The sequence below is a fragment of the Christiangramia sediminicola genome, assembly GCF_031344135.1.
Taxonomy (GTDB): domain Bacteria; phylum Bacteroidota; class Bacteroidia; order Flavobacteriales; family Flavobacteriaceae; genus Christiangramia; species Christiangramia sediminicola.
In genome coordinates this window covers 288,358-346,028 of record NZ_JAVJIU010000004.1, presented here as the reverse complement: position 1 = coordinate 346,028, position 57,671 = coordinate 288,358, and the positions used below count along the sequence as shown (strand labels likewise).

Here is a 57,671-nt window from a genome sequence, read left to right as displayed (position 1 = left end):
CCTGTGCTTTAATGAACGTATAAGTCATTCCACCACCAATAATAAGATGGTCTATTTTATCAAGTATATTTTCAATAACAGTGATCTTTGAAGAAACTTTTGCGCCTCCAAGTACTGCCGTTACCGGCTTTTCAGTACTATTCAGAACTTTATCAAGACTTTTAATCTCTTTGGCTAAAAGATAACCGAAGCACTTATCTTCAAAAAATTTTGCGACAACAGTAGTTGAAGCGTGGGCTCTGTGAGCAGTTCCAAAAGCATCATTCACATAAATATCACCAAGTTTAGAGAGGTTTTTTGCGAATTCTTCATCTCCTGCTGTTTCCTCTTCATGATAACGAAGATTTTCAAGTAAAAGAATTTCTCCCTGCTCAAGATTCTTAGCAGCGTTTTCTACATCCTCTCCAACGCAATCTTCAGTAAATTTTACTTCCACCCCAAGAACTTCAGAAACCTTGCTGGTAATATGCTGAAGGGAGTATTTACTTTCCTTTCCCTTTGGTCTTCCGAGGTGAGACATTAAAACAACACTACCTCCGTCTTCCAGAATTTTAATAATGGTTGGTTTCGCCGCTTCAATTCTATTAGCATCGGTTACTTCCAGGTCTTCATTTAATGGAACATTGAAGTCCACTCTAATAAGTGCTCGTTTATTATTAAAATTGTAGTCGTCTATAGTTTTCATAGTATTGCTTTCTTACAAATATAATTTTTTCCGAAGATAATAAAGCTTATATAATTTTATATTTGCCTATGCTTTTTAATGATGTAATTGGTCTTCCGCACATAAAAAATCACCTGACGACCACCGCTGACAGAAATAGAGTTCCGCACGCTCAACTTTTTACCGGTAAGCCGGGAAGTGGCGCTCTGCCTATGGCGATCGCCTATGCACAATATATTCTTTGCAAGAATTCTGGAGGAGAAAACAATAATGAAGCTTCTAATAGCTGTAATTTAAAGTTCAGGAATCTTTCGCATCCAGATCTACATTTCGCTTTTCCTGTAGCAGTTAATGATAAAATAAAAAGTCACCCGGTTTCATCACATTTTCTTGATGAATGGAGGGAATTCATTAAAACGAATTCTTACGGAAGTCTTTATGACTGGTATCAATATTTAGGAGTTGAGAATAAGCAGGGTAAGATCGGGGTTGATGAAGCTCAGAATATTGTAAAATCACTTTCTCTAAAAGCTTATGAAGGCGGATTTAAAGTGATGATCATCTGGATGGCAGAAAAAATGAATATGGAAGCAGCGAATAAACTGCTGAAACTTATTGAAGAACCGCCAAATAACACTGTTTTTATTCTAATTACTGAAGATGAGGAACAGATCATTCAGACAATAAGGTCTAGGTGTCAAAGCTTATATTTTCCTCCTTTAAGTGAAGCAGATATTGCAAAAACACTGGAAGAGAATGAATCCTGCAGCCATACCGAAGCAAAAAAGATTGCTCACCAGGCCAATGGCGATTACACCAAGGCAATTCATATTTTAAGGAAAAATGCCGGCGATGAACAGTTTGAAGCATGGTTCATTAGCTGGGTACGCAGTGCATTTAAAGCTAAAGGTAATAAGTCTACAGTACTGGAACTAGTTTCGTGGAGTGAAGAGATCGCAGCGCTGGGACGTGAAACACAAAAAAGCTTTCTACTCTATTGCATAGATTTCTTCAGGCAATCATTATTAATGAATTATAAAGCAAAAAGCCTGGTTTATTTGGAACCTTCCGCAGAAAAATTTAAAATTGAAAATTTTGCTCCATTTGTTCATGGGAATAATATTAAAGACATAACCCAGGCCCTGGAAACAGCAATTTACCATATTGAAAGAAACGGGAACGCTAAGATCATTCTAACCGATCTTTCAATTAAATTAACCAGATTTTTACATAAAAAAGCAGCTTAACAATGGAAAACATTACTACTAACATTACTGAAATTCTAATCCTTTTATTTATTCTGATCACTTTTTTACAATCAGGAATAGATAAGGCAACAGACTGGAAAGGCAATACCGGATGGTTGAAAGAACATTTTTCAGGAACTATGCTTGCTGGGATTGTTCCGTTAATGGTTGGGATAATCATGATCATTGAAATTATTACAGGAATTCTTGCTATAGCGGCAATATTTCACATTATCGCATTCAATGAGCCATTATTTGCACTATATACGTGTGTTCTTGCCTGTATTACACTTCTAATGTTGTTATTCGGCCAACGAGTAGCAAAAGATTATGCAGGAGCATTTACACTTACAGGATATTTCATTGTTTCTATAATCGGTGTATATATTCTGAGCTAAAAAATTTTGATTATAAAAAAAGGCTTCAGAAATCTGAAGCCTTTTTTTTATTGTGAGAGGTTGAATTTTTATTCTTCGTCTTCTACCTCTTCTGTTTCAGTTGCATCTACACCACCGTATTCTTCATTCAATTCTTTTAGAACATCCTGTGTAATATCTAGACCTTCTTCCGCGTACATAATATTGGCGCTTTCGTTAGATCCAAAAATGTAAGTGTAGTTATTATCCTTTCCGTAATCTTTTACGTAATCCTTAATTTTAGTTACTAAAGAATCCATTACGGTATTGCTTTCTTCTCTTAGACGATTTCCAACCATCTGTTGCTGCTGCTGAAGCATTTGTTGCTTTTGCATTAACTCCTGCTCTTTAGTCTTTCGTTGAGACTCAGACATAGAAGCCATTTGAGACTGGTAAGCCTGAACTTCCTGTTGAAAAACTTTAGCTACAGAGTCAAGTTGCTTTCTTGCAGAATCTGACTTAGATGTAAGATCTGCCTCAACATCTTTCATCTCCTTATATTCTTTTACTAATACTGTTGTATCAACATAAGCGGTTTTTTGCTCATTACATGATACCATCATAATTGCAACAGCTGCAATTCCAATAAATCTTCTGATCATAATTTTTTCATTTTGTGTGGCAAATGTATAAAAGTATTTCATGTACAAAAGCACAAAATCAAATAGTTATAAGTAAATCTGATAATAAAAATTTTAATTATAACAAAAATTGATATTATTCAGCTCAATAATCTAAATTTTAAGGACTTATTACCGCATCGGGGAATATAACACCTATTCTAGAAGGATAAAGCGTCTTAAAACGGCTTATTTTAGGTTTTGAGTGTCTTTTTAAAGAAATAAACCACGGATGAATACTCTCCCGAGCTTTTTGCACGCAAATTAGAAATATAACCTCTATAAAATGCATTCAGTACATTTCCACCATTTTCTTTATTTCGCTCACTCAAAAGACTAACGTAATAAGAATCAAATTTGAGAGGTTTTTCTTCCATTAGCTCAAATCCCAAATTTTCCATTACTGATTTAATTCCTGATCTGGAAAAATGCCATAGATGCCTTGGAACATCCCACGCAGCCCAATCGCTTTTATAGTATTCAGAATCGTAAGATTTATAATTAGGAACAGCAATTACTAGTAAACCATTCTCCTGAAGCAATTCATAGAATTTCGAAATCTTAGTGTCGAAATCTGGAATATGTTCAAGAACATGCCAGAGACTAATAACATCATAATTACTATTTTCCAGTTTTGAAATATCCGACTTTAAGTTAAGACCTTTTAATACTCCTAAACTACGCGCTGTTTTATTTGGCTCTACTCCTTCTACATTCCATAGAAGCTTTTTCATAGTATTTAAAAAATCACCCGTTCCGGCTCCGTAATCTAAAATTGTTCCATTAGAAAAATATTTTTTGATCCAGTTCGCTTTCTTAGAAAGCATATGAGATTTTACAATTTGGTAAATTTTATTCTGTAAACCTCTGCTGGAATCATTATGAGAAATATAATCCTGACTTTCGTAGTATGATGACAAATTATATGGAACAGGATAGGTTTTTAAAATCCCATCTTTAAACTTCACTATTTCGAAATCTTCATTAGATACAAGATGATCCTTACAGATTACAACTCGTTCTTCTGAATTTGTAAAAGCATTTATTTTATCGGATTGGATCAATTAAAAAAGTATTTGTTCCACGTGGAACATCAATAATTATCTTCCCATATAAACGAGGAGAACGGAAATATCATTTGGACTTACTCCACTAATTCTCGAAGCTTGAGATACAGTGGCGGGTTGAACCTTTCTCAATTTTTCACGAGCTTCATACGACATAGATTTGATATTAGAATAGTCGAAATTCTTAGGAATTTTAATATCCTCTAATCGATTTAATTTGTCTGCATTATTCTTTTCCTTCTGAATATAACCGGAATATTTTACCTGAATTTCGGTTTGCTCGATCATTTCTTCATCCAGCTGGTTATCTGAAATAAACTCCTCTACTCCACTAAAATTCTTAACATCTTCCATGGTAATCTGAGGCCTGGAAAATACTTTAAAAACTTTATCACTTTGTTTCATTGGAGATGACATTCTTCTTTCAAGAACGGGATTAGCTTCTTCAGGAACCACACTAAGATCTTTTAAAAAATCAACGAACTTAAAAGACTTTTCTTTCTTTTCTTCCATCTTTCGCATACGATCTTCAGATGCTAAACCTAAATTATAAGAACGCTCGGTTAACCTAAAATCGGCATTATCCTGTCTTAATAAAGTTCTATACTCCGCACGTGATGTAAACATTCTATATGGCTCTTCAGTGCCTTTTGTAATAAGATCATCAATAAGAACACCTATATAAGCTTCATTACGTTTTAGGATAAATTCATCTTTTTCCTGAACTTTAAGCGCGGCATTTATTCCTGCCATCATACCCTGGCAAGCTGCTTCTTCATATCCGGTAGTTCCATTTATCTGACCGGCGAAATATAATCCTTCAACAAGTTTAGTTTCTAATGTATGCTTTAATTGTGTAGGTGGAAAATAATCGTATTCGATAGCATATCCCGGCCTGAAGAATTTCACTCTTTCAAAACCAGCTACAGAACTTAAAGCTTTGAATTGAACATCCTCGGGCAAGGAAGTAGAAAAACCATTTACATAGACCTCAACGGTATTCCATCCTTCAGGCTCAACAAACAATTGATGCCTGTCCTTATCTGCAAACCTGTTTATTTTATCTTCAATAGAAGGGCAATATCTTGGACCGATACTTTTAATTCTCCCATTAAACATTGGAGACCTATCAAAACCTTCCTTAAGAATTTCATGAACTTCATTGGAGGTATAAGTCATATGACAGGATCTCTGTTTGGTCAATGGTTTTGTTTCATCTGAATATGAAAATTTACCTGGAATATCATCACCAGGCTGTTCCACCATTTTAGAATAATCTAAAGATCTACCATCAACTCTAGGAGGTGTTCCGGTTTTCATCCTACCGGCTTCGAAACCTACATCAATTAAATCCTTGGTTATTCCGGTAGCAGCTCTTTCTCCAGCTCTACCACCACCAAATTGCTTATCGCCAATATGAATAAGACCATTCAAAAATGTACCGTTAGTACACACGACACTTCTTCCAAAAACTTCAAGTCCCAGGGAAGTTCTAACACCAACAACTTTTTCATTTTTTATAATTAGCCCGGCCACCATTTCCTGATAGAAATCTAAATTCGGGGTTTGTTCCAGTTTCAGTCTCCAGTCCTCCGCAAATCGCATTCGATCACTCTGCACTCTTGGACTCCACATAGCAGGTCCCTTAGATTTATTCAGCATTTTAAATTGGATAGCGCTAGTGTCACTTACAATACCACTATAACCGCCCATTGCATCAATCTCTCTAACAATTTGCCCTTTCGCAATTCCACCCATGGCAGGATTGCAACTCATTTGAGCGATATTCTGAAGATTCATGGTTATAAGAAGGGTTTTACTACCCATATTAGCAGCGGCGGCGGCAGCCTCACTTCCAGCATGCCCAGCTCCAACTACAATAACATCATACTGCTTTTCGAACATATCCTAATTATGATTTTTCTCCTATTGTTCCACGTGGAACAATTTAATTTTCTCTTCTTCCTTGCGTCGCATTAATTCTTTCTCCCTTTCAGTTTTATCATTAAAACCGCAAAAATGCAAGATCCCATGAATTAACACACGCTTCAATTCCTCATCAAAATTCACATTAAAAGCATCAGCATTTTCAGCTACTCTTTCAGTACTTATAAAAATATCTCCTTGTAAAGTATTTCCGACAGTATTGTCGAAGCTGATTATATCGGTATAAGTATCATGAGACAGATATTCCATGTTGATTTTATGAAGATATTCATCGTCACAAAAAATGAAACTTATATCGCCCACATATTTATTCTCAGACTCAATACTGTTTTCGATCCACATTCGATACTTATCCTCGTTTAGTAAATCAAAATCATTTTCGCTGAAAAAATTAATCTCTCCCTTTTCCAAAATAGTCCTTTACTTTCTCTCTGTAAATTTGGCGCAAAGGTAAGATTTGTCTATTTAAAATTTCAGTAGAATTAAAATATTCTTTTGCCCTATCAATCTGATCCTTAAGCGAGTTCTTATATTCTGTTCTATTGGTCTCAGATTGTCTTTTCTCATCTGTTCCCTGCAATTGTAGAGCTTCGTTAAATTTCATTAATTCATACTGAAGATTTTCCATGCGTTTAAGAGTTTCTGGATCAAAACCTTTATCTAGTAACTGCTCCTCGATCTTTTTCATTTCCTCAGCAGGATCCTTCCCAGAATTCATTTCTCTACTTTCCTTCATTTCCTCTAATTGCATACGAAGCATTTGCTGTTCCTTAAAGATCTCATATAATTCACCATTTTCAGATTCACCATTTCCTTCTGAATCCCGAGGATTTCCACGCTCATCAGGCTTAGGTTTTCCCTCCATACCCTTCTTCATCTCCTCCATTAATTCCTGCTGCTTCTTGATGATATCCTGAAGTTGAAACTCCTCCTCACCATTACCTTGCCCAGCTTGTGGGTTAGCCATCATTTGCTGCATGGAACTAAGAATTTGATCTAACAAATTTGCCAGGTCATTTGCGCCTGTAACCACATATTGCTGGCTAGCCGTTCCCTGTGGAATTTCATTTTCAGATAATCTTTCAATAGATTTTTCAAGATCAAATTCCACATTAGTCAATTTATCAGTGATCACTTCATTGATCATGGGATTTCGCATTGCCAGCATGTACAAACTATCATCGATATGTCTGAAATTCTCCCTAAGGTTGCTTTGCTCTTTCAACTTCCCAGCATATTTCGGATTGTTCTGTCTAATTTCCTTGAAAATATCCAGGAGCTCTTCCTGTTCGAATGAGAATACTATCAAATTATCTAATATTTGCCTTAAAGATTCTGCATCTGCCTCCAGTTGTTCCCCCATTTGCATCATCGAACTTTGCTGCATTTTCTGACTGAGTTTCTGCATTTTTTTGGCAGCATCTTTTTGCTTTTTTTGAGCTTCAGGGGAATTATTTTGTTCTAAATTTTCCTTGGCATCTTTCTGATCCTTTTTTATACCCTCTTCTTCCTGATCTTCCCTACCCAATTGTTGTGGTTGTTTCAAGGCCTTGTTATCCTCTTCCAACTGATCCATTTCTTCCTGAAATTCCTTGAATTCTTTATTCAAACCCTCTTGTTTATCGGACGTGTTCTCTTCCTTATGGTCTGAAAGTTCATTTTGTTTTTCAGACAAAGTCTCCAAATCTCTACCTAATTTTTGCTTCTTCTCCTCTACATAATAGCGCTTGGTAAGTTCAAGTAATTGCTCCAGGTTTCTTTTGTTGGTTTTATTCTGCTTAGATAATTTATCGAGCTTCTTCCCCAGATCTTCTTTGGCTATCTTTTCGGAATATTTCTGTAATTCCTCCAGTAACTCTTCATTCTGCTGAAGGCGTTTTTCATTATTCTCAAGACGCTGAGTTAATTCTTTTTCCATATTAGAATTCTCATCTGTTTTATTTTTCTCAAGGGTTTTCTCAAGCTTTTCTGAATAAGATTTCATCATCTCATTCTGCTTTTTCTGCCGTTTTAAAAATTCTTCCAGTTTCTTGCGCTCACTATAATTTAATTCTTCTTTCTCCTTTTCCAATCGGGAAAGTTCATCCAGTTCTTCTTCAGATTTATCGAATTCCTCCAGTTTGTTTCCAATATTTTTGATCGCTTCATTTTGCTCTATCAAATTTTCATCTTCCAATTCTTCCGAAGTTTTCAATCGATAAGTATAAACTTGAGATCTTGCAGATTTAGCGCCATTAACTGCATCATTATCATAGATTCTGAAGTAATATTCATAGGCTACTCCCGGTTCCAATTCCACCGTACCCGGAAAACTAAAGTGAAATTCATCAAAACTCTCTTTAGAAACCGGAATATTGACAATTCCCTGGGAATCCTTGCTATCAAAAGGATAATAGACTAATTCTAGCTTACTTAAACCATAATCATCAGAGATATCACCTTTAAAATACTGTATATCAGTATTTAACGAATCAACTTCTGAGTTTACTGAAATTTCCGGATACTCATCTTTGATCACGAGTATATTGTAATCCAAAGGCTGATATTCAAAAATATTTTCATTGGAAGTACTAACAGAATAATTAAGATTGGAAAGTAACTTTTGCTGGAAACCCGAAGTATTATTCTGAGTTCGAATTTCTATGATCGTATCAGGTAATCTGAAATTAATTAGATTGGTATTTCTGGAATTAAATTGCCAGTTTATTTTAGTCCCTTCAGGCACAGTTACATTTCCTGAACCAGAAATTAATTCATCTTTTAATCCTGTATAACCAGGATAATCCAGTTGCATTTCAAAGTTGAGCAATTTCGGAACTTCAATGACCTTTAGCACCTTGTTTTCAGAAGTGACTTCATTCGAGATTAGTTGAAATTCAATATCATTATTAACTTCTTTAAAATCATATTCAAAAACTCCCGGCGCTGTTTGTTTCAAATAATTTTCCTTTCCATCAAGAAGAAGTTTAACGACCTCAGGATTATAATCCCCAACAGTTCTCACCTGCATCTTAAAGTTCTCCTCTTCCCTGACTCTTAAATCATTATTCTGAATAATAAAATTGAAAGGTGCTGGCTTTAAGTAAACCTTATCATAATCTGTGATTCGCTCAAAACTTTTGGTAATAACCTCTGTTTTCCCGGCTATAATGAGTCCGCCAATGATAAGTAGTGGAAGAATTACGTAGCGTAAATACTTTTTATTATTCTTCAGTTCAATAGCATTTCCAAATGGAACAGGAGTTAATTCCTTCGTACGCTGATCTATACTTGCCAGTAAAAGATCAGATTTCCTGCTATCGTTTTTAAGTTGAAGTAGATTCTTCAACTTATCATTTACTTCCGGAAAGTGATTTCCAATTATTTCCGAAGCCTGAAAATCATCAATCCCTTTAGAGAATTTAAGTAGTTTAAAAAGAGGGATTCCAATAAAATTGATCAGTAAACCAATTTCAACAAGTATAAAAAGCCAGAATAAAATGGTTCTTCCAGTTGTAGATAACCAAAGAAAATATTCGAGGCCTACAACAATTAGGAAATAGATGAGTCCGGTGGCTATAAATAACAGGCTTCCTCTAAGTATTAAATTGATATAATACTTCTTGATGAAAGCCTCCAGTTTTTCCTGCACCAGCCCGAAATTCTCCATTTTCAATGCAATGTTTCCTTAAAAATACAATAAAATTAGCTCATATAAAGGATGCAGGCTTTTGGTTTAGGATTGGACTAATAAGGTTGTATCTTTGCCAGCAAAAATTAAAGAAATATGTCTTCTAAAGTAAGAGTAAGATTTGCTCCCAGCCCTACCGGACCATTACATATCGGTGGAGTTAGAACAGCCTTATATAACTATTTATTCGCTAAAAAACATGGCGGTGATTTTGTATTGAGAATTGAAGATACAGATCAAAATCGCTATGTAGATGGAGCAGAAGATTATATTATAGAATCTCTTAACTGGTGCGGAATTCCTTATGATGAAGGTCCCGGAAAAGAAAAAGGATTTGGTCCTTACAGACAAAGTGAACGTAAAGATAAATATCGCGAATATGCCGAAAAGCTTATAGAATCTGGAAATGCCTACTATGCTTTTGATACTGCAGATGAACTTGACGCACATAGAAAAGATCACGAAGAAAAAGGGAAAACCTTTATCTATAACTGGCATAATCGTGAAAAACTGAAGAATTCCTTATCGCTTTCTCAAGAGGAAGTTCAGAAGAAAATTGAAGCTGAAGAGCCGTATGTTATCCGTTTTAAATCTCCGCAAGATGAAATCTTACATTTAAAGGATGTGATACGAGGAGATATGGAAATTGACACGAATATTCTAGATGATAAAGTTCTATTCAAAAGCGATGGAATGCCAACTTATCACCTGGCGAATATCGTGGATGATCATTTAATGGAAATTACACACGTGATTCGTGGTGAAGAGTGGCTGCCTTCTCTTGCCCTGCACTATATGCTTTATAGAGCCTTTGGTTGGGATGCGCCTCAATTCGCCCACCTTCCTTTGATCATGAAGCCTCAGGGTAAAGGAAAATTGAGTAAAAGAGATGGTGATAAAATGGGATTCCCGGTTTTTCCACTGGAATGGAAAGATCCAAAATCCGGAGATATTTCAGCAGGATATAGAGAGGATGGATATTTCCCGGAGGCCGTTGTAAATATGCTTGCCTTTCTTGGATGGAATCCTGGTACCGAAGAAGAATTTTTCAGCCTGGAAGAGCTTACCAATAGTTTTGAATTAGAAAGGGTACATAAAGGCGGAGCTAAATTTGATCCTGAAAAAACGAAATGGTTCCAGCAACATTACATGCAGGAAGCTGATGATAACCAGCTGGCCGATAAGTTTGACGAAATTCTGAAAGAAAAGGAAGTTTCTGCAGAAAGAAATTATGTGAAAGACGTGGTTGCCTTGATCAAGGAAAGAGCTGTATTTGTTGAAGATCTATGGGAACAGGGTTCATTTTTCTTTATCGCCCCTACTTCTTTTGATCCAAAGGACTCTAAAAAAGCCTGGAAAGATGGTACTGCAGAACTAATGTCTGAATTAAAAGAATATCTAACTACGGTTGATAATTTTCAGGCAGAGCCGTTACAGGAAGCCGTGAAAAGCTGGATCAAAAGCAAGGAAGTAGGATTTGGTAAAGTAATGATGCCGCTTAGAATTGCTTTAGTTGGTGCCTTACAGGGACCAGATCTTTACAAGATTGCTGAATTTATAGGGAAAGAAGAAACCTTAAACCGTATTCAGAAGGCTGTAGATACCATTTAGCATCACACACAAAACAACTTGTGAAGCCGATTATTTCAATTGAAATAGTCGGTTTCCTTTTTTTATAAGGATTCAGCCTTTTTATTCTTAAATTGAAGCATTCATAATCAAATAAAAATTACATGCTCAATTTAGTTTTGTGGCCAGTTTTGGGAATATTTCTCCTCTTGGTCATCTTTTCAGGAATATTTATAGTAAAACAGCAAACATCTGCCGTTATAGAACGCTTCGGAAGATTTACAAGTATTCGAAGTTCAGGCCTTCAGTTGAAAATTCCGCTAATAGATCAGGTTGCCGGAAGGATCAATCTAAAAGTTCAGCAATTAGATGTCTTGGTAGAAACTAAAACCAAGGATAATGTTTTTGTGAAACTGAAAATTTCAGTTCAATTCCAGGTTCGTAAGGATAATGTATATGATGCCTTCTACAAGCTCGAAAGTCCTCACGACCAGATTACTGCATATGTTTTCGACGTTGTGCGCGCAGAAGTGCCTAAAATGAAGTTAGACGACGTTTTTGAACGCAAAGATGATATCGCTATTGCCGTAAACCGTGAATTAAACGAAGCTATGCAGTCATATGGATACGATATCATTAAAACCCTGGTAACCGATATAGATCCTGATGTCCAGGTAAAAGCGGCTATGAATCGTATTAATGCAGCAGAACGTGAAAAGGTAGCGGCAGAGTATGATGCAGAAGCTGATAGAATAAAAATTGTAGCAAAAGCAAGAGCAGAAGCTGAAAGTAAGCGTTTACAGGGACAGGGTATCGCCGATCAGCGACGTGAGATCGCACGTGGACTTGAAGAAAGTGTTGATGTACTTAATAATGTTGGTATCAACTCCCAGGAAGCCTCTGCCCTAATCGTAGTAACACAGCATTATGATACGCTGCAGGCTATTGGTGAAGAGACTAACAGTAATTTGATCTTACTTCCTAATTCACCACAAGCCGGAAGTGATATGCTGAACAATATGGTAGCATCCTTTACTGCTTCCAACCAGATAGGTGAGGCGATGAAAGAACAGAACAAGCGGTCAAAGAATAATCCAGATAAAAAAGAATAAAAAAAGCCTCCAATCGGAGGCTTTTCAATTTTATATTAGATCTCTTAACTGTTCCTATTAGACGTAACAACATTCTTAACATCCGTAATTTTGGATATTGCTTTTAAAACTAAAGCCTTTTGAGCAAGAGAACTAAAAGCATTACTTATCAATGATCTTGCAGACAAACTTTCCTTGGTTTGATCAATACTTAATTTGATCTCTTCCTTATCAATTTCAGTTTGTAGCTTCAGAATCTTAAGATCTTTATCTATCTCTTCAAAAGATGAGTAAACTCTCATTCGTCGTTATTTTCGTTAAAAACAGATTTCGAGAACTTTCTTAGCACAAGTTTTTCAATAGGTTCCTTTCCAAAGATAAATATTAACACAAAAATTATCATGTAGAAACCACCGACTATAAAATAGCCAGCACTTGGAACTCCAATTGCCTGACTCAGCACTATTGCAATAGCAAAAGAAAGCATAATACCGGCAGTACTCAAAAGAAAGCCCATAACCAGAAAACGAACAAGAGACGTAGCTCCCTTCATTCCCTGCCTAAAGGCTCTTAATTTATAATATTCAGAATTACTTTGAATGTAAGACTGAATATTATTATTTAAATCATGAACACTGTCGGATAGTTTTTCAAATGCCATATAAAGATTATACTACAGCTTTATCTGGTGATTTTCCACCTGAATTGCTTGATTTATCTTTTTGCAATTTAGCATTTTGTTTTCGTAATTCCTCGAGTTTAGTTTCCATTGCTGATAGAATATCATCTGCTTTGTGACTAGCTGAAGATAAAGTCTCTTCAAGTCTCACCTCAAAATCCATTCTAGCTTTTTTGGCCTTTTCACTAAGGTTTGAACTAGTTTCGTGGTAACGTTTGTTCAAATTGTCCTGAGCTTTTTGAGCATCTTTTTTTAGCTTCTTGCGAGTCTTTTCGCCGCTATCTGGAGCATAAAGTAATCCTACACCGGCACCTATTGCCGCTCCTGTAATTAATGCTAAAAGGGTATTTCCTGTACTTGCCATAAGTTTTTGAATTTTAAGTTATTATTCGCTCAAAGATAACGGATAGAGCTACCTAAGGCTGTTAATAACCGGTTAATATGTTAAAAATCCTATGCTAAAGTATTCTTAAAGAAAATTTTCAAATACTTTAATTCTTGATCTTAGACCAGGAATCACGCAAGGTTACAGTTCTATTGAAAACTGGTTTTTCAGGTGTTGAATCTCTATCTACACAGAAATAACCAATACGCTGAAACTGTACACTATCACCGTCTTTAGCCTCTTTCAGGCTTGGTTCGAGATATCCAGTAACCGTTTTTAAAGACTCCGGATTTACAAAATCAAGATAATCTTTATCCTTAACCCCGTCTGGTGTTTCTTCTGTAAATAACCTATCGTAGAGTCTAACTTCAGCTTCAATTGCATGCTTAACAGAAACCCAATGAAGAGTTCCTTTCACCTTTCTTAAAGATTCTTCTGTTCCACTTCCACTCTTACTTTTAGGATCATAAGTACAATGAATTTCCGTTATATTCCCTTCTAAATCTTTCTTTACACTTTCACCTTTGATGATATATGCATTCTTTAATCGAACCTCTTTTTCCAGCGTCAATCTGAAAAACTTACGATTTGCACTTTCTTTGAAATCTTCTCTTTCAATGTAAAGCTCTCTTGAAAATGGCACTTGTCTACTTCCTGCAGATTCATCTTCAGGATTATTTTCAGCCTCTAACCATTCCTCTTCTCCTTCAGGATAATTAGTAATCACTAGTTTTACTGGATCCAGCACACCCATTACTCGAGGCGCTTTTTTATTAAGATCTTCTCTTACACAAAATTCAAGGTGAGATACATCAATAAGGTTTTCTCTCTTCCCTACTCCAATAGAATCTGCAAATTTCCTGATAGAATCTGGATTATATCCTCTCCTTCTAAGTCCAGATATGGTAGGCATTCTAGGATCATCCCAGGAATTTACAAATCCTTTTTCTACCAGTTGTAATAATTTTCTTTTACTAACTATGGTATGACTCAGATTTCTTCTGGCAAACTCACGTTGCTTAGGTTCAAAATCTCCGGGTTTACTAACTTTTTTAATAAACCAATTATATAATTCGCGGTGTGGAAGGAACTCAAGAGTACAGAACGAATGAGAAACATGCTCAATAAAATCGCTTTCACCGTGTGCCCAGTCGTACATTGGGTAGATCTTCCAATCGTTACCGGTTCTGTGATGGCTTTTATGAAGGCACCTGTACATTACAGGATCTCTCATCAACATATTTGTAGCTCCCATACTGATCTTAGCCCTCAATACATCGCCCTTTTCCGGAGTGTCTCCATTTTTCATCTTTTCGAACAGCTCAAGATTTTCATCTACTGAACGATTTCTATATGGACTATCTGTTCCTGGTTGGGTTGGAGTTCCCTTCTGTTCTGCAATTTCTTCTGAAGTCTGGCTATCTACATAAGCATCTCCATTTTTGACCATTTCAACGGCCCAGTCATATAGCTGCTGAAAATAATCTGAAGCATAACATTCCTCTGCCCATTTAAAACCAAGCCATTCAATATCTCTTTTAATGGCATCTACATATTCCTGCTCTTCTTTAGCTGGATTTGTATCATCAAATCTCAGGTTAACCGGAGCATTATAAGTTTCTCCAAGTCCGAAATTTAGACAGATTGATGAAGCATGCCCTATATGAAGATATCCGTTAGGTTCTGGTGGAAACCTGAATTTCAGGTCTTCCTTTTTATAATTATTATTTAGATCTTCCTCTATGATTTGCTCAATAAAATTGAGCGACTTTTTTCCTTCGGTCATAACTGATTTAAAATAAAAGGCAAATTTATCAAATTTTAAGTCGATAGAGACAGGTTAAGCTTATTAGTATCAGTAAAATTGAATAACTTGGAAATAATAATTCAATTCATACCATGGACGACATATATAAAATCATCTTATACTCGATATTTTCTGGTATAACTGTATTTTTTGGAGGTTTGCTATCTAAATATTTTGGAGGCGATTTTAAAGCAGACAGAAAAAAGAAAGAGCTATATCATTTTATCACTGCTTTTGGTGGTGGAATTTTAGTTGCTGCAATAGCTCTTGTACTTGTTCCACGTGGAATGGATGAATTGAATTTACCAATTTTGATCATAGCATTTATTTCCGGAGCCATCGCGGTATTTTTAATTGACAGAAAACTTCAGAAATCAGGAAATACTTTATCACAGCTAATGGCTATGTTACTTGATTTTATTCCTGAAGCAATTGCATTAGGAGCCATTTTTGCAACCGATCCTAAAACAGGAATTCTATTGGCTATTTTTATCGGATTACAAAATTTACCTGAATCTTTTAACTCTTTTCAGGATCTGAAAAAGAGTGGCTTAAATGAAAAAAAGAGTCTTATCGTACTATTCTTTTTAAGTTTTTCAGGAGTTGTTGGCGCTATTATAGGATTTCTATTTCTGAAAGATCTGCCAGAAGTAACCGCGTTCTTAATGGTTTTCGCCAGTGGCGGTATTCTCTATTTAATTTTTCAGGATATTGCACCAAATGTGCAATTGAAAAAATCCTGGTTACCTGCATTGGGCGCCAATCTTGGGTTCTTGATAGGGATGATAGGAGAAAAGCTTATTCAATAATCAAAAAACAAAACTGGAGCGTTTATCTTTGTAAAAAAAAAGTGTGGGAGTTATAAAACTTAAGAATATCAAGGTCTTTTCATATCACGGTTGCCTTGACGAAGAAAGTAAAATAGGTAGCGAATACCGTGTTGATCTTAAAGTTCATGGAGATCTTTCTCATTCAGCTAAAACCGATAACCTTGGAGATACGATAGATTATGTTCATTTGAACAAGATCGTTAAGGAAGAAATGGCTATTAGATCTAAATTGTTGGAAACTGTTGCAGAAAGAATATTGAACAGAGTTTTAGACGAACTCATTATGGTTCAGAAGGCTAAGGTTGATGTTTCAAAAATTAATCCACCAATTGGTGGAAATGTGGCAATGGTAACGGTAAGCAGGACGAAATCAAGATAGATTTTAGTTTTGAAACTTAAAATTTTTATTACATTTGCCTTCCCTAAAAGGGCATCGTGGCCGAGTGGCTAGGCAGAGGTCTGCAAAACCTTGTACAGCGGTTCGAATCCGCTCGATGCCTCAACAAAGCTTCCTTTAACCGGGAAGCTTTTTTTATTTTTCATCTTCTGAAATTCCCAGATCATCAAGTTTTCCAATCAAAGAATCATTAGGTGTGATCTCTTCTATCTGATCTTTTATCTCATCTACCTGGCTAGGGAAGGCACCCTGAAAAATTAGAATTACTCCGAAAAGAATTAGAATTACACTTATCGCTTTTTTCATAACATAGATCCTGTGTGGAGTAAGTTTTCTATTTAGTTTTTTAGCAAGAAGTATTTTGAAAACATCAACAATGAGATAGGTAACTAAGACGCTAATTAAAAAAACAGATATCCTATCGGTCTCCATATCCATTTTAGGCCCGAATACGATGATTACTCCCAACCAGAAGCCCAATACACCAATATTTATAAAATTAAGCAGGAAACCTTTTGCAAACAACCCAAAATAATCACTCTTACCTAGTTTTCTTATTTCCGGAGTTTCATCATCAGTATGAATGGTCTTTTTGGTTTGTATAAAACTCATTAATCCGTAAGTAGCCAAGATCATTCCACCAAAAATGAACAATGCAGGATCATCTTTCAGGCTTTCCAATAGCTTAGTTGTACTAAAATAAGCAATGGCGATGAATACCATATCTGCCAGTATTACACCAAGATCCAGGGAGAAAGCGGCTCTAAAACCTTTTATAGCAGCAGTTTCCAGTAATACGAAAAATACCGGTCCGAATAAAAAAGCTAAAAAGAAACCCAGCGGTAATGCTGCTAAAACGTCCTGTAACATACAGTTAAGTTGTCTTGCAAATGTAAACTTTTTGTTCTTTTATGGTAGTTAGCGGCTGTTAAAGCCTAAAAACTAAATTATTAGTGATGTGAAAACTATTAATTGGCCTCTACTTCTTCTCTATTTCCAAGTAATGTAAAATCCAGATGTCTTTTTACAAGATCTGCATTTTTAACCTTTACGTATACCTCGTCTCCAAGTGTATACGATTGTCCCGTTCTTTTACCAATTACAGAAAATTCATCTGCATTAAATTCATAATGATCATCGTTCATGTCTCGTAATCTGATCATTCCTTCACATTTATTTTCGATGATCTCAACGAAAATACCCCACTCGGTCACACCTGAAATAACTCCAAGGAATTCCTCATTTTCATGATCCTGCATGAATTTCACCTGCATGTATTTAATTGAATCACGTTCGGCATTGGTAGCAAGGTTCTCCATCTCACTACTATGATGACATTTTGCTTCATATTCCTCTTCATTTGCCGATTTTGCACCATCGAGATAATGCTGAAGTAATCTATGAACCATCACGTCTGGATATCTTCTAATTGGAGAGGTAAAGTGAGTATAATAATCGAATGCAAGCCCGTAATGACCAATATTCTCAACACCATAATAAGCTTTACTCATAGTACGAATAGCAAGAGTATCAACCATATTCTGCTCTTTTCTTCCCTGCACATCTTCCAGTAATTTGTTCAGTGAAGAAGTGGTCGTACTTCTATCTTTTAAATTCAGTTTATGACCAAATCTACCAACGATCGTCTGTAAAGAAGCTAGTTTCTGATCGTCTGGTTCATCGTGACATCTATAAACAAATGTTTTCTTCGGGCTTTGTTTTCCAATGTATTCAGCAACTTTTCTATTCGCAAGAAGCATGAATTCTTCAATAAGTTTATTAGCGTCTTTAGCAGTTTTAAAGAAAACTCCAACAGGATTATTTTCCTCATTCAAATTGAATTTAACTTCTACTTTATCAAATGAAATCGCGCCATCTTTCATTCTGCCTGCACGCATTTTTTTAGCAAGCCTGTTCAACGTGACTACCGCCTCTACTAAAGCTCCTCTTACAGAATAGGAATGATTTCTAATTGAAACATCTTCGGGAATTGTTCCCGTTCCAGTTTCAATAATATGTTGTGCCTCTTCATAGGCAAAACGCTCATCTGAATAGGTTACCGTTCTACCAAACCATTGATTCTTCACATTCGCTTTATCATCAATTTCAAAAACTGCTGAAAATGTGAATTTTTCTTCTTTAGGCCTTAAAGAACAGGCATTGTTCGATAATATTTCCGGAAGCATAGGTACAACTCTGTCAACTAAATAAACTGAAGTTGCCCTATCATAGGCTTCTTCATCCAGAATGGTTCCAGGTTGCAGGTAATGTGATACATCCGCAATATGAATTCCTATTTCATAATTGCCATTTTCAAGTTTTTGAAAACTTAAAGCGTCATCAAAATCTTTAGCATCTTTCGGATCTATGGTAAAAGTGAGCACATCACGCATGTCTCTTCTTTTACTGATCTCTTTCTCGTTTATAGAAGTATCAATTTTATTCGCATATTCTTCAACTTCTTCAGGAAATTCGTGTGGTAAGCCATATTGAGCCAGAATGGAGTGAATTTCTGTGTGATGTTCACCTGGAGTTCCAAGCACGCGGGTAATTTTACCATATGGAGAATCAGCTTTTTTAGGCCATTCTTCAAATTCTACCACTACTTTATCACCATTTTCAGCACCGTTCAATTTATTTCCGGCAATAAAGAAATCTGTATACATAGATTTATCATCGATCACTACAAATCCAAAATCTTTCTTTTGTTGTAATGTACCAACGAATTCAGTTCTTTTTCTTTTTAGAATTTTAGTGATCTCACCATCTGAACGTTTTCTTCTTCTGCGATTATAAACATAGATCTCTACAGTATCACCGTCGAATGCAGCATTCAGATCTTTTTGTGCTATAAAAATATCGTCTGCAAATTCTTCGACCATTACGTAACCGTAACCCTTAGTTGTTAAATCCAGAACACCTGTATAGTAATTCTTATTTCCTTCGATCTTAAATTTACCGCGTTCCACTTCCTGAATTTCCTTTTTAGCGGCTAATTGAGCAAGTTTCTTAATAATTTGATTTCTACTGCTGGCATCGTTCACTCCCAGAACGGAAGCTATTTGTTTGTAATTATATGTTTTCCCGGAATTGTTTCGAAGTATATCGATGATACTTCTGGAAAGATTGCCTTGTATTTTATTTTTCGTTTTCTTCTTTTTCTTCATTATCACTTAGTATACGATAAAATTACACCATAAATATCAGACAGGGACTTTTTCATTTTAAAGTTTTGTTAAGTCGTCATTTTATGAAAATGACTGATTATCAAAATGTTCTAAAAAAAATTTATTTTAATGTTTTTAACATAGTTCATTTTTATTTCTTAATTTTTTCTTAATTTAGAATTAACTTTCCCCAAGACTAGCCCACTTAATTTTACGACATACGATATGAAAATTAGTAAGTCAACAAAATACTCGGCATTATTCTTCCTGATATTTCTTCTTGGGCTAATCTTTTTTGTGACTACAATTCATAAATCTCTTAATAAGAAAACTGAGATATTCTTCGATTCTCGCCAGGATCAAAGTAAGAGCATAGCTCTAACTATTCAGGATTAAATCTTATCTTTAGTTAGGTTAATTCTTTAGTATGAAAGATTATCAATGCTTGGCCACTTTCACTTACCATCACGAATATTTCGTTCTTAAGCTTCAGTTTGAAAAGGCCGGTATACGCCATTATTTCCAGAACGAGACCCTCATTGGGCTTTTACCTCTATCTTCTTTTGCCTTTGGCGGTATACGTCTCATGATCCATCCCTCAGATATTTCTAAAGCAAAACAAATAATAGATTCTTTAAATGACAAATCTTCTAACCTCAGGATCGTTTAATCAATCTTAGTTATAAACATTATATATCATATTATTTATTTCTTCTTTTTTAAAAAATTAAAATGATGGTATATGATGGTGTGTTGATTTGTAGAATAATTTATCTGTTTAATTCTTGTTATTTCACTTGTGATTTTTTGATAACAGTTTATCAACATAGGTGTTAATTCTTAACTGATTGATATTCTTAGTGTTTTAAGATTTACTTAACAAAAGTTCATAAAATTGTTTTAATAAAATTTATTGAAAAGTTTAATATGAACTCTTGTCAATAACCTGTTCTTATATGCTCATAACTATCTAAAAATTTCTATAGTTATAATTTGATTTATTCAACTTAATGTCGGTATTGTTATTATTTTCTTAAAAACCAAATTTCTTTTTAAGTAAATCATCAGATGTTTTTCACAATTAGCTGTCAATTTTAAAACGCTGAAAATTAAGATATTCTATAAAGTAATTAACAATGAAAATTAAGCCGGTTAATAGCGTCTTTTTATAACTTTGTTGCAAACAACATAACTATGAAAATATCTATTGGAAACGATCATGCCGGTACCGGTTATAAGCAAATGATCCAGGAAAAGCTTGAATCTCTAGGTCATACGGTTACTAATTATGGCACTAATGCTGAAGACAGCGTAGATTATCCAGATTTTGTACATCCAGTCGCTGAAGATGTGGAAAACAAGAAAGCAGATATGGGTATTATTATTTGTGGTAGCGGCAACGGTGCAAACATGACCGCAAATAAACATCAAGGAGTTAGATCTGCATTATGCTGGAACACTGAGATCGCAAAACTGGCTCGTGAACATAATGATGCTAATATCTTAAGTATTCCTGCCAGGTTCGTTTCTGAAGAACAAGCCACTGATATGATGGAAACCTTTATAAATACTGAGTTTGAAGGCGGACGTCACCAAAGAAGAGTAGATAAGATACCTTCAAAAAAGTACTGTTAATAACCTATGAGTTTAAGAATAGAAGTAAAAAAGTTCAGTGAATTAAAGCTCACTGAACTTTACGATATTTTACAATTAAGATCTGAAGTTTTTGTAGTAGAACAGGATTGTGTTTACCAGGATATTGATGGAAAAGATTCTGAAGCTCTACATATTATAGGTTATAAACAGGATAAAATTGTTGCCTATACACGCTGCTTTAAACCTGGATATTATTTTGAAGAAGCAGCGATTGGTCGAGTGATCGTAAAAGAATCTGAACGAAAATTCGGTTATGGTCATGAGATCATGAAAGCTTCAGATAAAGCGATTCAGGAAAATTTCAACACTTCTAATATTAAATTATCTGCACAGCAGTATCTTATCAAATTCTATAATTCTCATGGTTATAAAACTATAGGCGAGGGTTACCTGGAAGATGGTATTCCTCATATCGCCATGGTGAAAGATTAATTCTTCGTTTTGATATTTTTATTGAATGGGATCTTTATCTGATAGGTAAAATTATCAGCATATTGATCTTCAACGATATCTACTCCATACCTAATATTATCTGTGCTGTCATATACGAAAGTGCCAAACATCCTGTCCCAGATACTGAGCATATTTCCATAATTACTATCAGTCCATGGTAATTGATAATGGTGATGAAACTTATGCATATTTGGAGTTACAAAAAGGTAACTAATCGTTTTGTCTAACCATACCGGAAGCGAAATATTCGCATGGGTGAAATAGGTAAAAAACACACTTAGAATTCTATAAATCAAATAAAATGCTACTGGCATTCCCATGATAACCATTGCGATTAAGGCAAATGTTTCGCGAATAATGAAATCTAATGGATGATGCCTGGTGCCGGTCGTCGCATCTACATGCGTATCTGTATGATGAATTAAATGCAGCCGCCACATCCATTTTACCTTATGAAGTAAGAAATGCACAAAATACTGTGCAATAAGATCGAGCACCATGATAGATAATAAAAGTTCTATCCATATTGGTAATTCAACCATTGTTAATAAACCAAATTGATGATTTTCGAGCCAGATGAATAGTCCGCCGGTCATTAATCCGAAAAAGAAATTAATAATAATTACAAAACCCAGTAAAGACAAGTTGGTTTTTGCATGATTCAACTTATTGTATTTGAGCTTTACCAGGGCATAATATCCTTCGAGAATCCAGAAAATAGAGAGAACCAAAAGAATCCATACCAGCTTTTGCCAGTTAGGCATCGATTCAAAAAAATAAAGTAAATCTTCCAAGATATTCTATTTTAAAATTTTAGAATATTCCGCAGGATTTTTAAGTATAGATTGAGCTTCGTTAATTTCAGGATTATTACTGGTATAATATTCATATAATCCCTCTTTGTAGAAATATCTTTTAATGATCTCATCGGTTAAAAGACTTACGATCTCAGGTTTTTTATTGTTTAATTCCTGCTTTTTAAATGCTGAAATTTCTGATCTAATTTTATCAACCTCAGCAGATATCTTTGTTCTGAGATCTTCTTCTTCAGCTTTATCCATCATCTCGGTTAACTCTCTTTCAGTTGCTGTTTGATATTTGAAATCTGACTGTTGAAGGAATTTTTTAAACTCGCTAAAATCTGAATCTGTAAAATTGAAATCCTTTGGATCATTCAGCTCATGTGAATAATAGTATTTCGTTGCATAATCGAAAATAGCATCCTGTAATAGCAAAGACTGGGTAATATCACTGAATTCTGAAGTTTCCATCTGGACATCTGGAAGTATACCTCCTCCATCGTATACTTTTCTACCATTTCTGGTAGTGAATTCATTATAATCTTCAACCTTCGTTCTTACTGCTCTTCCCTCTTCATTTCTGGTTCTGTAATCCAAAGCCTGGATGCATCTTCCACTAGGAGTATAATATCTTGAAATAGTGATCTTGATCTGAGTTCCATAAGCAAGTTCTTTAGGTCTTTGCACAAGTCCTTTTCCAAAACTTCTAGCCCCCACAATGACACCTCGATCCAGATCCTGAATAGCTCCAGCTACGATTTCACTGGCAGAAGCGCTTCTTCCATTCACTAGAACCACCAATGGGATCTTAGTATCTATAGGTTCTTTTTGAGTAAAATATTCCCTGTTATATTTTTCAATAACAGATTTTGTGGTTACGATCAATTCTCCTTTCGGAATAAAAATGTTGCTAACATTGATGGCTTCATTTAATAAACCACCTAAATTTCCTCTGAGATCAAGGATAACCTTATCGGCTCCCTGAGTTTTTAGTTCTTTAAAAGCCTGTGCTACCTGCGTGGAAGCCTTCGCATTAAATTTAGATAATACGATATATGCCGAATTATCGTCGAGTAATTTGTAAAATGGAACGGCATCAAGTTCTACAGAACTTCTTTTAAGACTTGTGGTTTTGGTCTCACCCTGGCGTATAAAAGTAATACTGAAGTTACTATCTGGAGCGCCATTTAGAAGTTCTCCTGCATCTTCTTTAAAATCAGCCACATTGATGTTACCAATCTTGATTATCTCATCACCGGCCTTTAAACCGGCTTTATCGGCCGGATAGTCCTTGTATGCTTCAACAATGGTGATGGCATCTTTTCCAGTTTTCACCAGCGCACCTATCCCTGTATATTCTCCTGCGCTATTAATTCTGGCAGCTTCAACATCCTGTTCATTCCAGTAATTGGTGTAGGGATCAAGATCTGTAAGCATGGATTTAATGGCCGTATCCATAAGTTCGGCCGGGTTGGTTTCATCAACATAATTCATGTTGATTTCTTTAAATAGCGTAGTGAATATCTCTATTTGTTTGGCGATCTCGAAAAAGTCTGATTTAAAACTTACCGTACCAATGAATATCCCAATGAGAACTATCGGAAGTATAATAATTCTTTTAAATCGCTTTTTCATAATCTTACATTTTTTCTTTGAAGCTCTTCAAAATCTTATTCATACTCTTGTCAAGCTTATCATAAGGCATTTCTTCTCGGGAAATATGAATGAACATAAATGCATAAGAAGAAGTTAAATCGTTAGTAACAAGATACTTATTTTTTCTGTAAACCTCGCGCATCATTCGCTTAATTCTATTGCGCTGTACCGCTGTCTTTACCAGTTTTTTTGGTACGGAAACACCGGTTTTTAATTCTTTTGTTTCTGAATTATCAAAAGGTATATAAACCAGTTTAAGAGGATATGATTTTATATGCTGCCCTTCTGCAAAAAGCTGATCTATGAGCTTTTTACTTTTTAATTTTTCTTCTTTTCCAAAACTTTCGTTCATACTTCAAAAGTAAGCATCCTTAAAATAAAAAACCCTTTCCGTGAAGAAAGGGTTTATATATTAATCTAAAAGAGAGATCTAGTTTTCAGCTTCTGTATTTTCACTATCAGATTTTCCCCAAATATTGTTTTCTCTGTTCACATCTGCCATTAATTGTGAAGAATCAATTTCTATAGTTGAGATCTTATCTTTTGAAACCGGGATTTGCACATCATAAGTTGGGAATCCCCAGGCCCAGTCTTTCTTTACCGTAGTTTTTACACCTTCTTCAGCTGGTTTCTCCCATCTCATCATTTGTAACGGAATGTAGATCGTTTCTTTAGATCCATCTTCATAAGTTACATTTAGATCCACAGGCATTGGCATTAGACCATTTCTCTGTAGTGTAACTTTCGTCATATCATCTTCTGCTTCAACAGACCCTATAGCGTAATCTATTGTATTTGTAGTTTGAGTCCAGTCCTGCAAATACCAGTCCAGCTCTGCTCCTGATACCTTTTCAGCTATTCTGATAAAATCGTTTGGTGTTGGATGTTTGAACTTCCACTCATCATAATAACGATTCAAAGTCTTGTCAAGATTTTCTTTACCAATGATATATCCTAATTGCGCAAGGAATACCGCTCCTTTAGAATAAGCAGATGCTCCGTAAAGCGCATTCATCGCATATCTATCGGCGTGAGTTGTTTGCGGTTGTTCCTTTCCTGAACTTGCCAGGTAGTTATAACCTCTGTAAGATCCTTTATGTGGATTTTCAGCGTTGGTTCCCATTACTACATTTTCTGCTTCTGAAGAGATGTAAGATGTAAATCCTTCATCCATCCATTCGTGGATGCTTTCATTGGTAGCAAGTAAATGCTGAAACCATGCATGCGCCATTTCATGAGCGGTTACTCCAACAAGACTTCCAAAAGAACGCTCACCGGTGATCAATGTAAGCATAGCGTACTCCATACCACCATCTCCACCTTGAACTACAGAATATTGATCCCATGGGTATGGCCCGATATGTTCATTATAAAATGCTAATAATTCAGCTGTTTTTGGCTGAAGGTTTTTCCAGTTTTCCTTGATCTCATCGTTGTCTTTATAAAGAAAATGAAGTACTGTTCCATCTTCAGCAACAAGTTTATCGTGGATATAATCCGGATCTGCACCCCAGGTAAAATCATGAACTTTAGGGGCTTTAAAATGCCAGGTTAATTTATCGCCTTTGGTTTTTTTAACTTTAGTTCCTTCTTCTTCATAACCATGACCTATTTCCTGAGGATTCTGAAGGTATCCTGTGCTTCCGATTGTATAATCCTTATCAATGCTAATCTTCACGTCAAAATCTCCCCATACACCCTGAAATTCACGAGCGATATAAGAATCTGCATGCCATCCCTGAAAATCATATTCAGCTAATTTAGGATACCACTGGCTCATAGAAAGTGCAACTCCCTCTGAACTATTTCTACCAGATCTTCTGATCTGTTCCGGCACCTGACCTTCAAACTCCATTTTAAAAGTAGTTTTCTTTCCAGGCAAGATTGGCTTGGCAAGTTCTACTTCCAGAATAGTTCCTACTTCTTCATATGTAAGCTCAGCACCATCCTGAGTTAAAGAGTTTACTCTTAAATATCCAATTTGTTCAGGAGAAAGTCCGGTAATTCTACTTACAACTTCAGGATTTTCTTTAGTTCCTTTATTCATGGTCATTCTACCGTCTGGATCTGCAACGCTTTCTAATCTGGCGTTCATTTCACTGTCTGGCTGAAAGGCATTAAAGAAAAGATGATAAAATACGCGGTTTAATGTATCAGGAGAATTGTTGGTATAAACCAGTTCCTGAGTACCTGAATACTGGAAATTCTCAACATCCATGTCTACATCCATTTTGTAATCTACATGTTGTTGCCAGTAAGAAGTATTATTTTGGGCTTGAATAAAGCCACTTGAGATCAATAATAAGCTAAAAAGTATTTTCTTCATTTTAATTGTTTTTCGAGATTTGGTCGGCTAAAATAAGTGCATTATAAAGATTTGCCATCTTTCCTGAAGTTGACAAACTATCGAATTTCTTGGTATTATTCTGATCTCCACCTACAATTACTGTTGCCTTGGTGGTAAGTCCGCTATCCATGATCACCTGCTTTACCTGAGCTGCTGATAATTGTGGGTAATAACCTCTGATGATGGCTGCAATTCCTGCAACTGCCGGTGAAGCCATAGAAGTTCCCTGAAGGTATTCGTAAGTATTATTTGGTGTGGTAGACCAGATCTTGGTTCCGGGAGCAAAAACATCGACATTTGATTTTCCATAGTTAGAAAATTCAGCAACCATTCCAGAACCATATTCATAATTAAGTGCTCCAACGGTAAGAAAATTATCTGCTAATTCTGCAGTATTCTCTGGGTCCTGATCGTTTGGATATACCCTGTTAGAATCAAGATCGATTCCTTCATTTCCAGCTGCGTTCACAATTAACACATCATTTTCAGCAGCGTATTTAATCGCATCTGTTACCCATTCAGGATTTGGTGAAAAATATTTTCCAAAGCTGGTATTGATCACTTTAGCTCCATTATCTACGGCATATCTAATTGCTAAGGCAATATCTTTATCATACTCGTCGCCATCTGGTACAGCTCTTACAACAAGGATTCTTGCATTATTAGAAACACCTTTTATTCCAATATTATTAGATCTGTTTGCCGCTATGATACCAGCAACGTGCGTTCCATGCTTGATATTCTCTTTATCATCTTCAGGTCCCTGTACTTCATTATTTCCATAATCGGTATCATTGATGTCGTAAGGATCATCGCCTACTTTAGCACGACCATCCAGTTCAAGATTCAAATGAGATGCCAGGTGATCTTTATAATAATCTATCGCATCCTGTAATTCTACCAGAGCTTCAGGTATATTTTCATTCACGTTATACTGAATCTGGGTAAGAATTGATTTATACTGCGTCATTTGCTGGGTCGCAGGCTTATAATCTGAAAGTTGTTCTTTTGTATAGTCTTCTGTTCCCAGTTGTTTTGAAACTGCATTATGTGCAGTTGTTATCTGCTCCTGAATTTGAAGATATTGTTTTCTAGTATCTATTGCTTCAGCATATTCCTTATCATATTCAGCTTTTGCAGCCTTATACGCATTGTATTCTTCGCGATCTGCTGTACTTATACTGCTTTCAGACTTTCCTTCATATTTTGGTTTTAGACGCTTATAGATACGGGTGTATTCCATATTCTCTGCTACACCATCTCCAAGAAAATTCCATCCGTGTACATCATCAATATAACCGTTGTTATCGTCATCTTTTCCATTTCCAGGAACTTCATCTGTGTTGGTCCAGATAACCGATTTAAGATCTTCGTGTTCAATATCAACACCACTATCTATAACTCCAACGATAACCGGTGAAGGCTTTTTATTTTTAATGATTTCGGCGTATGCCTTATTAACACTCATTCCAGGAATGGTGTCTTTAGTAAGATCTGCATTGGTCCAGTCTTTTAATTCAGCGTCTGAAAGATCCTGAACTTTTAATGGAATGGAATCAATATTACCAACTGGTGTAGAAACTACACTTGGTGCTGTACTGCTACATCCGGTTAAGATACCGGCAGCAAGTAGGGAAAGAAGCGGTTTAAAAAATGGTATTTTCATCTTGTAGTTTAGTTAAATAATTCGTTGAAAGTATGCACTTTATCAAGTCTTACACCTTTCTCCGTATGTTTTAAGGTAATTATCTCATTATGGGCATCATGCTCCATGAATAAATAATAGTTTTCATCGGCCGCGGTTTCAAGAAACTTCTTCTTTTCCGGTAAAGTTAATAATGGCCTGGTATCGTAACCCATCACATAGGGAAGCGGAATATGTCCTGCTGTTGGCAGCAAGTCTGCCATAAAAACTAATTTTTCCCCCTGATACTCTATATGAGGGATCATTTGCTTATCGGTATGTCCATCAACAAATAATACGCCAAATCCCAGGTTATCTGAGTTCATAAAACTTTTATCTTCTTCTCTTTCAATAAAATGAAGCTTTCCACTTTGTTCCATCGGAATAATATTTTCCTTTAAAAAAGAAGCTTTTTCGCGATCATTAGGCTGGGTTGCCCAAAGCCAGTGTTCTTTGTTGCTCCAGAATCTGGCATTTTTAAAAGCTGGTTCATAACCTGTTCTGTCTTTATTCCATTGAATACTTCCGCCACAATGGTCAAAATGAAGATGGGTCATGAAAATATCAGTAACGTCATCACGGTGAAATCCGTGTTTTTTCAAGGACTTGTCTATAGAATGATCTCCCCATTGAAAATAATATTTGAAGAATTTCTCACTTTGCTTATCACCCATTCCTGTGTCTATAAGCATCAAGCGATCACCATCTTCAATGAGAAGACAACGTGCGGCAATGTCTATCATATTGTTAGAATCTGCCGGGTTCGTCCTTGTCCATAGGCTTTTTGGTACCACACCAAACATTGCGCCTCCGTCAAGTTTAAAATTTCCAGCTTCAATAGGATATAGTTTCATTGCGAAATTTTTAAAAATTCTCCGCAAAATAGAAAATCTTGTAGCCTTTTCGAATTATTTTCATTTCATTTAACAACATCATATTATTCAAAGGCTTGACAGAATAAGCTTTCAGAGTAAAACATTTTTAATATTTTTAGCTTCGATAAGCAAACGACGAACTTATGATTGAATTGGCGGGAATTGTGATTTTGGGGATTATGGCTCAATGGTTAGCATGGAGATTTAAGATCCCGGCTATTCTACCATTAATCCTTGTAGGACTGGCAGTTGGACCACTTTCTACATTTTTTACGGTAGATGGATCCAAATTAATAGAACCTATTTGGGATGGTGATTCAGGTCTGTTTCCGGGTCAGAGTTTATTCTATTTTGTATCTCTGGCCATTGGAATTATACTTTTTGAAGGAGGTTTAACCCTGAGAAAAGGTGAAGTTCTTAACGTGGGACCCGTAATTCTGAAACTTATAACCGTAGCCGTGATCGTAACCTTTTTTGGTGCCGGTATCGCTGCGCATCTTATTTTCGACCTTAGCTGGCAGATCAGTTTTCTTTTTGCTGCACTTATAATTGTAACAGGACCAACGGTTATTACCCCAATTCTTCGGAACATACCTCTTAAAAAAGATATTTCAGCTATTCTAAAATGGGAAGGAATTCTAATCGACCCGATTGGAGCCCTTGTGGCAGTATTGATGTTCGAATTTATTAGCGCTGGAACAGGAACTGAGTTTACCGAAACAGCTTTGATGGAATTTGGTAAGATCGTTCTGTTTGGATTTACCTTTGGGTTTACTTTTGCACATGCACTCGCATTTGCCATTAAAAAAAATGTGATCCCGCACTATTTATTGAACGTATTAACCCTGGCGACCGTGTTAGGAGTATTTGTACTTGCAGATATGTTTGCTCATGAAAGCGGACTTTTAGCGGTTGTTGTTATGGGTATGGTAATGGGAAATATCAATTTACCGAACTTAAAAGAGCTGCTTTACTTCAAAGAATCTTTAAGTGTATTATTAATTTCGATACTCTTCATCTTGCTGGCAGCAAACATCAATATTGAAGATCTTTTATTGGTTTACGATATCAAAGCTCTGATACTTTTTGCAACTGTAGTACTTGTAGTAAGACCGCTTGGTGTATTTGTGAGTAGTATAGGTTCTTCGTTAAAGACGAATGAAAAATTATTTATCAGTTGGGTAGGACCTCGTGGTATTGTTGCCGCAGGTATTGCTTCACTTTTTGGTATAGAATTGGCGAACCAGGGAGTTCCTGGGGCTGAATATATTACGCCTCTTGTATTCATGATCGTACTGGGTACGGTTCTTCTGAATGCGACCACGGCAAGGCTATTCGCTCAGTTGGTGGGAGTTTTTCTGAAAAATTCTCAAGGAATATTGATTATTGGAGCATCAACAATTTCAAGACTTATTGCATCATATCTAAAGAAGAATAAAAGACATGTAGTACTGGTTGATAGTAATGGCGCGAATATCAGAAAAGCGAGAGAACTTGGACTGGATGCGATCCAGGAGAATGTTTATTCAGATGATCTTATTAATAATATCGAGTTAAGTGATGTTGGATATTTAATGGCACTTACCGGGAATACTGAAGTGAATACGAATGCAATCGACAAATTCCGAAAGCATTTTGGAGAAAATGGATCTTTTAGAGTGGTTTCTTCAGATGAGATGTATGATCCTGAAAATAATCCTAAAGAAGGACTTTTTTCACAAACAGATGATTATATCAAATTAACGAACCTTGCGAGAAAGTATCCATCAATCCATGAAATTGAACTGAATTCCAAGGAACATTATGAAGGTCTTATAGAGATAAGTAAAACAGATCCGGATATAATTCCACTATTTGTGAAAGATAATGAAGGAGAGTTAAGTATTATCCCTTCAAACAGCATGGAAGTTGATATTGAAGAAAATTACATGCTTGTATACCTTGGTAAACAAATGGATCCGGGTGATAGCGAGGAAAAAGAAAATATTGAAGAGAATATAGAGCAAAGCTAGACTTTACTCCTCTTCCATAGCTTCGATTAATTCATCTGTGATCTCCAGATTGTGATAAACATTCTGAACATCATCGTCATCTTCAAATTTTTCAACCAGGTCCAGGATCTTTTTAGCATCTTCTACTGGTAATGTAAGAGTATTTAGTGGTATTCGCTGGACTTCAGAATTTTTTGGTTCTATTTCCATTTCTTCCAGTTTTGAAGACATTAATCCGTAGTCGGTGAATTCAGTATAAACGCTTAGAAATTCATCTTCTATTTCAAATTTGCTGGCGCCACCTTCAATAAGTTCCAGTTCAAATTCTTCAAGATCCATTTCGATCTTCTCTTTTTCGATCACAAAAACCCCTTTTTTATCGAATAGAAATTCCAGCGAGCCATTAGTTCCCAAATTTCCTCCATTCTTGGAGAAAATTGATCTAACTGAAGCCACAGTACGATTGGTATTGTCTGTAGTACATTCAACGAAAATTGCGATACCGTTAGGGCCGTAGCCTTCAAAAGTTACCGTTTCATAGTTATCTGCATCTGCTCCACTCGCCTTTTTAACGGCACGTTCTATAGTGTCTTTGGGCATGTTTACACCTTTCGCATTCTGAATGGCATTTCTAAGAGAAGGATTAGATTCAGGATCGGGCCCTCCGCCCTCTTTTACAGCTACCGTGATCTCCTTGATTGCCCTGGTAAATTGCTTAGCTCTCTTCTTATCCTGCGCTCCTTTTCTATGCTTTATATTCGCCCATTTACTATGTCCGGCCATATTCCTTTTCTTAAAATTTATGTGAGTTTCACAAAATTAAGAATTTGAATAACAAAAGAAAACCTCCCTAAATATGACTTCAGAGAGGTTGATTTTATTGAGAGTTTCAGGTATTAGTCGTTCAGTTTAAGAACGGCCATAAATGCTTCCTGAGGAATTTCTACATTACCTACCTGGCGCATACGCTTTTTACCTTTTTTCTGTTTTTCAAGTAATTTTCTTTTACGTGAAATATCCCCACCATAACACTTTGCAGTAACATCCTTACGAAGCGCTTTTACTGTTTCACGAGCGATGATCTTCGCTCCAATAGCCGCCTGAATTGGAATATCGAACTGCTGTCTCGGGATCAATTCTTTCAACTTTTCACACATTTTCTTACCAATATCATACGCATTGTCTACGTGTAATAATGCTGAAAGTGCATCTACTTTATTCGCGTTAAGCAGCACATCAACCTTTACAAGTTTTGATTCTCTCATTCCAATTGGTGAATAATCAAAAGATGCATAACCTCTGGATACTGTTTTTAGTCTGTCATAGAAGTCGAATACGATTTCAGCCAGGGGCATATCGAAAGTCAATTCAACTCTTTCAGTGGTTAAATAAGTTTGATTGGTGATCTCCCCTCTTTTTTCGATACAAAGCGACATTACGTTACCAACATAATCTGCTTTAGTAATGATTGTTGCTTTGATAAATGGTTCTTCTACTCTATTAAGAGTTGATGGTTCTGGAAGGTCTGAAGGATTGTTAACAAGAACGATATCATCAGGATTCTTGTTAGTATATGCGTAGTAAGATACGTTAGGCACCGTAGTGATCACGGTCATATCAAATTCACGTTCCAGTCTTTCCTGGATGATCTCAAGATGTAACATTCCAAGGAATCCGCAACGAAAACCAAATCCAAGAGCGGCAGAACTTTCAGGGGTAAATACCAGTGAAGCATCATTTAACTGTAGCTTTTCCATGGAAGCTCTTAATTCTTCGTAATCTTCAGTATCTACAGGGTAAATACCAGCAAAAACCATTGGTTTTACATCCTCAAAACCAGCTACAGCTTCTGTAGTAGGATTAGCGGCGCTGGTAATAGTATCACCTACTTTTACTTCGCGGGCATCTTTAATACCAGTGATCAGGTATCCAACATCCCCGGTTTTTATTTCTTTTCTAGGAAATTGTTTTAATCGAAGCGTTCCTACCTCATCAGCATCATAAGTCTTATCTGTGGCAACGAATTTAATTTTCTCACCTTTCTTGATGGAACCGTTTATTACCCTAAAATATGTTTCCACACCTCTAAAAGGGTTATAAACCGAATCAAATATCAAAGCTCTCAACGGAGCATCAACTTTCCCGCTTGGAGCAGGAATTCTATTGATAATAGCATCAAGAATTTCTTTAATTCCAAGACCTGTTTTAGCACTGGCTGGAATTACTTCTGAAGGATCACAACCAAGAAGATCCACGATATCATCGGTTACTTCTTCAGGGTTCGCACTAGGAAGATCCACTTTATTTAAAACCGGAATGATCTCCAGGTCATTTTCAAGTGCCAGGTATAAATTCGAAATGGTTTGCGCCTGTATACTCTGTGCAGCATCTACTACAAGTAAAGCACCTTCACAGGCCGCGATAGAACGTGAAACTTCATAAGAGAAATCAACGTGACCAGGAGTATCGATCAAATTCAGAACAAATTCTTCACCTTCGTGAATATAATCCATCTGGATCGCGTGAGATTTGATAGTGATCCCTCTTTCACGTTCAAGATCCATACTATCCAGCAACTGTTCCTGTTTTTCTCTTTCAGTTACAGCACCGGTAAAATCCAGTAAACGATCGGCTAGGGTACTTTTCCCGTGATCTATATGTGCAATAATGCAAAAGTTTCGAATATTCTTCATCTCCAAATTTTGAATCCTTTCCTCCTGTTAAATTCAGGTAAGTTTAAGAGTACAAATATAATTGAATTAATAGTCTTAAATAAAATTTCAAGTTTATGTTTGTTTTCTTGCGGAATCGTCTTTAGTTACAGAAATTTAGATCATATTTTTAAATGGCTGAAAGCCCATATTTACGGTGTTTCCAGCATAAATTAATTGAATGGAAAAGCATAGTCCAGACACAGAAAAAGTTTCCAATTACGATCATCTTGAAAAGATGAGCACTTCAGAATTGCTGAATAATATCAACAAGGAGGATCAAAGCGTCGCACAAAGTGTTCAAAAAGTGATTCCCGAGATCGAAAAACTTGTAGATGAGATCGTACCAAAAATTGAATCTGAAGGCCGGCTTTTTTATATCGGTGCAGGAACCAGCGGCCGACTTGGTGTTCTGGATGCTTCAGAATGTCCGCCAACTTTTGGGGTAAGTCCTGGAATTGTTATCGGTTTGATCGCGGGTGGAGATACAGCACTAAGAAATGCGGTAGAAAATGCTGAAGATAATACAAGCCAGGCATGGAAAGATCTTCAGAAATATGATATTTCAGATAAGGATGTTTTAGTTGGTATTGCTGCTTCTGGAACAACACCTTATGTGATAGGCGGAATAAAAGATGCTAGGAAAAATGGCATTATCACCGGTTGTGTAACCTGTAGTTCTAGGAGTCCTTTAGCGGAAGCTTCAGAATTTCCTGTTCAGGTGATCACAGGTCCTGAATTTGTAACGGGAAGCACCCGGATGAAAGCAGGAACAGCCCAGAAAATGGTGTTGAATATGATATCCACTTCCGTAATGATAAAACTCGGCCGCGTAAAGGGAAATAAGATGGTAGATATGCAGTTATCTAATGATAAACTGGTAGGAAGAGGCACAAGAATGATCATGGAAGAACTGAATATCGAAAAGAAGGAAGCCAATGCTCTTTTATTAAAATATAAGAGTGTTAGAAAAGCCCTGGAAGCTTATAAAAATGAGAACAATTAATGTCAGATTCTAAAAAAACTTTATTCTCTTTTAGATCAATAGGATTTATTTTCCTGTTGCTTTTATTGAATGCGTGTAAATCTACACAGGCGGTAAAATCGGAACCAGAAAAACCTAAGGTTGAGGTTGTTGAATCAAATGAACCAAAAGAAGAAATTGATTCAAAAGAGGAAACAGAGCAAGTTCCCGAAGAGATGGAATTTGTCGCGCCACCGGTTAATATTGAAGAATTTAGAGCTGCATGGATAGCTACCGTAGCAAATATAAACTGGCCAAGCAGGAATAATCTTTCCACCAATGCTCAGAAACAGGAAGCTATTGAAATGCTTGAAATCCTGGAGAAAAATAATTTTAATGCGGTAATACTCCAGGTGAGACCTCAGGCGGATGCTTTGTATAAAAGCGATATCGAGCCATGGTCGTATTTTCTTACCGGTAAGAGCGGAAAGGCACCCGAGCCGTATTACGACCCTTTAGAATTCTGGATCGAAGAATCTCATGCACGTGGTATGGAATTACATGTATGGCTTAATCCTTATAGAGCGCACCATACAACAGGGAAGGAGATAGGCGAAAAGTCAATTGTAAATACTCATCCTGAACTTGTTAGAGAACTTAAAAATGGGATGTGGTGGATGGACCCTGGCAGTAAAGAAGTGCAGGAACATTCTGCTGCTGTGGTAATGGATATTGTTAAGAGATATGATATAGACGGAGTTCATTTTGACGATTATTTTTATCCTTATGCTTCCTATAACGGCAAAAAGGATTTCCCTGATGAAAAGAGCTGGCAGAAATACCTGGCCTCTGGAGGAGAACTTTCCCGTGGAGACTGGCGCAGGAAAAATGTCAACGATTTTGTTGAAAGGATTGCTGAAGATATCAAGGCTGAAAAGTCTTTTGTAAAATTTGGTATTAGCCCATTTGGGATCTGGAGACCTGGATTTCCTAAAGGAATCAATGGAATGGACCAATATGAAGAATTATATGCTGACGCCAAATTATGGCTGAACAAAGGCTGGATAGACTATTTTACGCCTCAGTTATATTGGCCAACAAGACAGGTAGGACAGAGCTTCCCAGTTTTATTAGGCTGGTGGGAATCTGAAAATGTAGTTGGCAGGCATGTTTGGCCTGGAATCAACTTAGGTCTTGAGGATAAAGAGGAAAACAAAGGAGAGATCGCTTCGCAGATCCTTATTTCCAGAGGTATTTTAAGGGACAACCCAGGAACCGTTCACTGGAATATTGGTCCGCTTATGAAAAATGACAGCCTTGCAAAATCCTTGAAAAACGGACCTTATTTAAAGAATGCAATTGTTCCTGCAAGTCCATGGTTAGATGATGAAGCTCCGACAACTCCAAATTTCGAAGTGAAAGTTTCATCAGAAAATATTCAGCTGAAGTGGGTGAGGGATAATGAGGATATCTTTAGAAGTGTTGTCTATTACCGATATAAAGATTCTAACTGGGAATTCAAGATTCTAAATTTAAATTCAGCTACGTTTGAAATTCCTAAGGTCAGCCAGGAAAAAATGCTGGATAAGATTGGCGTCACCTCGGTAGATAGAACTGGCAATCAGAGTAGTTTTAAAGAGATAAAAATCGAGAATTTATTACCTTGACTTAAAATTTAATTTATGAAATTTCGGAAGTTTTTACTGCCTATATTGATTCTAGTTATTATTTCTTGTAATAATCCTCGTAGAGGAGATAATAAGATCGTGGCAGATAATCATATTGAATCTGTAAAGACATCATTTGCTCCAGATAAGCGTGTAGCTCTTTTCAATATTGAATCTGAAATGAGCGATGGTAAACTGGTCCTGAAAGGTGAAACCAATATGGCTGAAGCCAGGGATTCTCTGTTTGCAAGATTTACTTCAGATGAAATTGAATATATAGACAGTGTTCAGGTTCTTCCTGCCAGAAATCTAAAAGATACCATTTATGGTGTTATAGACGTTTCCGTAGCTAATTTAAGAGGAGAAGGGAAGCATTCATCCGAACTTGTTACTCAGGCGACCTTAGGTACACCAGTGAAGATCTGGAAGCGTACCGAAGAATGGTATTATATTCAAACACCAGACGGTTATCTTTCCTGGGTAGATCATGGCGGAATCACGACCATGAATAGAACAGATTTTCAGGCTTGGAAATCTTCTGAAAAGGTAATTTATCAGAAAGCCTTTGGCCAATCATATCTGGAAGCTTCTAACGAATCTAAAATGGTGACAGATCTGGTTTCTGGCGCAATTTTGGAAATGGAAGCCGAAAATGGTGATTTTTATAAGGTGAGATATCCAGATGGAAGACCAGCTTTTATTTCTAAAGATGAGGCTGAGATTTATTCACAGTGGTTATCAGATCTACAAGCCTCTCAGGAAAAGTTGGTGAGCACGGCAGAAGATTTAATGGGATTACCATATTTATGGGGTGGTACTTCAGCTAAGGGTGTAGATTGCAGCGGATTCACCAAAACAATATTTTTTATGAATGGAGTAGTGGTGCCAAGAGATGCATCACAACAGGTAAGAGAAGGCAAGCTTATAGATTCGGTTGGAAAATTTGATAAACTTGCTGTCGGAGACCTGTTATTTTTCGGAAGGCCTGCTACAGATTCAACTTCAGAAAGAGTGGTTCATGTAGGAATGTGGATTGGAAATAACGAATTTATTCACTCATCTGGCGATGTTCATATCAGCAGCATGGATGAAAACTCAGAGATATTTGATTCATTTAATAAGAACAGGTATTTAAGAACGAAAAGATACCTGGGAGAACAAAGTGAAGGATTGACCTATTTAAAAGACAAAGACATATTTCTGGATGAAAATATTGCTCAGAAAGAATAAAAATTTTAGCTCTAAAGGTTACATTGCGACATCTACATAAATTATATTAAAAATTTATTTTACTGGTAAATCAGTGGAATCTGGATCTTTTGTTATCGGTGAATGACATTAGTTGAAGCATTAATGTTATCAGCATCAATTCGTTATCTATTAAAATTTTTGCCAATCTGGTTTTCAATTTAGTTCAAACTCAGGACCTCAATTCTTTAACATTTTTATTTTCAGGAGACTAGGAATAGAAAAAACTTGTTGAGAATTGAAGAAACTTTATATTTGTTATGCTTTTGCAGAAAAACTGACCAAAAATTAAATGAATATTACCAAGTTCACCCCCCTTATTTTCCTACTGATGCCTTATGTTTTCTTTTCACAGAATTCTGTAAGCGGGAACATCCAGAATCAGAATAAAGAGCCGGTTGCTTTTGCTAATGTTATTCTTTTAAGTGCAGAAGATTCTACGAGTGTTTATAAAGGAACTATTTCAGAAGAAGACGGTAGTTTTATCATAGAAAATGTTCAGGACAGTATATATCTCTTAAAAGTATCCTTTGTTGGCTATGCTGAAAATCTTCAGAAGCTAAAAGTGAAAGGGGAAACCAAGGTGCGAACGATCAGCCTTGAAGAATCTACAGACGATCTTGATGAAGTTGTAGTAAATGCACGTAAGCCTAAGATTAGTAGAAAAGTAGATAGAATTGTTTTTGACGTTGAAAACTCTACTTTATCTACAGGGAATACTTTTGATATTTTAAAAAGGACTCCCGGAGTAATTGTTAGCCAGGGAAATTTATTGGTAAAGAACAGGCCAGCAACCGTATATATTAACGATAGAAAAGTCTACTTAAGCTCACAGGAGTTACAACAATTGCTGGAAGGATTTTCTGGTACGAATGTAAAATCTGTAGAAGTGATCACTAATCCACCAGCGAGATACGATGCTGAAGGAGGAGCAATATTGAACATAACCACATCAAAGAATATTTCCATTGGTTATAAAGGAAGTTTGAATGCTTCTCATACTACGGCTATTGTTCCAAAGTATAATATAGGAACCAGCCAGTATTATAAGAATGACTGGGTGAATATTTATGCTAGCTATAATTATAACGGTAGAGATGAATTTAAACAGGACGATAGTTATATCGAATTTTTTGATTCTCAAGGAGGAGAGGTTGATTCGAGATGGCTTACCGATTTTGAAAGGAATACTTATATGTATTCACACAGTCTTAATACGATACTTGATTTTACACTAAGTGAGGCCAGCACCTTAAGTTTAAGTGCCAATATCCAGATAATTCCAGATTCTGATAGTGACATAAATGGCTTGACGAATATCTACGACAGCAATAATTCGCTGAATTCATTATTTACTACAGATAGTCGCTTGCACAGCAACACAGATAATATACTTCTGGCTGCTACTTATAATACCAGTTTAGGAGATAATGGAAGTTTATCTGCCATTGGTAATTATATCAATTATGATAACAGCCAATTTCAGCAGATCATGACGAATTATTTTGATGAGGACGAAAGTTTTATAAGAGATAATTCTTTTACTACAGAAGCTATGCAAAATAGTGAGATCTATACAGGCCAGATTGATATCTCTACACCTCTGGGATCCACAAGTTTTGAAACCGGGCTAAAGTTTTCCAGGTTAAAGACTGAAAGTGGGCAGGATTATTTTGATACAAATACGGGAACCAGGCAATTTTCAGGAGAATTATCAGACTTGCTTGATTATGATGAAAATATTTATGCTGCCTATGCAAGTATTTCCAGAGACTGGGAGAAGTGGGCAATAAAACTAGGTTTAAGAGGTGAATACACAGATGTTCAGGGAGATTCCAGAACATTCGGTACGGTGAACACTCAGGAATATTTTGAACTTTTCCCAACTTTTTACCTTTCATACAATCCAGCTGAAAAACATTCCTTTGGCCTAGATTATAGCAGAAGGATCAGCAGACCGAGATTTCAAAGTCTGAATTCTTACAGATATTTTATCAACGAGAATAATTTCCAGGATGGGAACCCTAATCTAATGCCTTCATTTTCTAACAAGATCACCTTTAATTACAATTATGATAATACCTGGTTCTTCGATCTTTATTGGGACAGGGCAGATAATGCCATGGCGCTTTTGCCATTTCAGGATAACCAAAATAGAACACTTAGAAGTGTAAACCTTAATATGAACTATGATCAACAGTTCAGTTTTGATGTTACTTATTACTCTTATTTAAAAGACTGGTGGGTTTTATCTGCTTACAGTTCTTTCTTTTATATGGAAAACGAATTTCCTGCGCTGGAAAGTGGTGGCCAGTTGGTTAAGAACGATGTTTTTAGTACATACATTCAGGCATATAATTATTTTATCCTTGGGAAGGACGGAACTTTCTCTGCGGAAGTGATCGGGACTTTTCTTCCAAAATATATCGCCGGATCCTATCAGTTTGACGAACCACAATATGGACTGACTCTTGGTTTGAAAAAGACATTTTTCGATTCCAGACTAACGGCAACCGTAAATCTTGAAGATGCATTTAATTCGATGAATATTCCTTTGAAATCACAGTATCTCAACCAGAATAACGGATTTTTCGCCAAACCTGAATCAAGAATGCTGAGACTGGGACTTATCTATAAATTCGGTAATTTTAAACTGAATGATAACAGTCGTGCCATTAATGCAGAAGAGAGCGAACGTTTACAGGATCAAAAAGTTCTGGATTAATACTTTATCCAGACATTTTTAAACAATTCATTTTATTTAGTAATTTTGCCACCTGAAAAACAGAGGATTTGGCAAAAATTGGAAATATAGATGTAGGAGACTTCCCGTTGCTTTTGGCACCGATGGAAGATGTGAGTGACCCGCCATTCCGTGCGCTATGCAAGGAACAGGGAGCAGATGTTGTTTATACTGAGTTTATATCTTCAGAGGGACTTATTCGCGATGCGGCGAAAAGCACGATGAAACTCGATATTTATGAAAAGGAACGCCCTGTTGGTATCCAGATCTTTGGAGCCAACCTGGATTCTATGTTACAGTCTGTTGAGATTGTTGAAAAGTCTGGCCCAGATATTATCGACATCAACTTTGGATGCCCGGTGAAAAAGGTAGTTTCTAAAGGAGCCGGAGCTGGAATTCTTAAAGATATTGACCTCATGGTGTCTCTTACCAAAGCAATGGTTGAGAATACTAAACTACCAATTACTGTAAAGACCAGGTTAGGTTGGGATCATGATTCTATAAAGATCGTTGAGGTTGCTGAAAGACTGCAGGATGTAGGTTGCCAGGCAATTTCTATCCACGGTAGAACCAGAGCCCAGATGTATAAGGGTGAAGCAGATTGGAACCCGATTGCTGAGGTTAAGAATAATCCCAGGATGCATATTCCTGTTTTCGGAAACGGTGATGTAGATTCTCCTGAAAGAGCTGTAAAGATGCGTGATAGGTACGGACTTGATGGAGCAATGATAGGTCGTGCCAGTATTGGTTATCCGTGGTTTTTCAGGGAAGTAAAACATTATTTTGAAACAGGAGAACATATGGCTCCTCCAACTTTAGAAGAAAGGGTGGATGCTGCCAGGAGACATCTTCAAATGGCAATCGACTGGAAAGGAGAAAAGCTGGGAGTTTTTGAAACCAGGCGACATTATACCAATTACTTCAAAGGAATTCCACATTTCAAAGAATACAGAATGAAAATGGTGACCAGTGATGATTCTAAAGATGTATTCGCTGCTTTTGATGAGGTAGAAAAGGAATTTGCCGGTTACGAATTTGCTTAATTCAGGGCTTTTTTACTTCTTCCCGCAGCAATATAAGATGCTATAAAACCTAAGGTGAAAATCGTAATGAGAACTATAAAAACGTTCTCTATTCTCATTTGTACCGGGTATGGCAGATTTGGAGTGATCATTACCAGGTCATAGTTCATTTGAAGAATAATAAGGACAACTGCTACTGCTAAGCCAATAATTCCGCCTAATCCCGTCATTAACATACCCTGAAAAAAGAAAATATTCTTGATCTGATTAGGAGTTGCTCCAAGGCTGTGCAAGGTTTTAATATTTTCTCGCTTATCAAGGATCATCACAATTATTGATCCTACTACATTAAATAGTGCAATGGTAAGTACTAGCGTGAAAATCAGGTAAACGAACAGGTTTTCAGAATTCAGCATTTTATTCAATGCATCATTCAGCTCCGCCCTGGTTTTTATCAATACATTTTCCCCTAAAATATTTTTGATCTCATCAGAAACCTGATCTTCAGAAGCTTCAGGCTTTAGTTTGAATTCTACTGCAGAAAATTCGTTTTCCTTTAAATTCAGCAGTTCTTTGGCGAAGTTAAGATGCGTAAATACATATTTGTCATCCAGCTCCTCATTAACGCTATAGATTCCGCTAACAATAGTTTGACGGGTATTAAATGCGTCTTGAAGATTGGTCATGGTGATCGCACCCTTTCCGGGCTTAGGCACCATGATCTTAAGTAAATTCTGATAATTAAAAGTGCCAATATCAAGCAGTCTTGAAAGTCCGTTACCAATCACTACCTGCGGTTCACTATTGGTTAACCAGGTTCCAAAAACTACTGAACTGTCTATCTGGTTTACCCGTCTGTAATTTTCGTCAACTCCCTTAATATAGGCGGGGTTGGTTTTAGATTTGTAACTTAAAATAACCCGTTCTTCAATCACTTTACTGAACTTCTCGACACCATCAATCTGTTGTAGTTTCGCGAGCTGATCATCTGAAATTTTGATCACTTTTCCTTCTTCAGGAAAAGCCTTTAGATCTGGATCAAATTCGTTCGAAAAAGAAAGACTGAAATCTCTTAGTCCGGAAAAGCCACTAAGAACAATAAAAAGGGAAAATGCACCCGCAAATACACCAATAGCTGCAATTATGGTAATAATATTAATTGCATTGCTTTTGCTTTTGGTAAAAAGATACCTTTTGGCGATGTATAGCGGAAACTTCAAATTATGATTTTTTCCTCTTATCTAACAGGTCCGGATTAGCTACAGGATCTTCCTTTCCTTTAATAGATTTCTCAATTCCGTCTATATACTCCAGGGAATCATCTATATAAAAGCTAAGATCAGGCATTTTTCTTAATTGATGCCTCGTACGTTGGGCCATCTCGTGCTTGATCTGAGATTTATTTTCATTGATCTCTTTGATCACTTCTTCCTGGTGTTTTGAAGGGAATATGCTTACGTAAGCCTTCGCTATAGAAAGGTCTGTGGTTACCCGAACTTTAGAAACAGAAACCAAGATTCCTGTACGGCCGCTATCTCTTAGAGAATTCTGTAAGATATCTGCCAGATCCTTCTGCAACAATCCACCTATCTTTTTTTGTCTGTTTGTTTCTTCCATGCTACAAAAGTAAAATTTTTAACTGTGATTTATCTTCATACAGATGAATTTGAATCATATAACATTAATTATTGATATTTGTTTCATTAAATAAAGACTCATGAAGAGAATTGAACATATAGGAATTGCCGTAAAAGACCTTGAAGCAGCAAATGAAACTTATAAAGCTGTGATGGGCGCAGAACATTATAAAACCGAGACTGTTGAAAGTGAAGGTGTCTCTACATCATTCTTCAAAGTAGGGGAGAGCAAGATAGAATTACTGGCCGCCACGAATCCTGAAAGTCCTATTGCCAAATTCATTGAAAAAAGAGGAGAAGGTATTCATCATATGGCCTTTTATGTAGATGATATTACTGCTGAGATAGAAAGACTTAAAGGCGAAGGTTTCAGGTTACTTAATGAAACTCCAAAACCTGGTGCCGATAATAAGCTGGTAGCCTTTATGCATCCTAAAGATGCTAATGGAGTGCTGGTTGAGCTGTGTCAGGAAAAATAGAATTATTTTGTTTGGTGCGTAAGCTGCAATTATCTAAATTTGCGCTCGCGATACAAATACGTATCAGGTCCCATAGCTCAGTTGGTTAGAGCACCTGACTCATAATCAGGTGGTCGATGGTTCGAGCCCATCTGGGACCACGTCAATGACAGCAAGCCTTTCGAGAAATCGAAAGGCTTTTGTTTTTTAGTGGGTACAACATAGGTACAACACTCCAAGACCTCTTCTTTATTTTTCTTTTAGCTATATTTAATAAGAAGTTGCGTCGTTACCATGGAAAAATTCATTCTACATGCTGGTAGGGCACTGGCCAGACTGAGATCAGGAATAGATTATTTCCTGCAGGAAAAAGTACAGAGCAGTGCTACCCACCTAATTCTTTTTATACTATCTATTTTTATAGTTTTTATTCTAAGTTTCAGCCTGATTTTCGGTTTCCAGACTATTACCGATAATTACCTCATTTTTTTATTTCTTTTCATCATAATGCTGGTCATTCTAATCTGGCTGGCTATTTTTTACGAATCAAATAAACATCTGGAAACCGGTCGGCATAATTTTCAGGTAAGAGATTTTAAAAAATCCAGGCTGCGTTTCGAATTGATTAATCTTGATTTAAATTCTGAAAAGGAGTTTAAAAAGTTGCTACATGGTTTTAAGGTCAAACATAAGATCAATTTTACCATGGGGAATAAAAGCGGGGACTCCGCCAATCACCGTATCCTTTTTGTATTATTTGATGAATTGCTGTTAGGAGGGATCCAGGATCTAACCGGAGAACGAAAACGCAGATTCTTTCAATTACTGATGGAATCATTTTTAATGAATAATGAACCATTGAAAGAGAACACCTTAAAGACTAGTTTTTCCACCTGGAAAAATGAACAGGAAAAAGTTAATTCCCGAAATCAGCGAAAATTAATCCGGCAGATGCTGGGTAAAGAATAATTATAGCGTAACTAGCTTCTTATCTGAGTTATCCTATTGATTTATAGGTATTTGTTTTCCTAAGTTTGTTCTGTACAAAAATGTAAAAGGCCTTTTACTCATTTCTAATTTTAATTCAATTGTTATGAATGAGCAAAAAGAAGTTGTGGATTTACTGGCAGATATTAAGGTTTTGCTTTCCCACACCAAAAAAGTAATGAACGTGGAAGATCTGGCGCAATATACGGGTCTTTCTAAAAGCAAGATCTATAAGCTTACCCATTTAAAGCTGATCCCAACTGGGAATAACCCAAACATTCGTCAGAAGTTTTTTGATAAGGAAAAGATCGATGCCTGGCTTTTGGGTGAACAGGATCTTTCCGATGAATTCCTGGAACATCAATTCAACAAGAAATTGTTGAAGAACCGGAAATAGGCCTATAAAGCATTTACACCGAACAAAAACTTTAGAGATGAAAAAACTATCCTATATCCGTGTAGGTACCTGCTACTATAAATTGGTAAAGCTGCCTACAATATCCGGAAATTTAAATGAAATAATAGTTCCCTGGAACATCGAGACTCTGCGCAATGATCATGGCAAAGGAGTTATTGGTCAGATAAAAAAGTATGACGGCTTTACCTGTATTCCGAGCCATCGTAATTTTAAACAGGAATATGAAGGTTTTTATAATACCTATTCTCCATTGCCTCATACCCCAAAACAGGGTAAGATTGATTATTCACTACAACTGGTCAAACATATTTTTGGAACACAATTCGAATTAGGACTTGATTATTTGCAACTCTTGTATTTCAAACCTATCCAGGTATTACCGATCCTATGTTTGGTATCGAAAGAACGGGTTACTGGCAAAACGACCTTTCTTAAGTGGCTCAAAGCAATCTTTGAGAACAACCTTACCTATCTGACCAATGATAATTTCAGCAGCCAGTTCAATGCGGATTGGGCAAACAAACTTCTTATTTGTATTGAAGAAGTCCTATTCAATAAAGAAGAGCTTACCGAACGGATAAAATACTTAAGCACCACCAATTTCAATAAACTGGAGGCCAAGGGGAAAGATAAACGAGAGGTTGAGTTCTTTGGTAAGTTTATCCTCTGTAGCAATAATGAGGATAATTTTATTAAAATCGATAGTAATGAAACTCGCTTTTGGGTGCTTAAAATTCCTTCCCTTCAAAAAGAAGAGACCCAATTTTTAGAGTTACTGGAAAAAGAAATACCGGCATTCTTGTATTATTTGGAACATCGACAGCTCACCACCCAACACGAAACGCGGATGTGGTTCACCCCAAAGCAGATTAGGACGCATGCTTTGGAAAATCTAATGCAAAACAACCGTAACCGTGTTGAAAAAGAACTTGCCAGTGTGATCCTGAGTGTGATGGAAACCTATGAGGTAGACGAAGTAAAGCTTTGTCCTATGGATGCCTTACTGGTTTTAAACCGGACTCGTATTAAAACAGACCTGACCCAGATAAGGCAAATCCTTAAAAAAGACTGGAAACTAACTAATCAGGACAACTCACTGAGTTATCAAAAAATGATCATCTGGCATGAAGGAGGCTTGGGACTTACAGATGCAATTGGCCGATACTACACTATTAAAAAATCCTTCCTTTCAGCGAATTTTTGGGAGGATACGCAAAATGATGAAGAAGTGATGAATTCGAAAGGGTATAAGCTATAAGGGTTTTCAAAGAATTCTCATCATTTTTGAAATATCTATAAGTAGTTAAAGGGAAAAAGGATAGTGACTTATGTTTTTTTTGATGAATGATGAGAGATAAGGGATGAGACCAGTGATAATAAGGGTTTAAGCGCTCATCGTTTTCTCATCGTTTTTTCATCAAAAAAATAATGATGAGTACGAATAGGTTGATTTGTACTACTTACTTAAGAAAAAGCTAATGAAAAAAGAAATATGTATAACCATGACCTGCGAAAGAGCCCGAAATCTTTCCATCGTAAAAACGCTGGCCAGCTCCGGGCACTTTCCAAGCAGGATAGCGGAGAAAGAAGCCTGGTTTCTGAGTCCCCTACGGTCAGAAACGCAGGCCTCTTTCAAGGTTTCTTTAAAATTGAACCGATGGTATGACTTCGGAATAGGAACGGGCGGAAACGGGCTGGATTTGATTGTAGCGATGAACAAGTGTTCAGTTAAACAAGCATTGGAATTTTTAAGCAATGAACAAGAATTTTTTTCTTTTCATCAGCAAAATTTAAAAAGGAAAACCGCTTCAAATATTGTAGTTTTTGAAGTGAAGCCAATACAGCATCCAGGGTTGATTCAATATTTAGGTATCAGGAGAATTTCAATCTCCATAGCCGAACACTATTGTAAGGAAGTCTGGTATCGATTAAACGGAAAACAATACTTCGCTTTAGGTTTACAAACCAACAAAGGAGGATGGGAACTGCGAAACAAATATTTCAAAGGATCCAATTCTCCAAAATCGTATACCTATTTAAAGACAAATTCAGATCGCTTGATTCTTTTAGAAGGAATGTTTGATTTGTTATCCCTGGCTGAATTATTTCCAAAAGAATTAGAGGACTCCGATATCATCGTTTTAAACTCTTTAGCTTTTTTACAACAAATCACTCCCCATTTTAAAAATTATAGGGAAGTAAATCTGTACCTGGACAATGATCAGGCTGGAAATAAAAATAAAAAACTACTATTTCAGAATTATAAGAACACCAAAGATAGAAGTGAGCTATTTCAAGAGTATAAAGACCTGAATGAAAAGCTTGTTTCAATTAGAAGTACAAGAAAAAAAATTAAAAAATAATTAGCATCAGAAAAGTAAATGCCACAAGGGAGATTTCATTTGGGAGGGCAAAGCAAGATGTGTCATTGTCATGACAATCTTGCTTTGCGCCCGGAGGTTGCAAAGAAATAAAGAAAAAAAATGAAACGGGAATATATTCAAATACGTTGCTCGATCTACGAGAAAAAGCTGCTCAAAAAAAGAGCAGCCAGGGCGGGAATTTCCCTTTCAAAATATCTAAGGGCTACTGCTTTTAAGATCAATATGGTCGAACGCATTACCCCGGAACAATTAGAATGCTATCAGTTACTGGTTCAGTATAAAAATAATTTTAGCCGGATCAGTAATATGTTTAAAAAAAGCAATCCAAAATTATCGAAGGAAGTGCAGCAATTAGCTGAAGAAATCAGGACTCATTTAAAAAGCTTCAAAAAATGATCGGGAAAGGACATTCGATAGCAAGTACTGAAGCTTCCATAGATTATGGATGGAACCAGGAAAAGGATGCTGAAGTGGTATTCAGAGATCATCTTGCCGGTGAGACTCCGAAAGAGATCATCGAGGAATTTAAGATCATCCAGTCGCAAAATGAACGGTGTACCCAAAATACGCTGAGTTTTATACTAAGCCCTACGGTTAAAGATGGACAGGAGATGAGCAAAGCACAATTGAAAGAGATTACCAGCAGATTCCTGAAAGAAATGGAATTAAAGAACAGGCAGACCATCGCATTTGTCCACCGGGATAAGGCACACACCCATGTGCATGTATATGTGAATAGGATTGGTTTTGATGGGAAAGCTTATAACGACAGTTTTATTGGAAAGCGCAGCCAGATTGCCGCCGACAATGTCGGCAAAGAGCTGGGACTTACTAGGGTTCGAGAAGTGCAACAGGAAAAACTAAAAGAATTGAACTGGCAGCGGTTGGCTATCAAGCATATCAATAACAAGGTGATGGAAACCCGGCCTAAATCCCTGGATGAATATATCAGTAAAATGAAGGCCTGCAATGTACAGGTGGTTCCTTCGATCAATAAATCCAATCAGCTTCAGGGGTTTCGGTTTGAATATAAGGGTGTCAATCTAAAAGGTAGCGAGGTACACCGGTCGATGACCGGTAGTAAACTCATTGGGGAAATTAGCCAGAACGCAAGTTATAGCCGATTACGGGAAGTACCTAAACACCTAAGACTGATAGACAAAACAGTACGGATCAGCTCTAATATGGCTGCAAAAATAGCCAAAGACCTGGTGAAACAAGTGATCAAAAGGGGGCTGGACACCGGGATGGGCATGGGATATTAAATTTTATAAGCTATGAAAAAACTAGATGAAATTATGGAACTAATGGCCGATGAGATGGCCGACTTTAAAACCTCGATATTAAAACTGCAATTAATTTCGAAACAGTTGTTCGATTTGAGCATTCCGATAAGTACCGAAGCGATGGAAAAACACCTGAACACCTTTCTGGAAAAACAGGAGGCTAAAAATCAATTAAGGGATGATATTCTTAAAAGTATTGATAAGAAGCTGGAGCATGCCTTGATCGTGCCCAATTATATGCTCATGATCTTCGGAATACTGGGAATATTGACTTTAGGGCTTTTGGGCTATTTTGGATATACTACCCAAGCAGCAAAAGAGGAGAAATTTGAAGTGTACCAGCTGATGATGAATTCAGAGAATCGGTATCAGGAATATTTTTCAGATAATCCTGAAAGCAAAGATGATTATTGTGAGTGGCTGGAAAGAAAAGACTAGCCATTGTCATGACAATTGCCATTGCCGCAAAGGAACCACCATTTACAGTAAATGTCTTGGAAAGCCTTATAAGCTGGTGAACTTTTACTGTAAATTATGGACCATAAGCAGTTTGCGCCCTATGCTGTTTTTATTTTACGCTTAACTTCCCGTACACTATAAAAACAGCACAGGATCCACGCGCAAGGTTAGTTATGGTAGAAATGGGGCTTTGTTATTCCTGTAAGATCTTCCACCTTACAATCTTTTCCTTTTTGTTTAGATTTGTTTTGCCTTTCTAAAATTATAATCTTACATGATAAAATTTTTAGCAGAAAACAATAGAAAACACTTAATATTATTTATCCATGGATTCATGGGAGGAGAAAAAACTTGGTTGGAGCCAGGTGTAAAAAAAATTCCACAATATCTCATTGATAACCCTGAAATTTCTGATCATTTTGATTTGGCAAGTTTCACCTATTTTTCATTATTAAGTACAAAAATAGAGCGAATAAAGTATGTTTTCGGTTCAATTCCCTTTGGGAAAAAGCGAAAATTTAAAAAAAATCTATCTATTGATGATATCAAAGATGTTCTTTTTTCGCACTTAAAAGAAGAATTTGAAAAATATGAAAAAATCATTCTTGTTGCTCATAGTATGGGAGGCCTAATTTCTAAAGCCACTATTTTAAAACTAAAGGAAGAAGATCGCAATAAAATATCATTATTCATTTCACTTGCTGTTCCGCACAATGGTTCTAAACTTGCAGATTTCGGCAGAATGTTTCTAAAAAATCCAAATGTTCATGACTTAGCTCCGTTAAGTGATATACTGGATAATGTCACGAGATTATGGATTAATGCTGATACGGCATCTACCCTACCTAAAACTTTATACTTCCAAGGTAAAAATGATAACATTGTTCCAAATAATTCCTCTTTGGGATACGAAACTCGCGAGAGTGATATTATATATTCCGATGATGACCATTTCAGTATTCTGAAACCGCAAAATGAGAACACAGTTGTTATTTCTGCTATAAAAAACTCCATTCTCAAAACTTTAAAAAATAACTATGATGAAAAAAAGCGCCTAATACAGGCTGATATCAGTCCTCAATCCCTCAATGAACTAACTGATAAAATTGGCAAGAAACTAGGAATAGACTCTTTCAGTATTAATAAGATAGCCATGGAGAATAATTTTTTTCCTCAGCTTTCAGGCCATTTGTCCCGGCGAAGTGACACTATTAAGAACCTTTTGAAGCTCAATCCATATTGGCTTGCGATTCATGGTATGTACGGTACTGGAAAAACACAACTTTCGGTATTAATTCAGGAATATTTAGATTATCGAACAACCTGGATTAATTTTAAGGATATTGAGGAAAAATTCTTTTCCATTAAGCTATTTGATGCTTTCAAAGTAAAAGATCAAAACGAACTAGAAGCCCAATTTTCTTCTTTGTCTACCAAGATAAAGTCACTTATAATCTTGGATGATTTACCAAAATTAGGAGTCTCCGATTCCGTTGATAGAATATTTAATGATTTTATATTGTGTTGTCGAAAAAATAATATCTATGTTCTTTCAACTTCCAACCACAAACTTTCAAACTCCATACTTACTGTAAATGAAGATTTTGTATTTGAAATTCAAATGCCACTTCTTACGCGAGAAGAATGTAATGAAGTATTGGCAACCTATCCGAAAAGTGAAGGATTTGAGTTAAAAGAACTTATCTATGATATTACAGAAGGATATCCTTTATATCTCCAAGTTGTATGTCGATATTTAGATAAGATGGATTGGGAAATTAACCAGGATGAACTATTAAGTTTTTTTACCGGTAAATTATTTACCGATCTAACGGATGATACCCTGATAAAATTTGTTTCCAATGTTGAAGATCAAAAAACACGTGATCTCCTCTACAGACTTAATATTGTTAGGACCGTAATTACGGATAAAGAAATTAGAGTTGTCTCAGAATGCGATCCGCAAATCGAAAGGCCTTTTGAAAAAGTAACCACAATTATGGGAATTTGGTTACAAAGAGATCGCGAGAGATTTCTTGTTTCTCCTTTAATTAAAAGATTAGGCACTCAAAATGTTTCGGAAGCACTTGTAAGGGATATCAATTATGAACTTGGATTATCCATACTCGAAAAAGGTATGATAAATCAGTACGAAGTAATACATGTTATTTCATACTTTAAGGAAGCAAATAGATATGAAAATGCCGGCTTTGTAATACTTAATTTGCTGAAACATTGTCTTAGCAATCCAGATTACTTTTATGATTTTAGTTTAGGTCTTTACACATGGTATTATCAAACAATTCCAGCACAAATGCCTCTGCCAATAAGGTTACTTATCCGAAGCCTCCATTTAAGTCTGGCATTGGCACGAGAATTAGAGAATTTAGAAGAGATAGATTTCCTTCGCAAGGATTTAATTCCATTAGTAGATCAAGCACTGGAAGAAAAAGTGGACGTTTATTTTCCTTCCGTTATCCTTTCCTCCAGTTACCTTAAAGAAAATAGTTCCTTGGCTTTAAAATATTTTTCTTATTACACTAACAGTTACACTTACGAGCAATTGCCGGAATTAACATCTGTCAAAATTGAAGAAATTGAAGAATTTGATCAGAATATTATGTGGCTTTTATTGCTCAAAATAGAAGATTTAACTGCTTTGCAGCAGTGGTTTAATCAAGTTGAAGCATGGAATCGCCCAATTAATGAATTAGATAATGATCAGGCTTTTATAATTTCAGAAAAGCTTATTAATAATTTCATTACTAAAGAACAAAATTCTCAATCCCCCAATTGGATTGGTCTTGTAAAACATTTTAACCTTATTTTCGAGAAAGCTACAAAGCTTAATTTGGAATTTTTAAGGTCATTATCTCTTAAAATGCAGATACAGGTATTATCTGAAAAGCTTGATGATATATTAAAAGCAGAAGAGATCTTCCTTCAGAAAAAGCATTTACTTAATGAACCAAGAAGCATTTTTCTTATAACTGATGAATTAGGAAGACAATTTTACTATAAAGGAAATAAGGAAAAGGCCAAGGAATACCTACTGCAGGTTGTTGACTATGAGTTAGATAAATTTCTTATCTCCAAAGCTGAAACTTATTTAACATTAGCAAAGATAACAGGGGCTTCTAGTGCCGAAAAGGCACATTCTTTTATGACTCATGGGCTTCATTTTGTATCCGAGAATATCTATATAAATGAAATTAGTTATATACAATTTAAAGGAGAATTTGCTACCTCGTTATTTCTACTTGGTAAAACCGATGATGCTATCCTTAATTTTATTGAAGGTTATGAATTGCTCTTGAACACTTTTGAGGAAAACAATTTCTATATAAATACTCAGATCAGATACGGAAATGCTATTGGGTATCTCTCTTATTTAGTAAAATTCGGTAATCCTCCCGGGGACGGCTATACCAAACCTTATCGTGGGTTTATTAGCAATAATAACGACTTGAGTGATTTATACTATCCGGAAAAACTTTTAATCAATGTTTTTAATATTATAGAGTATTTTGAAATAATAAAGGATTCTGAAAAGGCGGAATATTGGGCTGATAAAATGTTTAGCCTTAAAGAAAAATATGAATTGAAAGTTTTTCATCGCATGTTGACGCCTTTAACTGGTTATATAATCATTAAGAATCAACTTGAGGAGGTTTTTGAATTACATTTAGAAATTTTGAATTTAACTGATAAGCTGATTGAAAGAGATACAAGTAAGATAGCCAATCCAGATGAAAAGAAATTAGTAGCATCAATACAAATTCGTGAAAGACAGAAAAGGAAGGATCCGGATTTCGATCTTATTATGTTAGCTCTGAATCCAATAGTAATTTATTTACTTACAAAACTTTTAAAAAATGAAATTGAAGTATTTGAATTTAAAAAAATATGTAGGGATTTGATCGATCAGTATTCTGAAAACTTTAAAAATAAGGAGCTATTGAATGAGCTTAATTATATTCTAAATCATTTCCCGACAAATGAAAAAGAGTCGAAAGACTTAAGCATTTATTTACATAACATAAACTCCGAAATTGTCGGGCACTTACAAATATTGACCTATCTTATTTGTTCTTTACAAATGAATAGTAAAACCGCCATAGCCACTCATTTTTTGTTAGCACCCACCTTCCAACTTTATACCGGCAGTTTAAATGATTGTATAATAATTCCTTTCCTTCTAAAATACTGGAATACTAAATTAGAGATGGAGCCTCAAGCTTTTAGAAACCCTGATAAGCTTAGTGAAAATTTTCAAAAAATTCATAAACTTAAATCTGTATTACAAACGAAAGCAATCTTTGCATTACTAGCAGATGATCTGAGATATGAATTGAAAGATACGGATAAACTATTTTTAAAGGAGTATACTGATGAATACGGCGAGTGACATAATTCATCCATTTTAAATATTCTTTAGTGGCATTTTAACTTTTTCTTTGTATTTGAAAGAATGTTCATTATATTTGAATGTTCATTGTCACTGAACACGTAAAAATAATGAACAATCAGATATGTATCGTAACAATGATTTTATTTATGACGCTACTTTAAAGTTAGAACAACTTATAGATATTCCTATTCAAGTAGATAGTAATAGGAATAATCATGATGCGCTTCTAACTATAAAAAATATACAATTTGTTGTAGAAGCAAAAGCTGCTGTTAGGACATCTAACCAAGGTTTTATTTTATCCCAGTTAGAGGAAATGAAGAACAACAGCAACAGACCTATTATCTTAATAGCTGAGTATATATCTAAAAAAGCCACACACGAACTTAAAGAACGTGGTATTAATTATATAGATGTTGCGGGCAATTCGTTTATAAAATATGAAGATTTAGCAATTTTCGTAGAAGGGCAAAAAAACACTAAAAAAGATAAAACCAATCAATCCCGCGCTTTCCAGGAAACAGGATTGAAAATTATTTTTCATCTGTTGAATACACCAGAACACCTCCAAGATTCTTACAGAAGAATAGCTGAACAAGCTGATGTTTCTATAGGTTCAGTAAGTAATGTAATGGCCGAGCTTGAAGAGTTAAATTACCTCTTAAAAACTAAACAAAAAAGGGCTATTAAAAATACAGATGAACTATTAGAACGTTGGGTTGTAGAATTCAATGCGGTTCTTCGACCCCGTATCCTCAGAAAACGTATGCGTTTCATAGATCAAGATCAGTCCAAAAATTGGCGCGATATAGATATCCATACTGAAAACGGCGTATTATTATGGGGTGGCGAGCCTGGAGGTGCCATTATCACTGAAAACTTAAGGCCCGAAAAATTTACCGTTTTTACTGATTTAGAACTCTCTGAAGTGGCAAATAAATTACGCTTAATCCCAAGTGAGAATGGTGAAATTGAAATTTTACAAAAATTCTGGAAAAATGATGCTAATTATGCCCAAGTAGCACCAGCATTGTTAGTGTATGCAGATTTAATGAATAGTGGATTTGGTAGAAATATTGAAACCGCAAAACAAATATTAAAGAATGAGTTACAGCATATCTAGTGAAAAATTTACACATCCTCTATTAAAGCCAATTCTATTAGAGCTTAATGAGTATTTTAAAGAAGCTGGAATTTCTTTTTTTGTAATAGGAGCTACTGCACGTGATATAATTATGAAATTACACGATGCGCAGTCTGGTCGTTTAACTTACGATCTTGATATTGCAATAACAGTGAACCATTGGGAGGAATGGTTGAAAGTTGAAGAGGAGATCTTAAAGCTAGAGAACTTCACCAAAGACAAAGATCAAAAACAACGCTTTTTATATAAAGAGAAGTTTCAATTGGATATAGTCCCTTTTGGCGAAATAATGAAAAGTGATCATAAGATATTCTGGCCCCCCAATGAAGAATTGGCAATGTCCGTTTTAGGCTTTACCGCTGCTAACGAAGCTGCATTGCCGGTTCGTATAGATGATGAAACCGAAATCAAAATTGCGACCCTCAGTGGTATTTTTATATTGAAAATAACTGCGTGGAAAGATCGCCACAAGCGTAATAATAAAGATGCAGATGATATGGGTTTTATTTTAGAAAACTACTTATCGATTCACGAAGAAAGAGCTGCCACCAAGTATTACGATGAAGTCTATGGCGAGGAACCCTTTAAAAACACCACGGCGGGTGCGGTTCTATTAGGGAAGGATATTCAGGAGTTATTGGAAAACCATAAGGAAACGGTAGAATCCATACTTGAAATTTTAAGGGATGAATTAGAAAAAGAAGAAGAAAGTAATCTCATCAATCAAATTATAGAAACACATAAATCACTTTCCTATGAAGAGGTGTTGCAGAGCATTCAAAACATAGTTAATGGATTAAACCAAAAATAATAGCATACCTATGGCTACAGCTATAAAGAGTAAAGAAGAAATAGTATTAGAAGATAACGAACTCGTTTGTATCCTCACGGGAGAGGTAAAGAAAATCAAGGCGCAGGAAACTAATTTGCAATCAGTTATTTTAATGCTGAATGAAGAATATGGTTTCGATCTGGATGATATGGAACGTAACTTTACGATTGAATATGATGATCCAGACACTGGAAAGACTAAAAAACAAAAAGTCGATCTGGCAATTTTTGAAAAGGACAAACCCAATGAGCAGGATTTTATTATACGCCTATGCGTTATACAGAGTGATAAAGTAAAACCCAATGATAAAAAGAAAGGTGTTGCAGCGACATTAGAAAACGCCATGGGCGCGGTTGAAAGCTGTGAGTTTGGCCTTTGGGCGAATGGTTCTAGCTATAATTTCCTGCAAAAGGAATTAGATGATATTGGCTACGACTATAATTTCATAGATTTATCAGACTTTCCGGGTGAAGGGGAAACATTAGAAGATTTAGATAGAGCAGATCGTTCACATACGCGTACTCCAGCAAACGATTCTTTGATCAAAGTCTTTAAACGATCTCACGATTATATCTATGCGAATGAAGGCCGCAAGAAAGATGCGTTCTGGCAGTTACTCAACTTGATCTTCTGCAAGCTCTACGATGAAAAACGACGGTTCATGGATTTACCAAATGGTGAAAGCTACCGAAGAAAATTTTGGGTTGGAGTTAAGGAACAGAATACTGAAGAAGGTAGGGAAGCTGTTGCAAAAAGAATTAAAAGTCTTTTTACCGAACTTAAAAATGATAATATATTCTCTGAAGTATTTCAAGGAAATGAAAGCATTGATCTTACTGATAAAGGTCTTGCGTTTATTGCAGGAGAATTAGCTAAATATTCATTTTTAGATGCTTCTGTTGATGTAAAAGGATTGGCTTACGAAACCATTGTAAGCAATACATTAAAACAGGAAGCTGGACAATTTTTTACACCCCGAAATATTATCAAATGTATGGTTGATATGCTCGATCCCAAAGAGCATCATCGGGTGCTGGATCCGGCCTGTGGAAGCGGTGGATTTTTGGTAATGGTGCTCGATCATGTGCGTCAACAGATTACTAAAGAAATGTTTCCTGAATTGAACGGCCCTTATTTAGAGGAAAAGTATAATTCTGCCGAAGTAAATGAAAAAGTAAGAATTTATGCCGAACGGAGTATTTTCGGGTTTGATTTTGACCCTGACCTTAAAAAGGCCGCCCGGATGAATATGGTAATGGGCGGTGATGGACACGCCAACATTTTTCATGTAAACTCCTTGGCCTATCCCAATTGGGAACACCCCAAAGAAGTTGACAAGATTAACGCTGCTATCGACAAAAGCTTACGTGAAATAAAAGATATTGAAAATGCTTACAGTACCGATGCCCGTGGCAAGTTTGATATGATTTTCACCAACCCTCCTTTTGGTGCTAAGGTAAAGGTAGAAACCGAAATTGCTTCTCGATATGATTTGAGTAAATATAGTACCGCGCCGGAAGTATTATTTATAGAAGCTTGCTATGACTATCTAAAAGAAGGTGGTAAAATGGCCATTGTATTACCCGATGGTATTTTGGGGAACCCTAATATGCTCTCTGTGCGAGAATGGATTTTAGATCGATTTAAAATATTGGCCTCTATAGACTTGGCAGTAGAAGCGTTTTTACCACAAGTAGGCGTCCAAGCTTCACTATTGTTTCTACAAAAGAAAACGGAAGAACAACGACAAATGGCTCAAGAAATTGATGAGGATTATAAGGTATTTATGGCAATAGCCGAAAAATTAGGAAAAGACAGGCGAGGCAATCCTATTTACCTTCGCGATAATGATGGAGCGGAAATTCTTTATAACGTTGAAACAAAATATTTAACTAAAAAACGGAATGGTGAAAAAGAATTGAAGGTGAGAAGAGAGAAAATTAAGCAATTAGACGACGATCTACCTCAAATAAGTAAAGCTTATAATGAATTTTTAAACTAGTAATTAATGAAAACTTTACAAGTTAAACACAAATGGTTTAAAGAATCAGGAGAACGATTGGATGCCTCGTATTATTTAAGCGATGGACCACTAACAAAATTTAAACTTCAGAATTCGCCTTATCCAATGACAACCTTGGAAAATGAGAGCAAGGATATATTTTCTGGCAATATATTTAAAAGAAGTTATGTGAAATCCGAAGAATATGGTTGGCCATATATTACTGGATCAAATATGATAAAATCTGATATAAATGGTGGAAAATATGTATCTAAGAAAT

The 57,671-nt window shown here is 36.0% G+C and carries 50 protein-coding genes and 2 tRNA genes (2 of these 52 only partly in view); 30 read left to right on the top strand and 22 right to left on the bottom strand.

Annotated elements, in window-relative coordinates; all coding sequences use genetic code 11:
• Positions 1 to 685, bottom strand: partial view of a phosphoglycerate kinase gene (locus RE431_RS12060; RefSeq protein WP_309562236.1) — the 5' portion only. It extends 500 nt beyond the left edge of the window; the window shows 685 of its 1,185 coding nt (coding positions 1–685); the start codon lies at positions 683 to 685; its stop codon lies off the left edge, out of view.
• Between the two features lie 68 nt (positions 686 to 753).
• Here RE431_RS12060 and RE431_RS12055 point away from each other — a divergent pair, with 68 nt between their 5' ends.
• Together RE431_RS12055 and RE431_RS12050 are read left to right on the top strand one after the other, a co-directional pair.
• Positions 754 to 1,911 carry a DNA polymerase III subunit gene (locus RE431_RS12055; protein WP_309562235.1) on the top strand — a complete coding sequence of 386 codons (1,158 nt, stop codon included), beginning with the start codon at positions 754 to 756 and terminating at the stop codon, positions 1,909 to 1,911.
• Positions 1,912 to 1,913: 2 nt separating this feature from the next.
• Positions 1,914 to 2,309: a DoxX family protein gene (locus RE431_RS12050; protein ID WP_309562234.1), complete on the top strand. Its 396-nt coding sequence runs from the start codon at positions 1,914 to 1,916 to the stop codon at positions 2,307 to 2,309.
• 68 nt (positions 2,310 to 2,377) lie between these two features.
• On the opposite strand, the gene RE431_RS12045 is transcribed toward RE431_RS12050, so the two are convergent.
• From RE431_RS12045 to RE431_RS12025, 5 genes are all read right to left on the bottom strand, one after another.
• Positions 2,378 to 2,929, bottom strand: a complete 552-nt coding sequence (locus RE431_RS12045) for an OmpH/Skp family outer membrane protein (RefSeq protein ID WP_309562233.1) — start codon at positions 2,927 to 2,929, stop codon at positions 2,378 to 2,380.
• A gap of 212 nt (positions 2,930 to 3,141) precedes the next feature.
• Complete coding sequence (locus tag RE431_RS12040) at positions 3,142 to 4,011, bottom strand: class I SAM-dependent methyltransferase (protein WP_309562232.1); 870 nt, start codon at positions 4,009 to 4,011, stop codon at positions 3,142 to 3,144.
• Between the two features lie 36 nt (positions 4,012 to 4,047).
• Positions 4,048 to 5,919 carry a tRNA uridine-5-carboxymethylaminomethyl(34) synthesis enzyme MnmG gene (mnmG, locus tag RE431_RS12035; RefSeq protein WP_309562231.1) on the bottom strand — a complete coding sequence of 624 codons (1,872 nt, stop codon included), beginning with the start codon at positions 5,917 to 5,919 and terminating at the stop codon, positions 4,048 to 4,050.
• Positions 5,920 to 5,940: 21 nt separating this feature from the next.
• Positions 5,941 to 6,372, bottom strand: a complete 432-nt coding sequence (gene ybeY, locus RE431_RS12030; protein ID WP_309562230.1) for an rRNA maturation RNase YbeY — start codon at positions 6,370 to 6,372, stop codon at positions 5,941 to 5,943.
• On the bottom strand, positions 6,353 to 9,610 hold the full coding sequence (locus RE431_RS12025) for a DUF4175 family protein (protein ID WP_309562229.1): 3,258 nt from the start codon (positions 9,608 to 9,610) through the stop codon (positions 6,353 to 6,355). The genes ybeY and RE431_RS12025 overlap by 20 nt, the downstream gene beginning before the upstream one ends.
• 117 nt (positions 9,611 to 9,727) lie before the next feature.
• Here RE431_RS12025 and gltX point away from each other — a divergent pair, with 117 nt between their 5' ends.
• Together gltX and RE431_RS12015 are read left to right on the top strand one after the other, a co-directional pair.
• Entirely contained in the window at positions 9,728 to 11,242 is a 1,515-nt protein-coding gene (gltX, locus tag RE431_RS12020; protein WP_309562228.1) for a glutamate--tRNA ligase, read from the top strand.
• 122 nt (positions 11,243 to 11,364) lie between these two features.
• A complete protein-coding gene (locus RE431_RS12015; protein WP_309562227.1) occupies positions 11,365 to 12,312 on the top strand; it encodes an SPFH domain-containing protein in 948 nt (315 codons plus the stop codon).
• Between the two features lie 44 nt (positions 12,313 to 12,356).
• Here RE431_RS12015 and RE431_RS12010 read toward each other — a convergent pair whose 3' ends face one another.
• The 4 genes from RE431_RS12010 to RE431_RS11995 all read right to left on the bottom strand — a co-directional run bounded on the left by RE431_RS12010 (position 12,357) and on the right by RE431_RS11995 (position 15,141).
• Positions 12,357 to 12,593 (bottom strand): DUF6327 family protein, encoded by a 237-nt coding sequence (locus RE431_RS12010; RefSeq protein WP_309562226.1) that lies wholly within the window; start codon positions 12,591 to 12,593, stop codon positions 12,357 to 12,359.
• On the bottom strand, positions 12,590 to 12,952 hold the full coding sequence (locus RE431_RS12005) for a phage holin family protein (RefSeq protein WP_309562225.1): 363 nt from the start codon (positions 12,950 to 12,952) through the stop codon (positions 12,590 to 12,592). Before RE431_RS12005 ends, RE431_RS12010 begins: the two co-directional genes overlap by 4 nt.
• Positions 12,953 to 12,959: 7 nt before the next feature.
• The gene (locus tag RE431_RS12000) at positions 12,960 to 13,334 is read right to left on the bottom strand and encodes a YtxH domain-containing protein (protein ID WP_309562224.1); all 375 of its coding nucleotides are present in this window, start codon (positions 13,332 to 13,334) and stop codon (positions 12,960 to 12,962) included.
• Between the two features lie 127 nt (positions 13,335 to 13,461).
• Positions 13,462 to 15,141 carry a glutamine--tRNA ligase/YqeY domain fusion protein gene (locus tag RE431_RS11995; RefSeq protein WP_309562223.1) on the bottom strand — a complete coding sequence of 560 codons (1,680 nt, stop codon included), beginning with the start codon at positions 15,139 to 15,141 and terminating at the stop codon, positions 13,462 to 13,464.
• Positions 15,142 to 15,254: 113 nt separating this feature from the next.
• Between RE431_RS11995 and RE431_RS11990 the strand changes: the two genes are divergently transcribed.
• The 3 genes from RE431_RS11990 (at position 15,255) to RE431_RS11980 (ending at position 16,492) form a co-directional block, all read left to right on the top strand.
• Entirely contained in the window at positions 15,255 to 15,971 is a 717-nt protein-coding gene (locus tag RE431_RS11990) for a ZIP family metal transporter (RefSeq protein ID WP_309562222.1), read from the top strand.
• Between the two features lie 43 nt (positions 15,972 to 16,014).
• Positions 16,015 to 16,371 carry a dihydroneopterin aldolase gene (folB, locus tag RE431_RS11985; protein ID WP_309562221.1) on the top strand — a complete coding sequence of 119 codons (357 nt, stop codon included), beginning with the start codon at positions 16,015 to 16,017 and terminating at the stop codon, positions 16,369 to 16,371.
• Positions 16,372 to 16,421: 50 nt separating this feature from the next.
• Positions 16,422 to 16,492 (top strand) — tRNA-Cys (locus tag RE431_RS11980).
• A gap of 32 nt (positions 16,493 to 16,524) precedes the next feature.
• On the opposite strand, the gene RE431_RS11975 is transcribed toward RE431_RS11980, so the two are convergent.
• Both RE431_RS11975 and rnr read right to left on the bottom strand, forming a co-directional pair.
• Positions 16,525 to 17,259, bottom strand: coding sequence for a LysE family translocator (locus RE431_RS11975; protein WP_309562220.1), 735 nt, complete (start codon positions 17,257 to 17,259; stop codon positions 16,525 to 16,527).
• A 98-nt stretch (positions 17,260 to 17,357) separates the two neighbouring features.
• The gene (gene rnr, locus RE431_RS11970; RefSeq protein ID WP_309562219.1) at positions 17,358 to 19,556 is read right to left on the bottom strand and encodes a ribonuclease R; all 2,199 of its coding nucleotides are present in this window, start codon (positions 19,554 to 19,556) and stop codon (positions 17,358 to 17,360) included.
• A 427-nt stretch (positions 19,557 to 19,983) separates the two neighbouring features.
• Here rnr and RE431_RS11965 point away from each other — a divergent pair, with 427 nt between their 5' ends.
• The 3 genes from RE431_RS11965 (at position 19,984) to RE431_RS11955 (ending at position 21,644) form a co-directional block, all read left to right on the top strand.
• On the top strand, positions 19,984 to 20,226 hold the full coding sequence (locus RE431_RS11965; RefSeq protein WP_309562218.1) for a DUF2007 domain-containing protein: 243 nt from the start codon (positions 19,984 to 19,986) through the stop codon (positions 20,224 to 20,226).
• A 524-nt stretch (positions 20,227 to 20,750) separates the two neighbouring features.
• Positions 20,751 to 21,191, top strand: a complete 441-nt coding sequence (rpiB, locus tag RE431_RS11960) for a ribose 5-phosphate isomerase B (RefSeq protein WP_309562217.1) — start codon at positions 20,751 to 20,753, stop codon at positions 21,189 to 21,191.
• 6 nt (positions 21,192 to 21,197) lie between these two features.
• Entirely contained in the window at positions 21,198 to 21,644 is a 447-nt protein-coding gene (locus tag RE431_RS11955; protein WP_309562216.1) for a GNAT family N-acetyltransferase, read from the top strand.
• On the opposite strand, the gene RE431_RS11950 is transcribed toward RE431_RS11955, so the two are convergent.
• The 6 genes from RE431_RS11950 to RE431_RS11925 all read right to left on the bottom strand — a co-directional run bounded on the left by RE431_RS11950 (position 21,641) and on the right by RE431_RS11925 (position 29,006).
• Positions 21,641 to 22,459, bottom strand: a complete 819-nt coding sequence (locus RE431_RS11950; RefSeq protein WP_309562215.1) for a sterol desaturase family protein — start codon at positions 22,457 to 22,459, stop codon at positions 21,641 to 21,643. The two genes, RE431_RS11955 and RE431_RS11950, sit on opposite strands and share 4 nt — an antisense overlap.
• 6 nt (positions 22,460 to 22,465) lie before the next feature.
• Complete coding sequence (locus tag RE431_RS11945) at positions 22,466 to 24,100, bottom strand: S41 family peptidase (RefSeq protein WP_309562214.1); 1,635 nt, start codon at positions 24,098 to 24,100, stop codon at positions 22,466 to 22,468.
• A 4-nt stretch (positions 24,101 to 24,104) separates the two neighbouring features.
• Positions 24,105 to 24,473 (bottom strand): ribonuclease P protein component, encoded by a 369-nt coding sequence (gene rnpA / locus RE431_RS11940; RefSeq protein ID WP_309562213.1) that lies wholly within the window; start codon positions 24,471 to 24,473, stop codon positions 24,105 to 24,107.
• Between the two features lie 78 nt (positions 24,474 to 24,551).
• On the bottom strand, positions 24,552 to 26,447 hold the full coding sequence (locus RE431_RS11935; protein ID WP_309562212.1) for a M1 family metallopeptidase: 1,896 nt from the start codon (positions 26,445 to 26,447) through the stop codon (positions 24,552 to 24,554).
• A 1-nt stretch (position 26,448) separates the two neighbouring features.
• On the bottom strand, positions 26,449 to 28,134 hold the full coding sequence (locus tag RE431_RS11930; protein ID WP_309562211.1) for a S8 family peptidase: 1,686 nt from the start codon (positions 28,132 to 28,134) through the stop codon (positions 26,449 to 26,451).
• A gap of 8 nt (positions 28,135 to 28,142) precedes the next feature.
• Positions 28,143 to 29,006: an MBL fold metallo-hydrolase gene (locus RE431_RS11925; RefSeq protein ID WP_309562210.1), complete on the bottom strand. Its 864-nt coding sequence runs from the start codon at positions 29,004 to 29,006 to the stop codon at positions 28,143 to 28,145.
• A 164-nt stretch (positions 29,007 to 29,170) separates the two neighbouring features.
• Here RE431_RS11925 and RE431_RS11920 point away from each other — a divergent pair, with 164 nt between their 5' ends.
• A complete protein-coding gene (locus RE431_RS11920; protein ID WP_309562209.1) occupies positions 29,171 to 31,039 on the top strand; it encodes a cation:proton antiporter in 1,869 nt (622 codons plus the stop codon).
• Positions 31,040 to 31,042: 3 nt separating this feature from the next.
• Here RE431_RS11920 and RE431_RS11915 read toward each other — a convergent pair whose 3' ends face one another.
• A complete protein-coding gene (locus RE431_RS11915; RefSeq protein ID WP_309562208.1) occupies positions 31,043 to 31,801 on the bottom strand; it encodes a YebC/PmpR family DNA-binding transcriptional regulator in 759 nt (252 codons plus the stop codon).
• 113 nt (positions 31,802 to 31,914) lie between these two features.
• Positions 31,915 to 33,711: a translation elongation factor 4 gene (lepA, locus tag RE431_RS11910; protein ID WP_309562207.1), complete on the bottom strand. Its 1,797-nt coding sequence runs from the start codon at positions 33,709 to 33,711 to the stop codon at positions 31,915 to 31,917.
• Between the two features lie 199 nt (positions 33,712 to 33,910).
• Here lepA and murQ point away from each other — a divergent pair, with 199 nt between their 5' ends.
• From murQ to dusB, 5 genes are all read left to right on the top strand, one after another.
• Positions 33,911 to 34,735: an N-acetylmuramic acid 6-phosphate etherase gene (gene murQ, locus RE431_RS11905; RefSeq protein ID WP_309562206.1), complete on the top strand. Its 825-nt coding sequence runs from the start codon at positions 33,911 to 33,913 to the stop codon at positions 34,733 to 34,735.
• The gene (locus RE431_RS11900; protein ID WP_309562205.1) at positions 34,735 to 36,360 is read left to right on the top strand and encodes a glycoside hydrolase family 10-like protein; all 1,626 of its coding nucleotides are present in this window, start codon (positions 34,735 to 34,737) and stop codon (positions 36,358 to 36,360) included. The genes murQ and RE431_RS11900 overlap by 1 nt, the downstream gene beginning before the upstream one ends.
• 15 nt (positions 36,361 to 36,375) lie before the next feature.
• The gene (locus RE431_RS11895) at positions 36,376 to 37,590 is read left to right on the top strand and encodes a C40 family peptidase (protein ID WP_309562204.1); all 1,215 of its coding nucleotides are present in this window, start codon (positions 36,376 to 36,378) and stop codon (positions 37,588 to 37,590) included.
• 310 nt (positions 37,591 to 37,900) lie between these two features.
• The gene (locus RE431_RS11890) at positions 37,901 to 40,333 is read left to right on the top strand and encodes a TonB-dependent receptor domain-containing protein (protein ID WP_309562203.1); all 2,433 of its coding nucleotides are present in this window, start codon (positions 37,901 to 37,903) and stop codon (positions 40,331 to 40,333) included.
• Between the two features lie 68 nt (positions 40,334 to 40,401).
• On the top strand, positions 40,402 to 41,394 hold the full coding sequence (gene dusB, locus RE431_RS11885; RefSeq protein ID WP_309562202.1) for a tRNA dihydrouridine synthase DusB: 993 nt from the start codon (positions 40,402 to 40,404) through the stop codon (positions 41,392 to 41,394).
• Here dusB and RE431_RS11880 read toward each other — a convergent pair.
• Entirely contained in the window at positions 41,391 to 42,593 is a 1,203-nt protein-coding gene (locus RE431_RS11880; RefSeq protein ID WP_309562201.1) for an ABC transporter permease, read from the bottom strand. The genes dusB and RE431_RS11880 overlap by 4 nt on opposite strands.
• Position 42,594: 1 nt before the next feature.
• Positions 42,595 to 42,990 carry a 30S ribosome-binding factor RbfA gene (gene rbfA, locus RE431_RS11875; RefSeq protein WP_309562200.1) on the bottom strand — a complete coding sequence of 132 codons (396 nt, stop codon included), beginning with the start codon at positions 42,988 to 42,990 and terminating at the stop codon, positions 42,595 to 42,597.
• Positions 42,991 to 43,090: 100 nt separating this feature from the next.
• Here rbfA and mce point away from each other — a divergent pair, with 100 nt between their 5' ends.
• The 14 genes from mce to mads5 all read left to right on the top strand — a co-directional run.
• Positions 43,091 to 43,489 carry a methylmalonyl-CoA epimerase gene (gene mce, locus RE431_RS11870; RefSeq protein WP_309562199.1) on the top strand — a complete coding sequence of 133 codons (399 nt, stop codon included), beginning with the start codon at positions 43,091 to 43,093 and terminating at the stop codon, positions 43,487 to 43,489.
• Positions 43,490 to 43,555: 66 nt separating this feature from the next.
• Positions 43,556 to 43,629 (top strand) — tRNA-Ile (locus RE431_RS11865).
• A gap of 133 nt (positions 43,630 to 43,762) precedes the next feature.
• Positions 43,763 to 44,437, top strand: coding sequence for a hypothetical protein (locus tag RE431_RS11860; protein WP_309562198.1), 675 nt, complete (start codon positions 43,763 to 43,765; stop codon positions 44,435 to 44,437).
• Positions 44,438 to 44,561: 124 nt separating this feature from the next.
• Complete coding sequence (locus RE431_RS11855) at positions 44,562 to 44,852, top strand: helix-turn-helix transcriptional regulator (RefSeq protein WP_309562197.1); 291 nt, start codon at positions 44,562 to 44,564, stop codon at positions 44,850 to 44,852.
• Between the two features lie 37 nt (positions 44,853 to 44,889).
• Complete coding sequence (locus RE431_RS11850; RefSeq protein WP_309562196.1) at positions 44,890 to 46,131, top strand: primase-helicase family protein; 1,242 nt, start codon at positions 44,890 to 44,892, stop codon at positions 46,129 to 46,131.
• 220 nt (positions 46,132 to 46,351) lie between these two features.
• Positions 46,352 to 47,236 carry a toprim domain-containing protein gene (locus RE431_RS11845; protein ID WP_309562195.1) on the top strand — a complete coding sequence of 295 codons (885 nt, stop codon included), beginning with the start codon at positions 46,352 to 46,354 and terminating at the stop codon, positions 47,234 to 47,236.
• Between the two features lie 120 nt (positions 47,237 to 47,356).
• Entirely contained in the window at positions 47,357 to 47,653 is a 297-nt protein-coding gene (mbpA, locus tag RE431_RS11840; protein WP_309562194.1) for a mobilization protein MbpA, read from the top strand.
• Entirely contained in the window at positions 47,650 to 48,522 is an 873-nt protein-coding gene (locus tag RE431_RS11835; RefSeq protein WP_309562193.1) for a relaxase/mobilization nuclease domain-containing protein, read from the top strand. The genes mbpA and RE431_RS11835 overlap by 4 nt, the downstream gene beginning before the upstream one ends.
• 12 nt (positions 48,523 to 48,534) lie before the next feature.
• A complete protein-coding gene (locus RE431_RS11830) occupies positions 48,535 to 48,981 on the top strand; it encodes a DUF6730 family protein (RefSeq protein ID WP_309562192.1) in 447 nt (148 codons plus the stop codon).
• A 295-nt stretch (positions 48,982 to 49,276) separates the two neighbouring features.
• Positions 49,277 to 53,410: an alpha/beta hydrolase gene (locus RE431_RS11825; RefSeq protein WP_309562191.1), complete on the top strand. Its 4,134-nt coding sequence runs from the start codon at positions 49,277 to 49,279 to the stop codon at positions 53,408 to 53,410.
• 124 nt (positions 53,411 to 53,534) lie between these two features.
• A complete protein-coding gene (locus RE431_RS11820; RefSeq protein WP_309562190.1) occupies positions 53,535 to 54,536 on the top strand; it encodes a type IV toxin-antitoxin system AbiEi family antitoxin in 1,002 nt (333 codons plus the stop codon).
• Positions 54,517 to 55,368, top strand: a complete 852-nt coding sequence (locus RE431_RS11815) for a nucleotidyl transferase AbiEii/AbiGii toxin family protein (protein WP_309562189.1) — start codon at positions 54,517 to 54,519, stop codon at positions 55,366 to 55,368. Before RE431_RS11820 ends, RE431_RS11815 begins: the two co-directional genes overlap by 20 nt.
• A 10-nt stretch (positions 55,369 to 55,378) precedes the next feature.
• Positions 55,379 to 57,391: a methylation-associated defense system DNA methyltransferase MAD2 gene (gene mads2, locus RE431_RS11810; protein WP_309562188.1), complete on the top strand. Its 2,013-nt coding sequence runs from the start codon at positions 55,379 to 55,381 to the stop codon at positions 57,389 to 57,391.
• A 6-nt stretch (positions 57,392 to 57,397) separates the two neighbouring features.
• On the top strand, positions 57,398 to 57,671 hold the beginning of the coding sequence (gene mads5, locus RE431_RS11805; protein WP_309562187.1) for a methylation-associated defense system restriction endonuclease subunit S MAD5. It continues 1,115 nt past the right edge of the window; 274 of the gene's 1,389 nt are visible here — the first part of the coding sequence; the start codon lies at positions 57,398 to 57,400; its stop codon lies off the right edge, out of view.

Excerpts from the sequence above, each read along its gene's own strand:
- mbpA (WP_309562194.1), top strand. The coding sequence starts at position 47,357 with ATGAAACGGGAATATATTCAAATACGTTGCTCGATCTACGAGAAAAAG.
- RE431_RS12010 (WP_309562226.1), bottom strand. The coding sequence starts at position 12,593 with ATGAGAGTTTACTCATCTTTTGAAGAGATAGATAAAGATCTTAAGATT.
- RE431_RS11945 (WP_309562214.1), bottom strand. The coding sequence starts at position 24,100 with ATGAAAAAGCGATTTAAAAGAATTATTATACTTCCGATAGTTCTCATT.
- RE431_RS11890 (WP_309562203.1), top strand. The coding sequence starts at position 37,901 with ATGAATATTACCAAGTTCACCCCCCTTATTTTCCTACTGATGCCTTAT.
- RE431_RS11935 (WP_309562212.1), bottom strand. The coding sequence starts at position 26,447 with ATGAAGAAAATACTTTTTAGCTTATTATTGATCTCAAGTGGCTTTATT.
- RE431_RS11965 (WP_309562218.1), top strand. The coding sequence starts at position 19,984 with ATGAAAGATTATCAATGCTTGGCCACTTTCACTTACCATCACGAATAT.
- RE431_RS12050 (WP_309562234.1), top strand. The coding sequence starts at position 1,914 with ATGGAAAACATTACTACTAACATTACTGAAATTCTAATCCTTTTATTT.
- RE431_RS11895 (WP_309562204.1), top strand. The coding sequence starts at position 36,376 with ATGAAATTTCGGAAGTTTTTACTGCCTATATTGATTCTAGTTATTATT.
- RE431_RS12000 (WP_309562224.1), bottom strand. The coding sequence starts at position 13,334 with ATGGCAAGTACAGGAAATACCCTTTTAGCATTAATTACAGGAGCGGCA.
- mnmG (WP_309562231.1), bottom strand. The coding sequence starts at position 5,919 with ATGTTCGAAAAGCAGTATGATGTTATTGTAGTTGGAGCTGGGCATGCT.
- lepA (WP_309562207.1), bottom strand. The coding sequence starts at position 33,711 with ATGAAGAATATTCGAAACTTTTGCATTATTGCACATATAGATCACGGG.
- murQ (WP_309562206.1), top strand. The coding sequence starts at position 33,911 with ATGGAAAAGCATAGTCCAGACACAGAAAAAGTTTCCAATTACGATCAT.
- RE431_RS12025 (WP_309562229.1), bottom strand. The coding sequence starts at position 9,610 with ATGGAGAATTTCGGGCTGGTGCAGGAAAAACTGGAGGCTTTCATCAAG.
- RE431_RS11925 (WP_309562210.1), bottom strand. The coding sequence starts at position 29,006 with ATGAAACTATATCCTATTGAAGCTGGAAATTTTAAACTTGACGGAGGC.
- RE431_RS11855 (WP_309562197.1), top strand. The coding sequence starts at position 44,562 with ATGAATGAGCAAAAAGAAGTTGTGGATTTACTGGCAGATATTAAGGTT.
- RE431_RS11990 (WP_309562222.1), top strand. The coding sequence starts at position 15,255 with ATGGACGACATATATAAAATCATCTTATACTCGATATTTTCTGGTATA.
- RE431_RS12005 (WP_309562225.1), bottom strand. The coding sequence starts at position 12,952 with ATGGCATTTGAAAAACTATCCGACAGTGTTCATGATTTAAATAATAAT.
- RE431_RS11955 (WP_309562216.1), top strand. The coding sequence starts at position 21,198 with ATGAGTTTAAGAATAGAAGTAAAAAAGTTCAGTGAATTAAAGCTCACT.
- RE431_RS11860 (WP_309562198.1), top strand. The coding sequence starts at position 43,763 with ATGGAAAAATTCATTCTACATGCTGGTAGGGCACTGGCCAGACTGAGA.
- rnr (WP_309562219.1), bottom strand. The coding sequence starts at position 19,556 with ATGAAGAAAAAGAAGAAAACGAAAAATAAAATACAAGGCAATCTTTCC.
- RE431_RS11825 (WP_309562191.1), top strand. The coding sequence starts at position 49,277 with ATGATAAAATTTTTAGCAGAAAACAATAGAAAACACTTAATATTATTT.
- RE431_RS12055 (WP_309562235.1), top strand. The coding sequence starts at position 754 with ATGCTTTTTAATGATGTAATTGGTCTTCCGCACATAAAAAATCACCTG.
- RE431_RS11930 (WP_309562211.1), bottom strand. The coding sequence starts at position 28,134 with ATGAAAATACCATTTTTTAAACCGCTTCTTTCCCTACTTGCTGCCGGT.
- rpiB (WP_309562217.1), top strand. The coding sequence starts at position 20,751 with ATGAAAATATCTATTGGAAACGATCATGCCGGTACCGGTTATAAGCAA.
- RE431_RS11845 (WP_309562195.1), top strand. The coding sequence starts at position 46,352 with ATGAAAAAAGAAATATGTATAACCATGACCTGCGAAAGAGCCCGAAAT.
- mads2 (WP_309562188.1), top strand. The coding sequence starts at position 55,379 with ATGGCTACAGCTATAAAGAGTAAAGAAGAAATAGTATTAGAAGATAAC.
- RE431_RS11820 (WP_309562190.1), top strand. The coding sequence starts at position 53,535 with ATGTATCGTAACAATGATTTTATTTATGACGCTACTTTAAAGTTAGAA.
- RE431_RS11830 (WP_309562192.1), top strand. The coding sequence starts at position 48,535 with ATGAAAAAACTAGATGAAATTATGGAACTAATGGCCGATGAGATGGCC.
- rbfA (WP_309562200.1), bottom strand. The coding sequence starts at position 42,990 with ATGGAAGAAACAAACAGACAAAAAAAGATAGGTGGATTGTTGCAGAAG.
- RE431_RS11900 (WP_309562205.1), top strand. The coding sequence starts at position 34,735 with ATGTCAGATTCTAAAAAAACTTTATTCTCTTTTAGATCAATAGGATTT.
- RE431_RS11835 (WP_309562193.1), top strand. The coding sequence starts at position 47,650 with ATGATCGGGAAAGGACATTCGATAGCAAGTACTGAAGCTTCCATAGAT.
- mce (WP_309562199.1), top strand. The coding sequence starts at position 43,091 with ATGAAGAGAATTGAACATATAGGAATTGCCGTAAAAGACCTTGAAGCA.
- RE431_RS11850 (WP_309562196.1), top strand. The coding sequence starts at position 44,890 with ATGAAAAAACTATCCTATATCCGTGTAGGTACCTGCTACTATAAATTG.
- RE431_RS11915 (WP_309562208.1), bottom strand. The coding sequence starts at position 31,801 with ATGGCCGGACATAGTAAATGGGCGAATATAAAGCATAGAAAAGGAGCG.
- RE431_RS12045 (WP_309562233.1), bottom strand. The coding sequence starts at position 2,929 with ATGATCAGAAGATTTATTGGAATTGCAGCTGTTGCAATTATGATGGTA.
- RE431_RS11975 (WP_309562220.1), bottom strand. The coding sequence starts at position 17,259 with ATGTTACAGGACGTTTTAGCAGCATTACCGCTGGGTTTCTTTTTAGCT.
- rnpA (WP_309562213.1), bottom strand. The coding sequence starts at position 24,473 with ATGAACGAAAGTTTTGGAAAAGAAGAAAAATTAAAAAGTAAAAAGCTC.
- RE431_RS12015 (WP_309562227.1), top strand. The coding sequence starts at position 11,365 with ATGCTCAATTTAGTTTTGTGGCCAGTTTTGGGAATATTTCTCCTCTTG.
- RE431_RS11995 (WP_309562223.1), bottom strand. The coding sequence starts at position 15,141 with ATGACCGAAGGAAAAAAGTCGCTCAATTTTATTGAGCAAATCATAGAG.
- gltX (WP_309562228.1), top strand. The coding sequence starts at position 9,728 with ATGTCTTCTAAAGTAAGAGTAAGATTTGCTCCCAGCCCTACCGGACCA.
- RE431_RS11920 (WP_309562209.1), top strand. The coding sequence starts at position 29,171 with ATGATTGAATTGGCGGGAATTGTGATTTTGGGGATTATGGCTCAATGG.
- RE431_RS11815 (WP_309562189.1), top strand. The coding sequence starts at position 54,517 with ATGAGTTACAGCATATCTAGTGAAAAATTTACACATCCTCTATTAAAG.